This window comes from Alishewanella aestuarii B11, from assembly GCF_000280055.1.
Lineage (GTDB): Bacteria > Pseudomonadota > Gammaproteobacteria > Enterobacterales > Alteromonadaceae > Alishewanella > Alishewanella aestuarii.
In genome coordinates, this window is record NZ_ALAB01000010.1 from 173015 (window position 1) to 216465 (window position 43451).

General features: G+C 52.2%; 39 protein-coding genes (1 of these 39 cut by a window edge). 20 read left to right on the forward strand and 19 right to left on the reverse strand.

The genetic code is table 11. The features are described 5' to 3' along the window. On the reverse strand, positions 1 to 464 hold the start of the coding sequence (locus AEST_RS05795) for an anion permease (RefSeq protein WP_008607702.1). The gene continues 988 nt to the left of window position 1, outside the view; the window shows 464 of its 1452 coding nt (coding positions 1–464); its start codon is at positions 462 to 464; its stop codon lies beyond the left edge, outside the window. Positions 465 to 1300: 836 nt separating this feature from the next. Between AEST_RS05795 and AEST_RS05800 the strand changes: the two genes are divergently transcribed. From AEST_RS05800 to AEST_RS05840, 9 genes are all read left to right on the forward strand, one after another. Continuing rightward, positions 1301 to 1615, forward strand: a complete 315-nt coding sequence (locus AEST_RS05800) for a hypothetical protein (RefSeq protein ID WP_008607703.1) — start codon at positions 1301 to 1303, stop codon at positions 1613 to 1615. Positions 1616 to 1659: 44 nt separating this feature from the next. After that, positions 1660 to 2991: a TolC family protein gene (locus tag AEST_RS05805; protein WP_008607705.1), complete on the forward strand. Its 1332-nt coding sequence runs from the start codon at positions 1660 to 1662 to the stop codon at positions 2989 to 2991. After that, positions 2988 to 3968: an efflux RND transporter periplasmic adaptor subunit gene (locus AEST_RS05810; protein ID WP_008607706.1), complete on the forward strand. Its 981-nt coding sequence runs from the start codon at positions 2988 to 2990 to the stop codon at positions 3966 to 3968. The genes AEST_RS05805 and AEST_RS05810 overlap by 4 nt, the downstream gene beginning before the upstream one ends. A 140-nt stretch (positions 3969 to 4108) precedes the next feature. Continuing rightward, positions 4109 to 7228 (forward strand): efflux RND transporter permease subunit, encoded by a 3120-nt coding sequence (locus AEST_RS05815; RefSeq protein WP_008607707.1) that lies wholly within the window; start codon positions 4109 to 4111, stop codon positions 7226 to 7228. 319 nt (positions 7229 to 7547) lie between these two features. Then, complete coding sequence (locus AEST_RS05820; protein WP_008607708.1) at positions 7548 to 7850, forward strand: DUF6172 family protein; 303 nt, start codon at positions 7548 to 7550, stop codon at positions 7848 to 7850. 41 nt (positions 7851 to 7891) lie between these two features. Then, on the forward strand, positions 7892 to 9184 hold the full coding sequence (locus AEST_RS05825; RefSeq protein ID WP_008607709.1) for a DEAD/DEAH box helicase: 1293 nt from the start codon (positions 7892 to 7894) through the stop codon (positions 9182 to 9184). A 285-nt stretch (positions 9185 to 9469) separates the two neighbouring features. After that, complete coding sequence (locus AEST_RS05830) at positions 9470 to 9868, forward strand: hypothetical protein (protein ID WP_039925162.1); 399 nt, start codon at positions 9470 to 9472, stop codon at positions 9866 to 9868. A gap of 82 nt (positions 9869 to 9950) precedes the next feature. Beyond that, entirely contained in the window at positions 9951 to 12053 is a 2103-nt protein-coding gene (locus tag AEST_RS05835) for a cation:proton antiporter (RefSeq protein WP_008607711.1), read from the forward strand. 136 nt (positions 12054 to 12189) lie between these two features. After that, positions 12190 to 13428, forward strand: a complete 1239-nt coding sequence (locus AEST_RS05840; RefSeq protein ID WP_039925185.1) for an MFS transporter — start codon at positions 12190 to 12192, stop codon at positions 13426 to 13428. 9 nt (positions 13429 to 13437) lie between these two features. Here the strand turns inward: AEST_RS05840 and AEST_RS05845 are convergent, their stop codons facing one another. The 4 genes from AEST_RS05845 to AEST_RS05860 all read right to left on the reverse strand — a co-directional run bounded on the left by AEST_RS05845 (position 13438) and on the right by AEST_RS05860 (position 16479). Then, positions 13438 to 14130 carry a LiaF domain-containing protein gene (locus AEST_RS05845; RefSeq protein WP_008607713.1) on the reverse strand — a complete coding sequence of 231 codons (693 nt, stop codon included), beginning with the start codon at positions 14128 to 14130 and terminating at the stop codon, positions 13438 to 13440. A 170-nt stretch (positions 14131 to 14300) separates the two neighbouring features. Continuing rightward, positions 14301 to 14897 (reverse strand): NAD(P)H:quinone oxidoreductase, encoded by a 597-nt coding sequence (gene wrbA / locus AEST_RS05850; protein ID WP_008607715.1) that lies wholly within the window; start codon positions 14895 to 14897, stop codon positions 14301 to 14303. A gap of 151 nt (positions 14898 to 15048) precedes the next feature. Next, complete coding sequence (locus tag AEST_RS05855) at positions 15049 to 15468, reverse strand: AtaL-like protein (protein WP_039925165.1); 420 nt, start codon at positions 15466 to 15468, stop codon at positions 15049 to 15051. 150 nt (positions 15469 to 15618) lie between these two features. Beyond that, positions 15619 to 16479, reverse strand: a complete 861-nt coding sequence (locus tag AEST_RS05860) for an EamA family transporter (RefSeq protein WP_008607717.1) — start codon at positions 16477 to 16479, stop codon at positions 15619 to 15621. A 258-nt stretch (positions 16480 to 16737) separates the two neighbouring features. Between AEST_RS05860 and AEST_RS05865 the strand changes: the two genes are divergently transcribed. Then, positions 16738 to 17601, forward strand: a complete 864-nt coding sequence (locus AEST_RS05865) for a LysR family transcriptional regulator (protein ID WP_008607718.1) — start codon at positions 16738 to 16740, stop codon at positions 17599 to 17601. Positions 17602 to 17621: 20 nt separating this feature from the next. On the opposite strand, the gene AEST_RS05870 is transcribed toward AEST_RS05865, so the two are convergent. Then, entirely contained in the window at positions 17622 to 18842 is a 1221-nt protein-coding gene (locus AEST_RS05870; protein WP_008607719.1) for a GGDEF domain-containing protein, read from the reverse strand. 120 nt (positions 18843 to 18962) lie between these two features. Next, positions 18963 to 19229, reverse strand: coding sequence for a hypothetical protein (locus AEST_RS05875; protein ID WP_008607720.1), 267 nt, complete (start codon positions 19227 to 19229; stop codon positions 18963 to 18965). Positions 19230 to 19341: 112 nt separating this feature from the next. Here AEST_RS05875 and AEST_RS05880 point away from each other — a divergent pair, with 112 nt between their 5' ends. The 5 genes from AEST_RS05880 (at position 19342) to AEST_RS05900 (ending at position 23349) form a co-directional block, all read left to right on the forward strand. Further along, a complete protein-coding gene (locus AEST_RS05880) occupies positions 19342 to 20352 on the forward strand; it encodes a GlxA family transcriptional regulator (RefSeq protein ID WP_008607721.1) in 1011 nt (336 codons plus the stop codon). Positions 20353 to 20405: 53 nt separating this feature from the next. Further along, a complete protein-coding gene (locus AEST_RS05885; protein ID WP_008607723.1) occupies positions 20406 to 20837 on the forward strand; it encodes a GNAT family N-acetyltransferase in 432 nt (143 codons plus the stop codon). A gap of 175 nt (positions 20838 to 21012) precedes the next feature. Beyond that, positions 21013 to 21453, forward strand: coding sequence for a VOC family protein (locus AEST_RS05890; protein WP_008607725.1), 441 nt, complete (start codon positions 21013 to 21015; stop codon positions 21451 to 21453). 144 nt (positions 21454 to 21597) lie between these two features. After that, entirely contained in the window at positions 21598 to 22392 is a 795-nt protein-coding gene (locus tag AEST_RS05895; protein ID WP_039925168.1) for a hypothetical protein, read from the forward strand. 234 nt (positions 22393 to 22626) lie between these two features. Next, the gene (locus AEST_RS05900; RefSeq protein WP_008607727.1) at positions 22627 to 23349 is read left to right on the forward strand and encodes a PEP-CTERM sorting domain-containing protein; all 723 of its coding nucleotides are present in this window, start codon (positions 22627 to 22629) and stop codon (positions 23347 to 23349) included. A 53-nt stretch (positions 23350 to 23402) separates the two neighbouring features. Here AEST_RS05900 and AEST_RS05905 read toward each other — a convergent pair whose 3' ends face one another. Beyond that, complete coding sequence (locus AEST_RS05905; protein WP_008607729.1) at positions 23403 to 24287, reverse strand: LysR family transcriptional regulator; 885 nt, start codon at positions 24285 to 24287, stop codon at positions 23403 to 23405. An 88-nt stretch (positions 24288 to 24375) separates the two neighbouring features. On the opposite strand from AEST_RS05905, the gene AEST_RS05910 reads away from it, so the two are divergent. Further along, positions 24376 to 24696, forward strand: coding sequence for a DMT family transporter (locus AEST_RS05910; protein WP_008607730.1), 321 nt, complete (start codon positions 24376 to 24378; stop codon positions 24694 to 24696). A 57-nt stretch (positions 24697 to 24753) separates the two neighbouring features. On the opposite strand, the gene AEST_RS05915 is transcribed toward AEST_RS05910, so the two are convergent. The 6 genes from AEST_RS05915 to AEST_RS05940 all read right to left on the reverse strand — a co-directional run bounded on the left by AEST_RS05915 (position 24754) and on the right by AEST_RS05940 (position 32464). Beyond that, a complete protein-coding gene (locus AEST_RS05915) occupies positions 24754 to 26553 on the reverse strand; it encodes a sensor domain-containing diguanylate cyclase (RefSeq protein WP_008607731.1) in 1800 nt (599 codons plus the stop codon). Positions 26554 to 26806: 253 nt separating this feature from the next. Further along, positions 26807 to 27202: a hypothetical protein gene (locus AEST_RS05920; protein ID WP_039925169.1), complete on the reverse strand. Its 396-nt coding sequence runs from the start codon at positions 27200 to 27202 to the stop codon at positions 26807 to 26809. Between the two features lie 3 nt (positions 27203 to 27205). After that, positions 27206 to 30304 (reverse strand): efflux RND transporter permease subunit, encoded by a 3099-nt coding sequence (locus tag AEST_RS05925; RefSeq protein ID WP_008607733.1) that lies wholly within the window; start codon positions 30302 to 30304, stop codon positions 27206 to 27208. A gap of 12 nt (positions 30305 to 30316) precedes the next feature. Continuing rightward, a complete protein-coding gene (locus AEST_RS05930; RefSeq protein ID WP_008607734.1) occupies positions 30317 to 31429 on the reverse strand; it encodes an efflux RND transporter periplasmic adaptor subunit in 1113 nt (370 codons plus the stop codon). Beyond that, positions 31429 to 32031 carry a hypothetical protein gene (locus tag AEST_RS05935; protein ID WP_008607735.1) on the reverse strand — a complete coding sequence of 201 codons (603 nt, stop codon included), beginning with the start codon at positions 32029 to 32031 and terminating at the stop codon, positions 31429 to 31431. The genes AEST_RS05930 and AEST_RS05935 overlap by 1 nt, the downstream gene beginning before the upstream one ends. Positions 32032 to 32080: 49 nt before the next feature. Next, positions 32081 to 32464 (reverse strand): hypothetical protein, encoded by a 384-nt coding sequence (locus AEST_RS05940; protein WP_008607736.1) that lies wholly within the window; start codon positions 32462 to 32464, stop codon positions 32081 to 32083. Between the two features lie 169 nt (positions 32465 to 32633). Between AEST_RS05940 and AEST_RS05945 the strand changes: the two genes are divergently transcribed. From AEST_RS05945 to AEST_RS05955, 3 genes are all read left to right on the forward strand, one after another. Then, the gene (locus AEST_RS05945) at positions 32634 to 33731 is read left to right on the forward strand and encodes an efflux RND transporter periplasmic adaptor subunit (RefSeq protein ID WP_008607737.1); all 1098 of its coding nucleotides are present in this window, start codon (positions 32634 to 32636) and stop codon (positions 33729 to 33731) included. Further along, positions 33731 to 36883 (forward strand): efflux RND transporter permease subunit, encoded by a 3153-nt coding sequence (locus AEST_RS05950; protein WP_008607738.1) that lies wholly within the window; start codon positions 33731 to 33733, stop codon positions 36881 to 36883. The genes AEST_RS05945 and AEST_RS05950 overlap by 1 nt, the downstream gene beginning before the upstream one ends. A 106-nt stretch (positions 36884 to 36989) precedes the next feature. Further along, complete coding sequence (locus AEST_RS05955; protein WP_008607739.1) at positions 36990 to 38018, forward strand: CNNM domain-containing protein; 1029 nt, start codon at positions 36990 to 36992, stop codon at positions 38016 to 38018. A gap of 9 nt (positions 38019 to 38027) precedes the next feature. Here the strand turns inward: AEST_RS05955 and AEST_RS05960 are convergent, their stop codons facing one another. Both AEST_RS05960 and AEST_RS05965 read right to left on the reverse strand, forming a co-directional pair. Then, a complete protein-coding gene (locus AEST_RS05960) occupies positions 38028 to 39392 on the reverse strand; it encodes a glutathione synthase (RefSeq protein WP_008607740.1) in 1365 nt (454 codons plus the stop codon). Next, positions 39392 to 40306, reverse strand: coding sequence for a permease (locus AEST_RS05965; protein ID WP_008607742.1), 915 nt, complete (start codon positions 40304 to 40306; stop codon positions 39392 to 39394). The genes AEST_RS05960 and AEST_RS05965 overlap by 1 nt, the downstream gene beginning before the upstream one ends. Before the next feature lie 163 nt (positions 40307 to 40469). On the opposite strand from AEST_RS05965, the gene AEST_RS05970 reads away from it, so the two are divergent. After that, on the forward strand, positions 40470 to 40799 hold the full coding sequence (locus AEST_RS05970) for an ArsR/SmtB family transcription factor (RefSeq protein ID WP_008607744.1): 330 nt from the start codon (positions 40470 to 40472) through the stop codon (positions 40797 to 40799). Positions 40800 to 40805: 6 nt separating this feature from the next. Here AEST_RS05970 and AEST_RS05975 read toward each other — a convergent pair whose 3' ends face one another. The 3 genes from AEST_RS05975 to AEST_RS05985 form a co-directional block, all read right to left on the reverse strand. Next, positions 40806 to 41651: an alpha/beta fold hydrolase gene (locus AEST_RS05975; RefSeq protein WP_238534561.1), complete on the reverse strand. Its 846-nt coding sequence runs from the start codon at positions 41649 to 41651 to the stop codon at positions 40806 to 40808. A gap of 177 nt (positions 41652 to 41828) precedes the next feature. Next, complete coding sequence (locus AEST_RS05980; RefSeq protein WP_008607746.1) at positions 41829 to 42317, reverse strand: fasciclin domain-containing protein; 489 nt, start codon at positions 42315 to 42317, stop codon at positions 41829 to 41831. 254 nt (positions 42318 to 42571) lie between these two features. Continuing rightward, positions 42572 to 43393, reverse strand: coding sequence for a class I SAM-dependent DNA methyltransferase (locus tag AEST_RS05985; RefSeq protein WP_008607747.1), 822 nt, complete (start codon positions 43391 to 43393; stop codon positions 42572 to 42574). Positions 43394 to 43451: the final 58 nt, after the last annotated feature.

The window sequence follows — 43451 nt, forward strand, 5'->3', positions numbered from 1 at the left end:
TTAGACGGTGTAAAAGGAGCGAGCAATAAATCGGCAAAGCTGATCGCATAACCAAGGGTGAGGGTGTTTTTACCCATTTTCTTTACCAGCAATAAGGCTAACCTTTTACCAAGCTGGGTTTTTTCGTAGCCTGCGGCAAACATAAAGGCACTAAAAATAAGCCAAACGGTAGAGTTACCAAAACCGGCAACGGCCCAGCGAAACGCTGTGCCCGCACTATTAAAGTTAGTCGTGGCTAACTGCGTTGGGCTAAATAACACCCATGGCGCTGCAATAGCCACCAACACCACTGCCGATAAACCTACCACGGCGCCTGGCAGGGGCTCTAAGATTAACCCGGCGATTACTGCCACAAAAATAGCAAAAAAGCGCCAGGCATGTGGATCTAAGCCGTCAGGCACCGGTAATAACAAAATTAATATTGCTAATAACAGCGGCAGTAGTGCTTTCGACCAAGCTGGCATAAGGTTTCTCCAAAGTGTATATAAACTTAGCTTAGCAAGGAAAATGCAACTTTGAGCTGCTAAATCAACTTTGCCTGATCTATCGCAAACAATTGCGGCTGCTGAAGCGTCGCTGTCAGCGTTTTCGCAAGAGATCCTTCGACGTCAGATCCCAAACGGTCGGACGGAAATAGCCAAGGTCGAAGCCGGCGAGTGGACTATAGATAATAACCTAACATCGATTTGATGCTGATCGATATAGGCTTAGATGTGCTCAAAAGTTTTCAATGTATAGCAACGCAGCAGCTTTTTGAAATTGACAAATCCAGCCAGTGGTCGGTAATGCCAGGAATGTTGAAATTGTCGATTATCATTAGCAGGGGGAGCGCTGTTTAAAAATGGCATAGGTGCAGTACACCTCGCTGAGATATTGCACGAAGATTATCTGCAGCCACTTGAGATGAGTGCCAACGAGCAGGAGTAACGCCGTAATATCAGCACAAACAAGCTTATCGAAGAGCGCTCAACTCTTGCCCTATAAAGATTTCGTATTGGCATTACATAAGAATGTCGTGCAAAAGTGGTAAAGTCTTGATAAGGTTATAACTGATATCAGGGCATATGCATCGAAAATGCCACATCATCTAAGATGTGCAATTTACCTGAGTGATCGCTACTGAAGCATCAGCTCCGGAAACATTTGGCTGGCGACAAGCTGGAGCCTTTGCAGCGCGATGCCGATGTAGAGCCGGTGATTAACGTGCTGTGTTCGTACCTAAAAAATTAACTGATAAGTAAGATGACATACCGTGATAAGTAACGATGCACTAGCCAGAACACCGCTAAGCAAAATGCTGATGGCATTATTGCTGGTTGTGCAGTTGCTATGTGTCGTTTCCAGCGCTTTTGCGGCTCAACACGCTGCTGATGATATTCATCATCAAATATTATGGTCGGATACTGCAGAAGTTGGGGCAGCAGAGCAATCAGCATTTACCGATGCCTCAGTGCATACCGGTTGCGACTATTGTAGTCATTGCCATGCTGCGCATATTGGCTTGTTTAAGTCATTACCGGCTTTGCCGGTAATGGCTAATGAACTACTGGTATCTTACCTGAAGGATTTACCCTCTTCCTCTAAACTAAGCATTTACCGCCCACCCATCAGCTGATTCTGTTTTTCTGGTTTTTACATTACCAATAACAGGATTTTGCTATGTTTTTAAAATTAAACACTAAGCGCTTTGCTGCGTTTGGTTTGCTGGTTGCCAGTAGCATTCTGCTGCATCAGGCAGTGGCAGCTGAACCTGCAACAGCGGATTTAACGCTGCAACAAGCAGCGAAAAAGGTGTTGCAACAACACCCACAGCTCCAGGTATTTGATTGGCGCTTAAAAGCGGCTGCCGGGCAGCAACAACTGGCCGAACTGAACCCAGGCTATGAACTGGGCTTGCAGGCCGATAATGCCTTTGGCACGGGTGATATGTCGGGTGTTAAAAGCCTCGAAGTTACGGTGTCGTTGTCTTCCGTTATTGAGCTTGGCGATAAGCGCCAGGCCCGGATGGCGGTGTCCAGTGCAAGTCAGGGATTATTGCTGGCGCAGCGCCAGGCCGCGAGCCTGGATTTACTGGGCGAGCTGACCCAGCGTTTTGTAACTGTGCTGACATTGCAGCAAAAAACGGCGCTGGCGGCACAAACCGTCAGTATGACTGAGCAGGCTTTAACGCTGGTGACGCAGCGGGTGCAGCGTGGTGCAGCACCGGAGGCCGAGCAACTAAGGGCGAAAGTGGCTTTTAAGCAAGCACAGTTGCAGCATGGCTTACTGCAAACCGAGCTGGATAGCAGCAAGTTGGCGCTGGTCAGTTTATGGGGGGCGGAACAAGCCGATTTTAATCAGGTTAGTGGTGATTTATTTCAGCTGGCGCAAAGCCCCTCCTTTCAAACACTTTATCAACAAGTGCTGGCAACCCCCACCGTAGAGGTCTTTGCAGCCCGGCAACGCTTGCGTGATGCTGAGCTGACACTGGCGCAAAGTCAGTCGGCGGGTGATGTACGCTGGCAGATTGGAGCCATGCGTTCACAAGAAAGCCGGGATTTTGGTTTGGTTGCCGGCGTGTCAGTGCCTTTGTTTAGTAAACAGCGTAATCAGGGTGCGATAACTGCGGCGCAGGCAGAGTCTCAGGCGGAACAGTTTGAAAAAGAAACTGCCTTGCTGGATTTACGCGCCCGCTTGTATCAGGCCTGGCAAACTCACCGTTACAGCAGTATGGCAGTAAAGGATATGCAGCGCGATATTCTGCCGCTACTGGAGCAGGCACTACAACAAACTGAAGACGCATACCGCCGTGGCCGTTATGGCTATGCAGAGTGGATTTCTGCCCGTCAGGCACTACAAGACGCTCAGCTTGAGTTGGTTAATGCTGCCAGTACCGCACTGAGCAATCAGGTACTGATTGAACAGCTTGCCGGTGTTGCGCTTGCGGCATCACCTCTGGCGATAAAGACACCCACTCAGCTTATCACTACTGAATCAGGATCTTCCAAATGAAATATTCCGCGTTATTCCTTGCATTACTGATCGCTCAGGGTATGGCTGTTGCACCTGCTCAGGCCGGGCCGGGCCATAGCCATGATGAAAAACCGAAAACGGCACAAACAAACAGCGCTCATGCCCATGATGATAGCGGGCACGATCATGGCAGCGACCATGATGATGATCACGATGAAGCCGCAACGATTGATGCCGACATGGCAAAAAGGGTAGGGATTGAAGTGGCGACTGCCGGTGCTGGTACCATTGAACGCCATATTCCGTTATACGGTGAGCTTGTCATCCCACCTAACCGTCAGGCACAGGTGCGAGCCCGTTTTCCCGGCATGATTACCCAGATAAAGCCTGCAGTTGGCGACACAGTGAAAAAAGACGAGGTGCTGGCGCTGGTGGAATCCAATGACAGCCTGCGCACTTATCCGGTAACCGCGCCGATAGCGGGGGTGTTATTACAGCAATATGCCAGTCAGGGCGAATACACAGCCGGTGAAACGTTATTTTCACTGGCAGACAGCAGCATACTGTGGGCTGAGCTGAAAGTATTCCCGGCCGCAATGGATGAGATAAAAACGGGTTTGCCGGTGCATATCGAAGCTCGCGGTGGCAGGGTTGATAGTCAGATCACCCATATTTTGCCGGCCTCCGGCCAGCCTTATGTATTGGCGCGGGTTGAACTGGATAACAGCAACGGCCGTTTTTCTGCCGGAGAGCGGGTCAGTGCGCTGGTGGATGCTGAAATCATAGCTGTTTCTCTGGTGATAGATAACACGGCCTTACAGGATCTGGGAGGTAAGCAGGTGGTGTTTGTGCGCGAAGGCAACCGCTATGAACCGCGGCCACTGCAGCTAGGCCGCACCGATGGGCGCTTTACGGAAGTGCTGTCTGGTTTGCATGCGGCTGAAGAGTATGTGGTGGTAAATAGTTATCTGATTAAGGCCGAGATCGAAAAGGCCGGCGCAGCTCACGAACACTAAAATTTGCCTGGCTGCGCTTTGGTTCTGCGGCGTTAAAAACCGGCTCAGCATGCTCATTTACCGCATGTAAACTGCGCTGCTTCGCCCGTTCTTGCCTTGCGTAACCTTTGCTCGCTCAGGCAGATGAAAAGGAGATAAACATGATTGAAGCTATCGTTCGTTTCTCAATTGAGCGACGGTATCTGATGCTGGGCCTGATCTTGTTACTGATTGGCGCCGGGCTGTGGAGTTACCAGCGATTACCTATCGATGCAGTACCTGATATTACCAACGTACAGGTACAAATTAACACTGAAGCGCCTGGCTATTCACCTTTGGAAGCCGAGCAACGGATTACCTTTGTGGTGGAAACGGCGCTTTATGGCTTGCCAAAACTAAAATATACCCGTTCGTTGTCACGTTACGGGCTGTCACAGGTTACGGTGGTGTTTGAAGAAGGCACCGACATTTATTTTGCCCGTAACCTGCTTAATGAGCGGCTTGGCAGTATCAAGAATGCACTGCCTGCCGGACTGGAACCACAAATGGGACCCATTGCTACGGGTCTTGGTGAAATATTTGTTTATACCGTCGATGTTAAACCCGGCGCTACTGATGCAAATGGCAAACCGCTTGATGCCATGTATTTGCGTGAAGTACAGGACTGGATTATCAAACCGCAACTGGCGCAAGTGCCCGGTGTGGTTGAGGTTAATACCATCGGTGGTTATGACAAACAGTACCACGTGATGCCTGATCCGGCAAAAATGCTGGCCATGGGTGTGACATTGCCGCAACTGTCAGAGGCGCTGCTTAGCAATAATGCTAACCGTGGGGCAGGTTATATTGAGCGTAATGGCCAGCAATTACTGGTGCGTTCGCCCAGCCAGCTCAGTACTATCAGCAGTATTGAAAATGTGGTGGTAGCGCTAAATGGCTCAGTACCTATCCGGATAAAAGATGTGGCAGAAGTAGGGCTTGGTAAAGAGTTACGTACCGGTGCCGCCACCCGTGACGGCCACGAAACCGTAATGGGTACGGTGATGATGCTGCTGGGTGAAAACTCGCGGACCGTTGCCCGCGATGCTGCTCAAAAGCTGGAAGAGATAAAAGCTTCCCTGCCAGAAAATGTGATTGTTGAAGCGGTATATGACCGTACCACGCTGGTAGATAAAACCATTGCGACTGTGCAAAAAAATCTGCTGGAAGGGGCATTACTGGTCATTGTGGTGCTGTTTGTGCTGCTGGGGAATATCCGCGCGGCACTGATTACCGCCGCCGTAATCCCGCTGGCAATGTTGGCCACCATTACCGGTATGGTACAGCAAGGCGTATCAGCTAACTTGATGAGCCTGGGAGCGCTGGATTTTGGCCTGATTGTCGATGGTGCGGTGATTATTGTCGAAAACTGTATCCGGCGCTTAGGAATGGCACAACACCAAAATGGTGGCTTGCTGGCACTGCGCGAACGCTTAAACGTGGTGTTTGCTGCAACGACCGAAGTGATTAAACCCAGTTTGTTTGGGGTAGCGATTATCACGGTAGTGTATATCCCGATTTTTGCCCTGACCGGCGTTGAAGGCAAAATGTTTCACCCAATGGCCGCTACAGTAGTAATGGCATTACTGGCCGCTATGGTGCTGTCACTGACTGTGGTTCCTGCCGCCGTTGCCGTGTTTATGAGCGGTAAAATCAACGAACAGGAAAGCCGGGTTATTGTGGCTGCAAAATCACTGTATCGTCCGGTGTTGCATGCCGTAATCAAGCTGCGTTTGCTGGTTGCTGGTTTGGCAACGCTGCTGGTCGCGGTTTGTTTATGGCTTGCCACCACGCTGGGATCGGAATTTATCCCACAATTGGATGAAGGCGATATTGCCTTGCATGCGATGCGGGTAACCGGTACCGGGCTGGAGCAGTCAGTTGCAATGCAGGAAGTACTGGAGCAGCGGATTAAGCAATTTCCTGAAGTTGATAAGGTTTTTGCCAAAATTGGTACGCCGGAAGTAGCAACTGATCCGATGCCGCCGAACGTTGCAGACAACTTTGTTATTTTAAAACCGCGCAGCGAATGGCCGGATCCGCGTAAAACCAAAGCGGCGCTGGTAGCTGAAATGGAACAGGCACTGGAACAACTGCCTGGTAATAACTACGAGTTTACCCAGCCGATTCAGATGCGTTTTAACGAGCTGATTTCTGGTGTGCGTTCGGATGTGGGCATTAAAGTGTTTGGTGATGACCTGGATGTGCTGTTAAGCGTAGCAAACAGCATTGAGCAGGTTGCCAACAGTATTAGCGGCGCGGCAGATGTGAAAACAGAACAGGTATCCGGTTTACCGGTACTGTCGGTAATGCCAAAGCTAACGGCTTTATCCCGTTACGGACTAACAGTCAGCCAGTTTCAGGATATCATCGCCATGTCGATTGGTGGCGAAGAGGCGGGGCTAATCTATGAAGGTGATCGCCGGTTTCAGCTAATAGTTCGTTTACCGGAGCAAATCCGCAGTGATATTGATAGCCTGTCATGGCTGCCTATTCCAACGCCGGATGGAGGCTATGTACCGCTAAATGAAATTGCTACGCTGGATATTCAACCGGCACCGGCACAAATCAGCCGCGAAAATGGTAAGCGCCGTATTGTGGTATCGGCTAATGTGCGCGAGCGCGATCTGGGTAGCTTTGTTGCCGAACTGAAACAGCGGATTAGTGCCGACGTCACTCTGCCAGCCGGTTACTGGCTGGATTATGGCGGTACTTTTGAGCAATTGGAGTCGGCCAGTAAACGGCTGGCAATCGTAGTGCCGGTGACCTTATTGCTGATTATCGCCTTGTTGGTGATGGCGTTTAATTCGCTCAAAGATGCACTGATTATCTTTACCGGTGTGCCACTGGCACTGACGGGGGGCGTACTGGCACTGTGGCTGCGCGATATGCCGCTGTCTATTTCAGCCGGTGTCGGCTTTATTGCCTTGTCTGGTGTCGCGGTGCTGAACGGTCTGGTAATGGTATCGTTTATGCGCCAGCTATGGCAGGAAAAAGGCGATTTACTGTATGCCGTGGTTGAAGGCGCGTTGATCCGGTTACGTCCGGTATTGATGACAGCGCTGGTGGCCAGCCTGGGGTTTGTGCCAATGGCGTTGAATACCGGCACCGGGGCAGAAGTACAGCGCCCGCTGGCAACAGTAGTGATTGGCGGTATTATCTCGGCTACTTTGCTGACATTAGTAGTACTGCCGGCGTTATACCACTGGCTGCATCAGAATGACCAAAGGTTAGCTGATTAGATCGTTGTCATCCTCAATTCAATAATGTGGCAAGCGTTACCGCGGGATGACCCTATCGGGTATCCCGCGCATGCTACAACCGTAAAAGGTAAAGTGTTCTGCCTCTGCCAGAGCGGGAGAGTTTTATCGCGTTTGTCTAGGGCGTGTTGGCGGCGCTACCGCAATAAAACCGGGTTAAAACAGTACTGATTTTGCACAGCAAACCTGAGATAAGTTATTTATCTCAGGTTTTGGCGGCTATCTTCTACACTTACAGGTAGAATACGCCTTTATTTGCGTGTCTGCCGTCTTTGTTCAGCGCCCACCTGTAGGATCTGTTATGAAAAAAACCTTTGCGTTAACTCACCCTAAGCTGCAACCGGCGCGTTTAGTTGACGCTATTAAACACGAAATTCGCAAATATCTGGCGCGCGAACGGCGTAAAGCGGTGCCAGCCGATAAAGACTATTGGACCTTTGATTGCCGCTTTGGCGCCTCAGAGGCGGAAGCGAAACCGATGTTCACCTCTGAAATCAATCAACATATCGACGCGGCGGCCGCGCAGCAGTGGCCGCAGTTTTATATCGAAATTCTGGCTCGTGCCTGTAATCACAAGCCGCGCCCGGATAGCGATCTTGAGTAAGCTTCACTTATAAGCTGCAGCCAGGCTGCAGAGGAATTCTTATGCAATTTTCAGCTTTAAATTTGGCACCAGACTTACTGCGTGGCTTAACAGCCTGTGGTTTTAGTGAGCTTACGCCAGTGCAGGCGCAGGCGATAGTGCCGGCGCGGCGCGGCAAAGATTTACAGGTTACTGCGCAAACCGGAACCGGTAAAACCGCGGCCTTTGCGATTCCATTATTACAACGCTTGGTGGATACGCCGCAAGCTGTGGTTGAGCGGCGGCCCCGGGCGTTAATTTTAACGCCAACCCGGGAGCTTGCCGAGCAGATTGCCAATGCGATTAGCACCTATGCCCAATTTTTGCCACTTAGCGTCACTGCGATTTATGGCGGCGTTAAAATGGGCGGGCAGGCCAGTAAATTACAGAACGGCGTTGATATCGTGGTCAGTACGCCGGGCCGCTTAATTGAGCATATGGCGCTGGGTAACGTGATCTTAAGTGACGTTGCTTTTGTGGTGCTGGATGAGGCTGATCGTATGCTTGATATGGGCTTTAGTACTGATGTGCTGAAGTTAGTGGAGATGACCGCAGCCAGCCGGCAAACACTGCTGTTTTCTGCGACCACGTCGCCAGCAGTGAATGAACTGTCTCACAAGATTTTGAAAAATCATCAGCAAATCCGGGTAGCGAAAACCAACAGCACTGCCGACACGGTGGAGCATGTGGTGTATCCGGTAGAAGAAAGTCGCAAAATCGAGTTATTTGAACAACTGTTAGCTGAGCACAACTGGTTTCAGGTGCTGGTTTTTACCAGTACCAAAGAGCAGGCCGATCGGTTACTCGCCGATCTGCAAAAAGCTAAAGTGAATGCTGCGGTTTGTCATGCCGATAAAAGCCAGGGCAGTCGTCGCCGCGCACTGGCCGATTTTAAATCAGCCAAACTGCAGGTACTGATTGCTACTGAAGTTGCCGCCCGGGGTCTGGATATTCAGGGGCTGGATTATGTGGTGAACTTTAACTTGCCGTATTTACCGGAAGACTATGTCCACCGCATAGGTCGCACCGGGCGCGCTGGCGCCAAGGGGCAGGCGATCTCCTTTGTCAGCCGTGAAGAAGAGCAAAATCTGGAGCGTATTCAAAAGCTGATTGGCAGTACTATTGCGCGGGTGGTGAAACCCGGCTTTGAAGTCAGCAACCGCGGCAGCTTGTTAAAAAGCATTTCGCGTAAAGTGCTTGGCACCCGCGCCAATAAAGCCAGCGCGACCCAGATTGATGTTGCCACCCCGAAAGCAAAAGCAAAAAAGCCAGCCGGCAGCGCAGCGGTAAAACCTGGTAAAGCCCGCCGCAGCTAAGCTCAATACATTCACAGCACGCAGCGCAAACCGTTATCGTGAATGGCGGTTCTGCGCTGGCGCACCGTGCTACTTTAGTCGATAGCTTAAAGCTGTCGCACTTACAGCAGAAAGCCGTTATTACAAGCAGTTACACTCAATAGTGCGGCCTGGTCAGTGTGCGGGGAATGGCATAAAAATCACGATGAATAACGCTTAGCGCTTTACTTCCTACCGCTAAGGGTTAGAATACGCGCGCTGTTCTGAGCAAAGACTACACCGCTCTGGTTATATAAGGTAATTGCAATGCATCCGATGTTAAACATCGCGGTCCGCGCTGCCCGTTTCACCGGTAACGTCATCATTTTCGTCGGTATTATGCTGGCCGGAATCCTTTGTCTGGTTTCGCAACGCCGTGTCTGTAAAACGCCTGTTCTTATGTTATCTGCCAAGCTCTTGCCTCAGTCTCAACCTCTTTATTTGCTGCGCTGTTTTATCACCCGCGTCCGCCATCTTACGGTGTATTGCCACCATGCCGGACACCCTGATAACAGCCGGCACGCCAGGGTCGGCCCAACGTATTCCTGCCTCCCTGCCAACCGCTTTTCGTTTACTACCGCTGTTTTGTCGCTGTTATCTGTCGCCCTGAGCAAGCAAGCCTGTGCTGCCACAGGGATGCAGGGCGCTTATGGTCACTCAGGCTAAAAGACAAAACACAGTTCAGTTAACGGCAAGGTTCACTCACTTTTAATTTAAACCGTGCAATATCTAGCGGAGAGCTTTGGCAATGGTACTGACTCTGACATCCACACTGGCACTATTTGTATTAATAGCGCTGTCGACCGTGGTTTTTTTCGCAGCTAAACGTTTTAAAATGCCTTATACCGTGTTGCTGGTGCTGGTTGGCCTGCTGCTGGTGCCGATTGTCAGCTTGCCCTATGTCAGTACGGTTTTCGGCTTTATCAGCGAGATGGCACTGACACCGGAGTTACTGTTCTTTATCTTCCTGCCGGTGCTGATTTTTGAATCCGGCTTTAATATGAACTTCCGCAAGATGGTCGATAACGCCTGGGCCATTTCGTTACTGGCGGTGGTGGGTCTCTGTATCTCGTCAGTGATGATCGGTACCTTGCTCTACTACCTGTTACCGCTGATTGGGATTGAAGTACCCTTTATTCTGACGCTGATGTTCGGTGCCATTATCTCTGCCACCGATCCGGTCGCGGTGCTGTCGATGTTTAAAGAATTTGGCGTGCCTCGCCGCTTAGGAATGATTTTTGAAGGTGAAAGTTTGTTTAACGATGGTACCGCCGTCGCCTTATTTTTCGTGTTCTTTGCCATAGCTACCGATGGTTTTAATGGCAGCGCTACGGTACTGCACGGTATCAGCGAGTTTGTCATTATGCTGACCTCGGGTGTGGTGATTGGCCTGGTGTTGGCAGGACTGTTTTCCAAAGCACTGCACTTTACAAAAAGCAATGAATTTGTAACTGTCACCTTGTTAGTGATCTCGGCCCACCTGGTGTTTATCCTGACCGAGTTGATTAACAGCCTGGGCTATTTCCATGTGTCGTCGATTATTGCGACGACTGTTGCCTCCTTATTCCTTGGTAATTACTCGCGTAATATCCTGGCGCCGAAGGTCGATGAGTACCTGAGTAAGCTGATTGAGAACATGGCTTTTATCGTTAACTCGCTGGTGTTCCTGATGGCGGGCTTATTGTTCGCCAGCCTGGGCGTTAATTTTGCTGAGCTGTGGTTACCAATCTTGCTGACAGTGGTTGTGGTGGCCGTAACCCGGATCGTCGCGGTTTATGCGGTGATGGTGCCACTTAACTGGAGTAAGGTAGAAGAAACTATTCCCGCATCGTGGAATAAGTTATTGGCCTGGGCCAGTTTGCGCGGTGCCTTGTCGATTATTATCGTGTTGATTATCCCGGAAGACTTTACGCTGGAAGGCTGGAGCCTGCCATATTCGCCACGCGATTTCCTGCTGGCACTGACCATCGGCTGTATTCTGGCGACCCTGTTTATTAAAGCGCCGATGATTGGCCCTATGATGCGCCGCTACAAAATCAATGCCGCCGAGCCACTGGGAACCGCACATCGTGCCGATCTGGGTATTTACTATCTGCTGACGGAGCGGTCGCGCTTACAGGAACACCGCGCGAAAGGCTTTTTCAGTGAAGAAAAATACCAGTTTTTATTGGCGCAGGTAGAGAAAAAGCTCGGCGAAGCCAAAGCAGAACGTGAGGCCCTGATGCAGCGTTATGGCCGGACCATCTTTGTGCAGTCGCTACATCTGGCGATGGTCAATATCGAATTTACCATCCTGAAACGCTTGTATATTAATGATGAAGTCAGTTTACGGCCTTATCGCAAAATCTATAGCAAGTTGTTCTTACAGAAAGAAAAAATTGAGTATGCCCAGCATAGCCATATCGATCCGGAAGCCTTTAAAGAGCGAAAGGATATCTTTGAATGGCTGGCCAATATGATGCACACCTTGTTCAGTCGCAAGGTCAGCGAGCAGAAGTTACTGGAAGAAAAATTGGAGTATTATCGCAGTCAGATGATTATTGCCCGTAAAGCACTGATTATTATTGGCCTGATGCAGGATAATTTTGACGAGCCGGTATTCCAGGCGGATATTTATGCCGAAGTCACCGAGTTGTACCGGCAATATCAGGAGCGCAATGCCGGCAAACAGGCTGCATTGACTGCACAGCACCCGCAGGTCTTATCAGCACATCTGGAGCAACTGGCGAACCGTTCGTTGGCGCAATCCGGTCAGCGGGCACTGAACTATTTACATGAGAATGGTCTGGTAACGGAAGCGGCCGAAGAAGATATCCGCCACCGGTTTGATACCAGTAATCATAGTGCCTAGCGCGGTGTTTTCGCAGCGCAGCGGCATTTAACGGGTCAGCCTGTTAAAAGCGGGTCAAACGGGTAGCAACAGGCGCGGGGTAATCAGCCGCGCCTTGTTTTTACATAGCGATCAGCAGACAGCAGAGGAGTCGTCTTTGTCTGAATTAACCAAGTCAATTGCTGCTGCCGGCACGCCAGCATCCGCCAGCTTTTCCCCCACAGTGTTAGTCTTGCCGGTGGTTGGCGCGGTCAGTTTTGTGCATCTGCTGAATGATATTATTCAGGCCATCTTGCCTGCGATCTATCCGATGTTAAAACTGGATTATGCGCTGAGCTTTACCCAGATTGGCTTAATTACGCTGATTTTTCAGCTTACCGCATCGTTATTGCAACCGGCGGTCGGCCTGTACACCGATAAGCATCCCAAACCCTTGTTACTGCCACTTGGTATGGTGTTTACGCTGCTTGGTCTGGTGTTACTCAGCCTGGGGCAAAGTTTTGCCATGTTGTTGCTGGCTTCAGCACTGATCGGGTTAGGCTCGTCAACTTTTCATCCGGAAGCGTCGCGGGTAGCCCGAATGGCGTCGGGTGGTCGTTATGGCTTTGCGCAGGGGTTATTTCAGGTCGGCGGTAATGCCGGCTCGGCCCTGGGGCCATTGTTAGCGGCTCTGATTATTATTCCGCGGGGCCAGGGGAGTATTGGCTGGTTTTGCCTGTTAGCAATAGTTGGCATTATGGTGCTGTTGCGCGTCAGTCGCTGGGTGGTTAGCAGTAACGCCCGTCTGCAATTGCGTAGCGCGGCAAAAAATGGCAATGGCTTAACAGTGCAGCAAACCCGGCAGGCGCTGCTGGTACTGGCGCTGCTGGTGTTTTCCAAATACGTCTATATGACCTGCCTCAGCAACTTTTACACCTTTTATCTGATTGAAAACTTTGCAGTATCCGTTGCAGATTCCCAGCTGTTTTTATTTTTATTTCTGGCTGCAGTGGCAGTGGGTACAGTGGCAGGTGGGCCTATCGGCGACAGGATAGGGCGTAAGCCGGTGATCTGGGTGTCTATTGTTGGTGCGGCGCCGTTGGCGTTGCTACTACCCTATGTCAATTTAGCCGGGGCTGCCGTGCTGACCGTGTTGATTGGGCTGATTATGTCCTCAGCCTTTTCGGCGATTATCGTCTTTGCCCAGGAGTTGATGCCAGCCAAAATCGGTATGATTTCCGGTGTATTCTACGGCATGATGTTTGGCATCAGTGGCATCAGTGGCATCGCCGCCGCCTTGCTCGGCATGCTGGCCGATGCCACCAGTATCAGCACCATCTTTAAGCTTTGTGCCTGGTTTCCGCTACTGGGGATGCTGGCGTTTTGGTTACCCAGGATCCCGCGACCACAAACCTAGCACGCATAATCAGCTTTTGGTTAATCCCAGTGCTGAGCGGATAGAGTTAGCAAACTCGGTAAAGCGTTCCTGTAAGGTGCGTTTTACACTGATACTGACCGAGCCCAGTACCGAGATACCCTCAACCCGGATAAAGTGCGTTTTGGCTTGCCCCGGGCCGCCGCTGCTGACGTTATTGCTGCTGGAAGAGGCGATATTGTTCACATCGCTAATTACTGCAACGTGTTCAGGTACCTTGATCGTGACGCTGCCCAGCCAGTTTTGCACTTTTATTGTTAGCTGCGTATGGTCAAACTGCGCTTCAGAAAAATCCAGCTCAACCGAGGAGAGCGCATTAATGATGGTCAGATGTTGTGGTACCCGCCATGGGCCACTGCGTTCATCACTGCTTAATACCGAAACCAGGCGATCACAGTCAGTCGGCGCGCTTTGCTGGTGCGCCTGATTATGGCGACCCGGCGAGTTAAAATTTTGCGCCCACATGGCGCGATATTTGGCATCGGGTAATAAAGTGAGGTCAGCAACCTGTTCGGCCAGCAGCAGGTGATCATCAGAATTGGTGGCAATATCCAGCCGCCGTTCAAAGGCTTGCTCGGAAATGACACCATGGCTGTAGTTCATAATCAGTTGGTCAATCACCTCTTCCCTGATTTGAGCAACAGGCCGGTCTTGCAGTTTTACGCCTGTGGTATCAATTGCCATCTCGCTATCCTTTTGCTGGTTGCTGCCGGAGCCGGCACACAGTACTGATCGAATAACTATCAGCATGGCCCAATTTTGTCAGTTAGCACAGCAGAAAATTGTAAGCGATTTTAACAGCCAGAAAACATCAGCCTTCTGGCTGTGGTCTACTGCCGGGTAGTTCGCGCCTGTCAGGTAAGCTTTAGCGCCAGCGTTGCAACATGCCGCCCCTGAAAGCGCGCCATATTCAGCTCTTTTGGCGAGGGCGCGCGTTTCCCATCTGCCCCGGCTATACAGGCAGCACCCAGTGGTGAGCCCCCTTTAAGCTCTGAAATATCGGCCAACTCCGGACAGCTGTAAGGCAAGCCAACGATAATCATGCCATGGTGCAATAGCGTGGTATGAAAGGACTGCACTGTGGTTTCGTTGCCACCACCGGTGCCGGTAGAGGTAAAAACGCTGCCAATTTTGCCAATCAGTTTGCCTTGTGCCCAAAGCCCACCGGTTTGATCAAGGAAATTGCGCATTTGCGAGGCCATATTGCCAAAGCGGGTTGGGGTGCCGAAGATGATCGCATCGTAATCGGCCAGCTCAGCAGGCTTAGCTATTGCGGCTGCCTGATCCAGCTTCACACCGGCTGATTTCGCCACTTCAGGGGGCATCAGTTCCGCCACCCGTTTAATATCCACCTGCACGCCACTAACTTGTCGGGCGCCTTCGGCAACCGCATTCGCCATGGTCTCGACATGGCCGTATGATGAGTAGTACAGCACCAGTAGTTTTTTCATAAGGTCCTCATAAGTATTAATGGCATCAAGCAGTTTAAGGTTCTGCCACAGGCCGCTGTTATCACGCCTTTGGCGACCGGAGCAGTGCCGGCGACAGTCTGGGCAGGTACGCTGACAGCAATAAGCTTAGCTGCAATAGCCGCCGCTTGTCTTATGACTCCGCCAGTTGTTTGGCATGCAACACGGCATTTTTAATGGTCTCTTGCCAAAAACTGTCGGGCTGCGCTGCTGACTTACCCGGTTTCAGCGTCCAATTCAGGGTGTAATCAAGATAAACGCCGTCGTCTTCTTCAAAGATGGTATTAGTGACAAAGCCGCTATACACCTCATCCTGATAAGATTTAAAAATCACCGTCAGGGTTAGCGGTTCGGCCACAACCAGCTCTCTGATCACTTTGCCCTGTGCCGTCTCCATTTCCCGTTCAATGCAATTGGCACTGTGTTCCCGTAGTATTGCGACCCGGACTATCCCGGGTACGTATTTGTCAGGACGACGCATTTTATCGAGCATCATGTCCCAGAGTTTATTCGCACTTGCATGCACCTTTACCCGATAGTTCACTAATGGCATAGCGGCCTCCACTGTTGGTTCTGCTACTAAGCTTAGAGGGTGTGACCGCCGTGCACTAGCGCGAGATCTGAAACAGCTGCGTTTCAAAATAGCTAGCTATAGGATAGGGCGTTTGCCCGGGCGTCCGGGGCAAACTCTGTTGCACCCAGTTTAGGAGCTGGTTTTGCGCTGTTGACTGAACCAGACACTGCCCAGTACCACCACAATACCAAGGATTTGCAGTACCGACAGGGCTTGCCCCAGGATCAGCCAACCCAGCATTACGGCACTTAGCGGGCTTAAAAAACCCAAAGGTGCCACCAGATTGGGGCTTAGCCGGGCAATGCCACGAAACCAGATAATGTAGGTAAAGGCGGCACCCAGCAGCCCCAGATATAAAAAACCGGCGATATTGACCAGTGTCAGGGACGGCAGAGCTGGCTCGAAAAACCATGCCGCAGGCACTAACAGAATGCCGCCAGCCGTGAGTTGCCAGCTGGTAAAGGTCAGGGTGCTGACCGCCGGTTGCCAGCGCCGGCTCAAGACAGTGCCCAATGCCATGGCAACGGCACTGCCGATCCCGGCTGCAATGCCCACAGGATCAAGTTTAGCCGCCGGTGTCAGAATCAGTAGCGCGACCCCGAGTATGCCGGCCACGGCAGCGATTAGTGCGCTGGTGTGAATCTTGGTGCCCAGTAATCCTCTGGATAAGACGATAACAAACAAAAACTGCATTGCCCCCAGGGTTGCAGCCACGCCTCCGGGCAAGCGGTACGCCGCGATAAATAATAACCACCAGAACACTGAGAAATTCAGGGCGCCGAGCAGAAAAATCCGGCCCAGCCAGTGTCTGTCGGGAAGTTGCCGCACCAACAGTAACAGCAGGATACCGGCAGGTAAGGCCCTTAGCATTGACGTGGTAAGCGGATAGCCCAGTGGCAACATCTCGGTGGTGATCAGATAAGTGCTGCCCCAGATCACTGGCGCCAGGCCAGTGATCAGCACGTCACGGGCGTTGCTTTCACGGTTCATTGGTGAGTCCTGTGCCTGCTGTTGTGATCAGATTATCCTGTTGTCTGCTGTGCCACTAGTACTAAAAATGGCCGGGCGCTGTTTCGTTTTTATACGCTATCCGTTTACGTCGTGCCTGTTCCGCCGCGGAAAGGCGAGTTAAACCGCGAGCCAGAATAGTTGGCACTAGAGCTGGGCTTAAGATCTAAGCTGAACTATGCTGTGTTACGCTAATGCCCGCTGCCGGGCACGTTTTGCCAGCCTGAAGATGAGCTTGTCATGGATTTAAATGCGACCCGCTATTTCGTAAAGATCGTGCAAATGGGCAGTATCTCTGCCGCAGCCAGGGTACTGAATTTGCCAAAGGCAACCCTAAGCCGGCAATTATCAGCTCTGGAGCAGCGACTTGGCAACCGACTACTAAACCGCTCCACCCGGGCGTTGTCGCTAACCGATTTGGGGCAGGAATACTATGCCAGCGTTGTTAGCCTGATTGACGAACTAGAGCTGGCAGAGCAGAGCTTGCTGCAGCAACATGCCGAGCCTGCTGGCTTGATCCGGATTGGTGCCACCACTGGCTACTGTCAGCATCGGATTACGCCTCTGTTACCGGGCTTTCTTACTGCGTATCCCAGGGTCCGGATTGAATTAAAGCTAAGTGAGCAACGCAGCCACGTTGTGCAGGATGGGCTCGATCTTACCATCAGAATGGGGGAGTTGGCTGACTCTGAATTGTTGTGCCGTAAAATTGGTACTGTCAGACGGATCCTCTGTGCTGCCCCCGCTTATCTTGCAAAATCGGAAACGCTGGTCACTCCGGACGATCTGAGACGGCAGCAATGTGTGGTATTGTCTGCCGCGCTGGATAAATGGCAGTTTGAGAATAATATTTCGGTCAGCGTAAATTGGCAGATCGCAGCCGGTAATATGTCTAACGCCTGTCAGTTAGTGCTGGCTGGGCAAGGGATAGGGTTGCTACCTGATTTTATGGTGGCGGAATATCTTGCCACAGGGCAACTGCTCAGCTTATTGCCGGATTATCCGGCCAGCCAGACGCCGGTGCATGTGCTGTATGCCAATAGTAAGGCTAAAACGACCGCCGCTATGGCTTTTGTTGATTATCTGGTATCAGCGCTGCGTTGAAACGCTGTGGCTGCGGGTTTCTATAACTCTGTTTTCATTGACACTGCGGCATCACCATTGGCAGCAGTAGCATTCTCCATTTGTTTGGTGACAGTGTATACGCTATAGCCACTCTTCCCATGCTGCTTCACCTGATACATCGCCTGATCGGCATGGGCTAGCAATTCGGCTAAACTGGTGCCTTGCGCCGGGCAGATACTGACACCAATACTGGCTCCAAGCTGATATACCTTGTTACCCAGCTCAACTGGTTGTTTTAAGATCGTCAGTAGTTTATCGGCTAGCTTGTGGAGTTGCTCTGACTGATCCAGCTGGGTAGCAATCACCACAAACTCATCGCCACCGATCCGGGCGCAGATATCGGTGCTGCGCACCGAGCGCCTTAACCGGTTAGCTACCTCCAGTAGTACCTTATCGCCGGTTTGATGGCCATACAGGTCATTGATCGGTTTAAAGTTATCCAGATCGATATAGTAAATCGCTACAAACTGGTGCGGCCGGGTGGCCAGCAGCAGAGCCTTATCAAACAGCATATCCATATAACGCTTATTATTGAGTCCGGTTAGCGGATCCTGATAGGCCAGCTCCAGCGCCTGGCTTTCGGCATCAGATAAACGCTGATAAAACAGTGCAAATACTGCCAGTAGCAAGCTCAGATATAACGCCATCGTCAGAATGGTGCCAAGCACAAAGCCTAATACCCGCCACCAGGACAGTGTTAACACAAAGGGAAAAGTCGCCCAATGCAGTGCCAGTACCAAGGCGATACCCGAGGTAAAAAGCAGGGCTTGTTTAGGGACTGCCTGGCGGTGTTGAAAGCAGCTGTAGGCAACGTAGCTTAAACAGCCCAGATTAAACAGCGCAAAGATGATCATCGGACCTAATTGCGGTCGTTGTAACAAGCTGAACAGGACTAACAGGCCAAATAGCAGGCTGGCGGGACCAACGAAAACAACGGTAGGTAGCGGTAATTGCAAAAAACGTTTCAGGCCATGAATTAGAAATATTTTTTCCAGAATAATAAAGCCGGCATACCAGACAAAGGTATCGATAAAAAGCAACGCCGGCAAGCTCAGCAGTAGTTGAAGTCGGGCCAGACACATCGCAGCCAGCGCCAGGGCCCAAAACCCGGCTCCCGGATTGGTGCGCGGTACCCGCGAGCAAATCAGAAATAACAACAGCAGCAGTAGATACAAGGCACTGCCAGCAATATGCACAACCTGATACCAAGCCATATCCATCTTTGCCTGTCACCCGCTGCTGTCAGCACCCGCGGTGCCGGCTAATACAGCATTGCCGGAGTTAGTATCTAAATACTATAGTGCAGCCCGTTGCAGTTTGCCACCCGGCATCCAGCGCCTTTAGTGCTGAGGGTGCGCGCGAGTATTTAACTGCACTCTGGCTGGGGTTGGCTGTGCCTGCGACTTCACACTGAACGTTCGACGGGGGCGTGCTTGGCGCTGCTCCAGCAACTTGCCGACGCCAAAGGCCGTGCTAAGTAATAAAACCGGTATTGCCACCAGATGCATCAGCAGAGACAGCTCAGCAGCAAAGTTGATCCACAAAATCAGCCACCAGTTACCAAGCCAGACCAGCACAGTGAAAGCCGTTGCAAATTTAGTTTTCATCTTGTTTCCGTCCGTTGTTATGTCTGTAGTTTGCAGTTTACGCCTTGCCAAAGGGGGACCACAGTGTCACTATTGATAAAAATAAGGTGAATAGTGCCAAAGCGGGGTCGGTATGAAACACATCGCCGTATTAGCAACCAATAACAGTATCAGCAGCGATCTCTTTGGTGTGCTGGACTTTTTTGAGTACTGTAATGTGCTGTGGCAATATCAACAGCAACACCAGGCAACGCCTTTGCTGCATTGCTACCTGGTGTCACCGGACGGCACGCCACTGCAACTGAAACAAGGGGTTAGCCTGCCGGTACAACCGCATCGCTGGCAAGAGGCTGATGCCATTATCCTGCCACCGGCTTATGCGTATAACCGTGCGCAACTGACAGCCATTGCCGCGCCATCACGCCCTTATTTAGCGGGCTTGCTTGCGGTGGCACAAAGCGGCAAGTTGATTGCGGCGAATTGCACTGGCACCTTTATTCTGGCCGCAAGCGGTTTGCTGGCGCATAAAAGGGCCACGACCAGTTGGTTTTTCAAAGACGCTTTTCAAAGCCTGTATCCGGATGTGCATTTGCAACTGAATAAATTGTTGGTGCAGGATGATAATCTGCTTACGGCCGGTGCCACCACGTCAAATATAAACCTGTGTCTGGCTATTACCGAGCGACTGGTGGGAGAACAATTTGCCCGGCAAATTGCCAAGGTCATGCTGACCGATCCTAATCGCAGCTCGCAAATTCCCTATATGGATCTCTCAATAGGCCAGCCACACAACGATCAGGTGGTTAAGCAAATACAGGCCCAGCTTAGCAAGCAACTTGCTGAACCCTTCTCACTGGATCTGCTGGCGCAGCAGTTTTATTTAACCAAACGTACTTTGCTGCGGCGGTTTAAACTGGCATTAAACGACACCCCGCTTAATTATTTGCAGCGGCTACGGGTCGAACATGCCAAGCGTTTGCTTGAAACGACCGATCAGGCTATCGAGCAAATTGTTGCCCAGGTGGGTTATGAGGATGTCAGCTCATTTCGGAAGCTCTTTGTCAGCTATACCGAGTTTACGCCGGGGCAGTATCGTCAGAAATTTAGCCAGGAAGGTCATTTCAATTGCTGTCCGGTTAGCTGAATACGCCGAGCGCAGTGCATCAAAAAACCGCTATTTTTTTTGGAGTAAGCACTATGTTGGTTGTACCTGACTCAGGCCGCCTGAGTTTTGCCTTAATAACCTTAGCTGATGCGGATCTGTTATATCAGGTCGATCAGGATGAGGAGGTCATGCGTTATATTAATGGCGGTAAGCGCAGCACTATGCAAACCATCGTTGCGGTGATGCTGCCGCGACTGGCGTTATATCACAGCCCGGCAGCAGGATTTGGGATCTGGCAAATCCGGCGTCTGGACGATCAGGCCTATCTTGGTTGGGTCTTGATCCGGCCCATGGGGTTTAACACCGAAACGCCCAGTTTAGATACCTTGGAGATCGGCTGGCGGTTACAACGGCCTTATTGGGGGCAAGGTTATGCCAGCGAGGCCGCGTTAGCCATTGCCCGGGCCGTGTTAGCGGATAAGCCGCAAATCCACTATCTTTCTGCTATTGCAATGCCGGGATAATGCCGGCTCTATCGGTGTGATGAAAAAGCTTGGCATGCAGTTTATCAAAACCTTTTTGTATCGCGATGCCCTTGGTGACGTGGACGCGGTGCTGTATCGTGTCCACCGTTCGGCGTTGCCGCAGCTAAGTTGCTAGCCCTCGGTTTCATCTTTAACGTATTTTCAGGAAGTGTTAATGACAGCGGAATTCCAGCAGCAGATCGCCAGTATCGCCTTATTGGTTGCCGACTATGATGAGGCTATCGCGTTCTATACGCAAAAGCTCGGCTTTAGCTTGCTCGAGGACACCCCTCTTGGCGGCGGTAAACGGTGGGTACGGGTTGCACCAGGCACTGCCGGTACGGCCTTGCTGCTCGCCAGGGCCAGTACGCCGGCACAATTGCAGCAGGTGGGTGATCAAGCCGCGGGCCGGGTATTTTTGTTTTTACAAACCAAGGATTTTTGGCGCGATTATCGGGAAATGCAGGCAAAGGGGGTACATTTTCACGAAGCCCCACGCGAAGAGGCCTATGGCACTGTGGTTGTGTTCTCTGATCTCTATGGCAATAAATGGGATCTGCTGCAACTGAACGCGGTTTCGGCACCCGACGTTGCCGATACAGGCCCGGCCGATTAGATAAACAGCTAAAGAATTAAGCCACCGCGCCGATATGCTGATACGCCAGGTTAAAAGCAGGGGCGCTCAGTGCAAGTACCGGCCGCTCTATCGTCACGACTAAGTTTTTCTCCGATTGTCAGCACAACCGCTGCCGGGCGAGCTTTGCCTGCTGCTGCAGTACTGCCTGACAGCAATGTTGAGCAGAGCGCCGTGGTGCCGCAACTGAGTTTGGCCAGCCGGCTTAACCAGGCTAAAGATAACGCCGCAGCGCCGGCTCAGCAGTTGTCGGACGAGCGTAAAACTCAGGCGCGCGAGCGCATCGCTGACATCAAAAAAAGACTGCATGAATTAAAGCGTTTGTTGGCATTGTTTGGCGAGCGGGCGGCAAAACCGTTATTGCAGCAGGTGCAACAGTTAAGCCGGGAGCTGGCCAGTGCAGCCAAAGATCTCAGAGCAGACAGTAACGACCCGCTTTCGGCTTTACCCAAAATGTCACTCAATAGTGCTGAGCAGCCGACACTAAGCTCAGGCACAGTAGCGATAAGCCAGCCAAGCGCCGCATCGTCAGTTGCAGTCATGGCGCAAGAGCCCACTATTAACACTGTCTCAGCTGACTCAGACAGCGAAGAAACACAGCCTATCAACTCAGGATCCCACGAGCCGCAATCGTTGGGGGTAGCCGGGCCTGCGGAACTTGCTGCCTGGCTGCAACGTGAAGCTCAGGACCCGGTGAAGCAACAAAGGCAAGCCGACAAGCAGCAACTGGACGAGGTGGTTATTGAACTTGGCAGCTTTTTCCGGCTGCTAAGCTTAATACTTGAGCGGCAGCGGCAGGAGCCGCAGGTGCAAAAACAGCAACAGCAGATAGCCGACGATTTGGAACTTACTGCCAGTATTGCTCGCGAATTGGGTTGTGCTGGCAATACCGTTCAGCTTCGGCTCCACATAACGGTATGACCTAATATTTGATACAGCCGAGATTTATCCTGCCGATTGTCAGTTTTTCTTACATAAAAATCTTAATGCAAGCACTTTAAACGCCTGGTTTTTCATTAATCAATTGTTTTTAAATGGCATTTTGCCAATGGCTTAATTCGTGCATGCGATGTGGTTCTACGTACTATGCTGAAAGCCTTTGCGGTCAATTTTTAGTACTCGAATAGTAATACTTAATCGGAATAGGTGTTCGTTATGAAAAAGTTCTACTCTGTTATTTTGTCAGCCGCAATGTGTTTTAGCATGTCAGCGAATGCAGCGATTATCGCGGTTTTCGGTAATAACTCAAATTTAAGCGTTACCAGCTTTTTGACCGCTAATGGTCACACCGTAACCAATTTTGGTAGTGCAGCCCCCACAGCAGCACAACTTGCTGGTGTTAATGCAGTAATAGCATTACGTGCAGATGGTAATGATGCAGTAAGAGATTTTGTATTGGCAGGAGGCCTGCTAATTACTGAGTGGTCTGCTGCAGAATGGACATTGGATATCGCAAATTTACTGAATGCTGATGGTGGCACTAATAGCTTTATTGGAAGTAATACGCCTGTCACTCTGACAGCTGCAGGACTCGCATTAAACCTTGGTATGGGCTTACCTAACCCATACAGCGACGGGCCAAGAACGGAATTTCAATGGACACTGAGCAACATTGGTGCCGGAGTGGATATTCTTGCAACTATTCCCGGCAACACACCGGCAATTATTGGTGGACAGTCTGGTTCTGGTTATACCCTAATTAACTCCTTGGATTGGGCTGATTCTTTTCCGGAATCTGCAAGCGCAAGTGGGACTTGGTTACTTAATGCTTTGAACTTAGTTCGGAGTGAACCTAACCCAGTACCTGCACCTGCGACACTGGTTTTATTGCTGATCGGCTTGGTAGGTATTACTGCGGCCCGTAGCAACAAGAAATAACGTAAATCGCGCCCTGCTTCATCAGGGCGCTGTTGTAGCTGACGGCTGTATCCCTAAATTGTGGAATACAGCCGTTTTAACTGCTCGATCAAAAAGCTGACTACAGGGCCATGCTGGGCACCGCGACGGAAGACCAGATCAACCGGGACTGACCAGCTAACATGGTCAAAACTCACCGGCAGGGCGTGCAGCTGGCCGTTAGTCAGTTGTGCCGCCACCATAAAGCGTGGCAGATAAGCCCAACCAACATTACGGTTAACCAGCGCCAACACCTTGCTATAGCTGGAGCACCACCAGGTTTTACTGGCAATACTCAGTAACAGCTGCGACTCGCGCTGCGCTCTGCCACGCACAGCAATCTGCCGGTGTGGTAGCAGATCTGTCAGGGAAACGCGGTTTAGCGCCGCCAGGGCATGTTCCGGATGACAGACCGCAATATAGTCGATGTGTCCGACATAGCAGAAGTCGATAGGCTTAATAGCCTCAATCTCGGAAAACATCATGCCCAAATCAAGGTTGCCCGCGGCAACCTCCAGCGCAATATCGGTCGAAGGCAACGACAGCAGCTCCAGCTCGACACTGGGAAACTGCAACTCTACCTGCTTGAGCACATCAAATACCTGAGGTAGCAACAAGCCATCATCCGCTGCGACGGTCAGTCGGGTTTCCTGCTGCTGATATATCGACTTGGCAGTATTTTCCAACTCGTTCGCCTGCACCAGTAAACCGCGGGCTAAGCGCAATAAATGCTCACCGGCGGGCGTGAGTCTGGGGTGGCGGCTGGAGCGGTCAAACAGTTCAACATTTAAATCCAGCTCCAGCGTGCTGATACTGTGACTTATTGCGGATTGCACCTTGCCCAGTTTTCTGGCGCAGGCAGAAAAGGAACCCTCATCGGCCGCACAAACAAAGATCCGTAATTGTTCCAAACTAAACATATGAAAATAATCGATGGTATCTAACTTTGTCCTTGCAGATTAACTGATAGTATTGCCGGCCTCAACTAAAACAAACGGAGGCGAGGGCATGTTAAGTTGGCTTTATCTACTGCTGGCCGGGGTTACTGAAATTGGCTGGCCAGTTGGGCTAAAACTGGCACAACAAGGGCAATATAAATTTACCGGCATTGCGATTGCGGTCGCCTTTATGGCGCTAAGTGGTACCTTGTTATTCCTGGCGCAGCGCACTATTCCGCTTGGCACTGCCTATGCGGTATGGACCGGTATCGGCGCGGCTGGCACCTTTTTGATTGGTGTCTGGTTTTTTGGGGATGCCAGCTCGCTGCTACGCTATATTGGGGTGATGCTGATTATCAGTGGGGTAGTGGTATTAAAGTTAGCCAGTTAAGATCAGAGCCGGCGTTTGATATGGTACCGGGCGGAGATGATGCCGCCCGGTACGGGGCTAAGGTGAACGTTCCTCAGGTGTAAAGTAGACGACCTGATTTCGCCCCTGAGCTTTAGCCTGATATAAAGCTTGATCGGCTTGCTGCAGTAACTCTTCGGCAGTCTGGACGTTAACGGCACAGCCGGCGATACCAAAGCTGGCACTGATGTTAAACTCAGGCTGCGTCAGCACATTAAAACTGAGTGTGCTAACAGCCTGCCGTAGTTGCTCAGCCAGTGCCAGAATGTCGGCCTCGCTTTCCGCCCTGGCCAGGATCACAAACTCTTCACCGCCCAATCTGGCGAAATAATCGGTTTGCCGCAGCCGGCCGCTAATCAACTGACTAAAGCCTTGCAGTACCTTATCGCCAGCATCGTGACCATATTGGTCGTTAATTTTTTTAAAATAATCAAGATCAATCAGGATCAGATAGAAGGCAAGCCGGTGGTCGCGTTGATACTGACGCCAACATAGCGTGAGGTGCTGCATAAAGGCCCGGCGGTTAGCGATAGTGGTTAACTCATCGGTCATTGCCTGGCTGTTTAGCTTGGCTTGTAATTGCTGCTGCTCTGTGACATCGACTACTGTACCACTTAAGCGCTTTGGCTCACCGTTCAGATCGCGTTCGGTAATAGCCCCCTCTAATTGCTGGTCTCGCCAGCTCCCATCCTGATGTTGTAAGCGCACGATCAGTTTCAACTGCGGTTTTTCGCCGAGCAGATAAGCCTGTACTTCCTGTTGTAGCCTGACTCGATCATCAGCATGGATCAGCGGGTTGAACTCAGGCAGCGGCTGTTTGCGCGGATAAGCGCCATGACCAAGATTTTGCAGCAAATGGGCATTTAGAAATAACATCTTATCGTCCAGCCGCAGATCCCAGATACCGGTTTTGGTCGCGGCGATGGCACGACGCATCAGCTCGGCATTTAAACGTGCTTCGGCAGCACTGACGGATAGGATCAAAGATACTAAGCCCAGGCTGGCCATATAAAGCCAGGTACCCATAGTCGGGTTGGCTAAAGTAGCAAAAATGCCGGCATTCAGATAGACACTATAAATAGCCAGCGATGAAAAGCACAGTACAACCCAGGATGTGACGACCAGATTGGTGCGCATGGCAATCCAGAGCAGGCAAATCATCGGTAGTAAGGTTAAGGCTACGCCAAGGCCGGTTTGGTTAAAGATAAAGACCTCTGCGCTTAGCACCAGCATCAGGCCAAGGGCCAGCAAGTTTTTAAGCTGGAACAGCACGGCGAGCTTTTGACGCTCAAAGATGAGCAAGGCCAGGCCGAAGATTAGCACGCCGGTCAGATCGCCCAAAAACCAGCTACTCCAGGCGGTAACTAAGTCGGCGGCCGGGACCCGGCCAATCCAAATCAGCAGGCTAATGCCAAATAACGCCAAAATAGCAGAGCAAGAGATAATGGCAATGGCGACAAAACGCAGCATATCGGCAACCTGCTCAAGGCGGCGGTCAAAGCCGGTTTTTTCTAGCCAGGCGCAGTGCAGAGCAATAATCAGTGCACTGCCAAGGGCTAAAATAAAAGCCTGTAGTAGAGAGAAATCGGACGCCAGCAATTGCAGACCAAGCCCGCCAATAACAATAGCTGGCCATAAATTAAGCCCCCAACGCAGCAATAGGGCAATGGCTACGCCAATCGGCGGCCAGATCAGGCTAATGCCATAGGAGAGATTCGCCAGTTGAATGCCGACATAGCCCAGCATGGCATAACTTAGTGCAAGAACAACAAAGTGATAGAGTTGGATAACTGATGATGGAGCTTGCAGAAACCGACGAACAGCCAGTTGAAACGACATCTAACCTTTCCTGAAAAGCGACTCCTGATATGCGACATCAACTTAGAGTCCGCGACTATTTTGGTCAAGTGAAATCTGCAGTTTATGTACTGGCGGCTGTAGCGGATGTGAGTACGCAGTGTTAAAAGCCCCGGACAGGCGTGAGAAAGCTGACCAAAGCGATGCTGGCTTAGGTCAGTTTCTTTTAATAAAGTTAATAGCCAATTGTCGCTAAGATCCTTTCTTGTCTGTTGCGACAACTGACGCCGGGGTATTAAAAACTATAGCGAAACGAAAAGCGCTGCTGCTGCGGGTTAGTCAGGCTTACCACGACCTTGGCGCCATCGGGCAGGCTCAGCCCGGCACTGAGTGTCGGCCCCGTTACAACCAGCGGTATGTCCTGTTTTTGACCGGCGGCAAGTACTGTAATTTTTCCCTGCCAGCCTGTTGGGTCAATCGCATCACCGTGATCTGTCAGATGCAACTCGATACTCTCGCTGTGCCGGACCAGCTCCACTGCTAAATCGTGCCGGCTTTGGATCTGACCACCGTGTTGTGCTTTGGCTTCGCCGTGGCTAAGAGCAGGCGTTGCCGGTAACAGGGTGACCATAGCCAAGACCATAGTCACGATCAGAATGCAGCTCAGTTTTTTCACAAACGTTAATCTCATCAGTTATACCTCTGTTTGCTGTTGTAACAGTTGTTCGGTTGCTGACCGGCCATACAGCCAGTAAAGCAGGGGGGTCAGTAAAATATCCAGCAGCGTAGAGCTGAGTAAGCCGCTGAAAATTACCACGGCCACCGGATACAGAATTTCCTTGCCGGGAGCTCCGGCCGATAACAGCAGTGGCAATAACGCAAAAGCCGTTACCAGCGACGTCATTATGACGGGCGCTAAACGCTCGGCGGAACCCCGGATAATCATTTCCTGACTAAAATGCTGCTGTTCATGCCGACACAGGTAAATATAGTGACTGATCTTCAGAATAGCGTTGCGTGCCGCGATGCCGGTAAGCGTAATAAAGCCAACAACCGAGGCCACGGACAGCGATAAGCCGCTTAGCCAAATCCCCAGTACACTACCCAGCAGTGCCATTGGCATGGTGCAAAACACGATGGCAGCCAAGATCCAGGACTGATAGCGCAGATACAAAACGAGTGCAATCAGCAGGAAGGAGACTAAGGCTAAAACCGCCACCAGCTGCATGGATTGCTCCTGCGCTAAAAACTGACCTTCGAGGCTGATAAAGCTGCCTGTGGGCAGGCTGAGGCTAGCCACTTGTTGCCGGATCTCGGCCAGTAAGGTTTTAACATCAGTGCTGTCGGCGTTGGCGTACACCACAATCCGACGGCGGCCATTTTCCCGCAGGATCTGATTCGGGCCGTCACTGGCACTGACTTCTGCCACTGCTGCCAGCGGCACCGGGCCAGCAGGGGTATCCAGCAACGCCCGGCGCAGCGCTTCCGGGCTACGTTCAGTGTCTGCCAGGCGTAGTACTACATCAAAACGTCTTACCCCGTCGATAATTTCCGCGACGACCTCGCCGTCAGTCAGTAGTTGTAGCTGCTCGATCGCCGCCCCGGGCGTTAAGCCGTGTTGGGCGGCGCTGCGCTGGTTAAGTTGTACCGACAGTTGCGGGATCAGCACTTGCTGTTCCACGTTAATATCAACCAGCCCAGGGATCTCAGCCAGACGTTGTCGCAGTTGCTCAGCCGTCAGGCGCAGCTCGGCTAAATCATCACCAAAGATTTTTACCGCCAGCTGCGCCCGGACACCGGATAATAAGTGATCCAGGCGGTGGGATATCGGTTGGCCGATCGCAACCTGGGCCGGCAGCACAGCGAGCTTATCCCGGATCTCTGCGAGTACGGCGTCGCGACTGCGGGCGGAAGGTGTTAAGTCGATATCGATTTCACTGGAATGCACGCCTTCGGCATGTTCATCCAGCTCTGCGCGACCGGTTCGACGGCCAACCTGGCTGACCTCCGGGATTTCTAATAGCAAGCGCTCGGCCAGTAAGCCCAGCCGGTTAGCTTCCGACAAGGCAGTGCCGGGCTGATATATTACCCCCAGCACCAGGGAGCCTTCGTTAAAGGCGGGTAAAAATGCTCTTGGCATCTGTGTCAGAGACGCCAGTGCAATCAGCACCGCGCCAGCGGTCACGGCGAGCAGGCTTTTCGCGCGCGCAAAGGCCCAACGCAGCCAACGCTGCTGCCACTGTTTCAGTTGCTGGATCAGCCAGCTATCCTGGCGCTGCAGCTCTGGCCGGCCCGGTAGCAGGTAATAGCAAAGGACAGGCGTAACGGTGATGGAGACCAGCATCGAAGCCAGGATGGCGACAATATAGGCCACACCCAGCGGGCTAAATAACCGGCCTTCAATACCCGGCAGCGCAAACAGCGGCAGGAACACCAGCACCACGATCAGCGTGGCGTACAGAATACCGGAGCGTACCTCCATGCTGGCGCGCCAAATCACGTCTAATACCGCTTCTTTACTGTCTGCGGCTCGCTGTTTCAGCCGGCGCAGCGTATTCTCAACCCCGACCACCGCATCATCGACCAGCTCACCGACAGCGATGGCCAAACCGCCAAGCGTCATCACGTTGATGGTCATGCCGAACCAACGGAACACCAGGATGGTAACGGCAAAAGACAGCGGGATCGCCAGCAGTGAAATAAAGGTGGTGCGGCTGGACAGTAAAAACACAAACAACACGATCAGCACCATAATGGCGGCATCACGCAGCGCTTCGGTGACATTACGCACTGCGGCACTGATAAAGTCTGCCTGGCGGAACAGCACTTGTGGCGCTGCCAGTCCGGCAGGTAAACCACTTTGTAGCCCCGCCAGTGCCTGCTCGATGGCGGCGGTTACCGCAACGGTATCGGCATCAGGTTGTTTTTGGATGCTGAGGATCACGGCGCTTTGGCCATTAAAGCCGGCATCACCACGTTTTACCGCGGCGGCATAGCTGACCTCTGCCAGTTGCTGTAACAAGATGGGCTGCCCGGCATGCCAGCCGACAGCCAGTAATTGCAGATCTGAGAGCTCAGTGGTCAGCGCCTGATGGCGTAACAGATATTCGCGTTGATTTAACTCCAGAAAACCGCCGCCGGCATTACGGGCAAAGCCCTGCAGCGCCGCTCTGAGATCTGCTAAGCTGACGCCGGCAGCAGCCATTTTCGGCAAATCCGGCATCACCCGGTACTGACGCACTTCGCCACCAATCGGGATCACCTGAGATACACCCGGAATAGCCTGCAGGCGCGGGCGCAGCACAAAGTCGGCATACTCGCGGGCCTGCATCGGGCCTTCTGCTACGCTGGCTTTAAGCGGCAATGCCAGCAACATAATCTCGCCCATAATAGAGGATACCGGCCCCATGACCGGCGTGAGCTGTCGCGGCAGTTGTTGCTGTGCCAGGGTCAGGCGCTCCGCCACCAGTTGCCGGTTACGGTAGATATCGGTATCCCAGTCAAATTCGACATATAACAGCGAAAGTCCGATACCGGAGGTGGAACGGATCCGGCTGACGCCGGTGACACCGCTCAGCAGGTTTTCCAGTGGAAAACTGACCAGCTGTTCCACTTCTTCCGGTGCCATACCACCGGCTTCCGTCAGGATAGTGATAACCGGCTTATTCAGATCCGGAAAGACATCGACCGGCAGCGATTTGGCGCTGAACAGGCCGTAAATTAATAGCAGCAGGGCAGCCAGCAGCACCAACAGCCGCTGCTCCAGGCTGCGGCGTACAATAATGTCAAACATGGTTCCTCCCGCTTAGCGGATCTGATTCAGCAGGTTGGCACCTTGTACCACCACGCGATTGTCCGCTCCCAAACCGGCGGTAATCAGCACCTCTGTGTCATTCAGCGGCATATAACGCACAATTTGCGGTAAAAAGCGCTCGGCACTCAGTTTGATCCAAACCTGCGGCAGATTCTGACTGCTGCTGACCACAGCGCTGGCGGGCAGGCGAATACCACTGAGCTGCCCGGCTTGCGCTACGACCAGCGTCACGGGTTGGCCGACAGCCAGTGGCGCCCGGGTTAGCTTAAACTGCAAACTGAGGCTACCCTGCTGGTACTGCCCGGTGCTGCCGATATATTCTAGCGTCGCTTGCGGCCAGCCCTGCAGATAGGCGTGCCCGATTTGATTGAGCAATGCGGGCTCAGTAGTGCGGGCATCCAGCAGTAACAGAGCCGGATCAAGGATTTCAAACAGCGGTTGCCCGGCAGCCAGCCATTGGCCGCTACTCAGTTGATGCGGCTGAATAATGCCACTTAGCGGGGCGCTAAGCACTTCTGGTTGCTCCAGGCCACCTTCTAACTGCCGGATTTGTTGTCGCAGGCTGTTCAGCTGCAACTGCAGCTGTTCCAGCTGTTGTTGCGCCACTAAATCGGACAACTGCTGCAGACGTTTCACGTCACGCTCGGTCTGGCTGGCACTGAGGCGCAGCGCAGTTAGCTCTGCCAACTGGCTGGCCTGCTCGTAAGCCGTATCCTGGTAATATAAGTAGCCAAGAATTTGCCCGGCCTGAACGCGCTGGCCGGCAACGGGCAGGCCATTTGCCGGCGGCGCTAAACGGCCGGCACTATTGGCTTGCACCAGGCCCCGGCCAGCCGGATGGCTTTGCACTACGGCATGCAGTTGCCGGGTTGGCGAGGCGGTGCTGCTAACCCCCAACTGAGTGCGGATCTCGAACAAGCGTTGCTGTGCCATCGGTAACACTACACTGCCATCCGCCTGACGGCCCAGTGGCGAATGGGGTTCGGGCGAAGTGGTTAAATGCTCGCCATCAGGGCCATGCGCCCCCGGGGCGGCACAGGCAGCGGCGGCCTGCAGCCCTGCTGCGAACAGCATGCTGAGATAAAATCGATTACGCCTCTGCATTATAACCTCCGCGCCGCACGGGTTAGACCAAACCAGTAACCGCTGCCAGCTGCCAGCGCCAGCAGAACCAGGGCGGCTAACCAGCTAGCATAGTGGCTATGTTTATGATGGTCATGCTCATGTTGATGATCATGCTCAGAGGCATGCGGGGTGGCTGTTTGGGATAGCTGAAAACTGGCCAGCAGCAGATCAGCGTGTTCCGCGGTCAAAACGGTCACTACCAGCTCATGCTGCTGCGGTTGCTGTAGCAGCTGTAACAGTGCCGGTTCGGTTATTTCATAGTAAGCGGCAGTGCTGTTGTAGCGGGCCTGAGCGGTTAGCCCGGCGCTTTCCAGCTCCAGGCTGGCATCAGCGACGGGCTGATTGCTGGCATAGTGGTGCAAATGTAGCACCAGGCGATCGTCGTAGAGTTCGGCCAGCAGTTCAAACTGCTCACTGAAAGTTTCAAAACGCGGCGCCAGCTGAGTGTTAGCGACGACGGGCCCGGTAAGGTGTTCTCCATTGGGGCCATGTGCCCCGGGTGCGGCTAACGCTGGCAAAACAGCGAGCAGCACGCTTAACAGCAAGCCGACAGTCAGCTGCTGTAGTTTAAAGCTAAACATAACAAATCCTCTGCTAAATACAGTGAAGAAAAAAATTTAATCAGCAGAGTCAGGGGCGGGGAGGCCGCCATAGCAGGTTTTGCGGTGAACGCGGCCACCAGCCGGAGAAGGTGATCAGTACCAGATCCGGACGCAAATCAAGCGCTACCTCGGGCACTGTTTGCCACAGTAATTGCGCGCTGTGACAGAGATCGGCAAACACATGCCAGCGGGCTTCGGCAGAGTTTTCCAGGCTAATTTGCTGGGCATCAGCGTGGTGCAGGTGCGCCTTACCAAGAAAATGCAGCAGGTCATGCCAGGATAAAGCCGCGCTGGTCTGATGTTGATGCTCAACGGCGATATCGGCGTTATCGTTATGCAATAGCCAGTGTCGTCCAGACAGCTGAACAAATAAGCTTAGCAATAACAGACAAACCAACGCCTGGCGAAGCATTAACTAACCCGGTGATAAGCGATAAGACGATTACTTTAGCATGGCCATTTTACTGACACAATCTATCGCTGGCTGACGACGCCCTGTCGTTTACCGTGATCTGATGGCTAACTTGGTTCATACTGCAAATAACACGCTTATAATCAAAAAATTAAAAGGAAATGGCAGCATGATTAGCCGTGGCATCTATCTGTATTGGCTGGCGCTAACGATAACCGGCTTAGTGGTACCGGCTGTTGCCGATGAAGCGGTGCCGGTGCAGGTTGCACAACCGCAACAACAAGGGCTCGCCGAGCAGCTGCAGTTAAGCGGCAGCCTGACAGCGCAGCAAAATGCCCAGTTGTCGAGCCGCACCGCCGGCCTGGTGGCTGAATTGCTGGTGGACGCCGGCACCGAGGTCAAAGCCGGGCAGCCGCTGTTAAAGTTAGATCCGGCGCTGGCTGAGCATGAATTGGCACAACAGCTTGCCGCGGTTAATGCGGCCCGGGTTATGCTAGCCGAGCGGCAACGGCTGGTGGCTGAAGCGGAACAACTAACCACGCAACAACTGTTTCCGCAAACCGAGCTGGCAATTCGGCGCGCCCAATTAGCCGAGGCCGAAGCCTTGCTGCAACAAGCCAATGCCCGGTTAGCGCAGCAACGGGAAATTATCAACCGGCATACGTTAACCGCACCTTTTGCCGGTGTGATCGCACGGCGCGATACTGATCTGGGCGAGTGGTTAGCATTAGGCGCACCGGTGTTTCAGCTGGTCAGTTTATCGCCGTTGTTACTGGATATTCAGGTGCCGCAAGAATATTTTGCCAATCTTGCTAATTTGCGCCGCATCGAGGTGCGCTCGGATCTGGCGCCGCAGCAGGTGCTGAGCGGCCGGTTACTGGCCACAGTGCCGGTGGGCGACAGCAATGCCCGTAGTTTTCTGGCCCGCCTTGAGGTCACCACTGCCGATACTCCGTTACTACCCGGCACCTCAGCCCGGGCGACCTTATATTTTGAACGTGAAGACAGCCAGGTGCTGGTGGTGCCACCCGATGCACTGTTACGTCATCCGGATGGTAACTTCAGCGTTTTTGCGATCCGCAACAATCAGGCTGAACGCTTTAATGTGCAGCTTGGCCGCAGCAGTGAGCGCGGTGTGGAAATCTTATCAGGCTTACCTGCCGGTTTACCGGTGGTGGTGCGGGGTAATGAGACCTTGCGCGCTGGCCAGCAGGTACGGATCCTGAATCCTACGCCAGCTGGCGCCAATCGTCAGGGAGCAAACTGATGCTGGATGCAGGTATTCGTCGCGGTACCATCCTGACGGTAGCCGTATTAATGGTTTGTGTACTGGGGATAGTGGCAGCGCTGCGTATACCGGTGCAAATGATCCCTGATCTGGAAGTACGCACTATCAGTGTGGTAACCGGTTGGCCCGGGGCGACGCCGCAGGATGTCGAAAAAGAGATCCTGATTGAGCAGGAGCGGTATTTACGCACCCTGCCAAATCTGAAACGCATGGTGTCACGCGCCAGTACCGGCTCGGCGCAAATTGAGCTGGAATTCCCCTTTGGCGTCGATGTGAATGAAGCGCTGATCCGGGTCAGCAATGCGTTAAGTCAGGTTTCCTCCTATCCGGAAAATGTCGATCAGCCGCGGCTGTTCAGCAGTTCTTTTTCCAATAACGCCTTTATGTACTTCCGACTGATGCCACTGGCCGGTAATCCACTGAACCTTGATATGGATATGCTGCGCGACTATGCGGAGGATTTTGTCCGACCGCAGATGGAGCGGGTACCCGGGGTATCGGAAGTCGGGGTAAGTGGTGGTGCCGAGCGGCAAATCCAGATCTTGGTCGATCCGGCGCGCCTGGCGCAGCGTGGCATTAGTTTAACCCAGGTGCGCGATATGATCCGTGCCCGCAACCGTGACAGCTCAGCGGGGGATATTGATAGCGGTAAAAGGCGCTATTTGTTGCGGGTGGTCGGGCGTTTTGAACAACTGTCTGAGCTGGAAAATCTGATCCTGACACAGCAGGGCAATAATCAGGTGCGTCTGAAAGATGTAGCAACTTTGGTGCTGGATCACTTTGAAGTGCGGGAGTTGTCGTTTGCTGATGGTGAGCAAACACTCGGCCTGTCGGTGCGGCGCGAACCGGGCTCAAATGTCATTGCTATTAAAGAGGCGATGTTACAGGTTGTGGCACAGATTAACCGCGATATGCTGGCCAGCAATGGTTTGCAACTGATGTTAATCAGCGATGATGTGCGCTATGTCGAAGACTCTATTAGCAATGTTTGGGTTAACCTGGCGCTGGGGGCCGCGCTGGCTACCGGGGTGATGTATCTGTTTTTACGCTCGGGCAGCGCAACCCTGGTTGGCGTGATTGGCGTGCCAATCTGTACTATTGCTGCCTTTATTGGTTTGCTCGCCTTTGGCCGTACCATTAATGTGATTTCACTGGCCGGTATTGCCTTCGCGATAGGTATGACGCTGGATAACACCATCGTGGTGCTGGAGAGTATCGAGCAGGCGAAGCAGCGTGGTTTAGACCGGATCGAGGCCGCGATCCGCGGCGTGCGTGATGTCTGGCCGGCGGTGCTGGCCTCCACTTTGACTACCGTGCTGGTTTTTATGCCCATTTTGTTTATTGAGCAGGAAGCCGGTCAACTGTATTCCGATATCGCCATTGCCATTGCGGCGGCGATTATTGCTTCTATGCTGGTAGCGGTCTTTGTGGTACCGCCAGCGATTGCCCGCTTAGGGTTTCGCAGTAACGGCAGCAGCACGACCCTGCAGGGTGCTGCTGCCCCACCAAGCGCTAACGGCCTGATCCTGCCGTTGCTGGCAAAGCTGTTGCACTCGACACTGGCACGACGGTTAGTTTTAAGCCTGACGGTCATTCTGACACTGGGTGCGGCCTGGTTATTTATGCCACCCGCTGAATATTTACCTGAAGGTGAGGAACCGAAAGCCTTTTCATCAATGATTGCACCGCCCGGTTATAACTTATCGGAAATGGCACAGATCGCGGAGGAGCTAAAAGCCATCTTAACCGCTCAGGTTAATGCCGATCCGGCTGCCTTTGACCGGGGTGACACGGCGATGCCGCCGCTAAAGTACTATTCATTAAGTGTCTCTGTTGGTCGGATCCGGGTGTTAAGTGAGCCGGTACGACCACAGGATATTACACCGATGATGGATGCGATGACGGCATTATTCCGCCAGTATCCGGGAATGCGGGCGTTTTCATCACGTGGGTCGATTATCAGTAGCAATGACGGTGGTACCCGGGCGGTTGCGCTGGATATTTCCGGGCCGGATTTAGCGAGTTTATATGCCACTGCCGATGCGGCCTATGTTGCAGCCGGCGACTTGTTTGACCGGCCACAACTTAACTCGGAGCCGGCTTCGTTGTCACTGGATCAGCCGCTGATAGAAATCCGGCCGAATTGGCAGCGCCTGGCTGAGCTGAATTTTAGTGCCGCCGACTTTGGCTACGCGGTGTCGGCATTGAGTGATGGCGCCTTTGTCGATGAGTTCTTTTTAGCCGATGATAAGGTGGATATCTTTTTATTCAGTCAGGCCGGTGCCGGGCAGAGCCTGGCGCAACTGGAGCAAACGCCGGTGTTAACCCCCTCGGGGGCGGTGTTACCGCTAAGTAGCCTGGCGGAACTGGTTGAAGTGGCGGATAGCGATACGTTGCGGCGGGTAGATGGCCGTCGTACGGTGACGTTGTATATTATCCCGCCGCGCTCGGTGGCGTTAGAAACCGCAGTGGACAGGGTGCGACAACAGTTAGTACCGGCATTACAGCAGCAGGGGGCTATCGCGCCCGGCGTAATGCTGGATATTTCCGGTGCGTCGGATCAACTGGATGAAACCAAAGCCGCATTAAGCAGTCATTTCCTGATTGCCGTGGTGCTGATTTATTTACTGCTGGTGGCAATTTTCAGCCACTGGGGTTATCCGCTGTTCATCCTGGCGACAGTGCCACTCGGGTTAGCGGGGGCTTTGGTCGGGCTGGTTGGGATTAATGGCATCAGCGGTCTGCTCTCAACTATCGGCCTGGGCGGTTTTTATCAGCCTTTTGATATGATTACCATGCTGGGCTTCCTGATCCTGCTGGGTACAGTGGTGAATAACCCGATCCTGATTGTCGATCAAAGCCGGCATAATTTACAGCTCCCCGGCGTGTCTGTTACTGAGGCGGTGCTGCAAGCGGTAGCGACCCGCTTAAAGCCGATTTTAATGTCAACCACAACCACGGTGTTTGGTCTGGCGCCTCTGGTATTGCTGCCAGGCGAGGGCACCGAACTGTATCGTGGAGTTGGGATTATCGTATTATGCGGTTTAATCTTTTCAACGCTGATTAGCTTAACTTTCTTGCCGGCATTGTTAGTATCGGTGTTACAGCTGCGTCAGCGGTTCGCCCGTTAACTTGCAACTATTTTTGTCGGGCTGGGGCTGTAGCGCCCTCGCTTTTAGCCTTGGCCTTGATATACTGCGCGGGTCGAGGCAAAACGGAGTGTTGTAACCAACCTGTATGACTTTATTAATCGCTTTTGTGGTGTTATCCATTGCGGTATCTTTTATCTGCTCCATTTTGGAAGCAGCCCTGTTATCCATCACCCCCAGCTATATCGCCCAGCAAAAGCTGGTGCAGCCCAAGCGCTACGAAAAATTAAAACAGCTGAAAGAGCAAATTGACCAGCCGCTGGCGGCGATTTTGACGCTGAATACCGTGGCGCATACTGTGGGTGCAACCGGTGTCGGCGCTCAGGTCACGATTGTCTTTGGCGACGGCTACCTGGGCATCGCGTCAGCGGTGATGACCTTATTGATTCTGGTATTGTCAGAAATTCTGCCTAAAACCATTGGTGCCCGCTACTGGCCAAGTTTGGTGCCGGTATTGCCTGCCATGTTGAACACCATGATATTGCTGCTAAAGCCCTTTATCTGGATGTCAGACCAAATAATGAAATTATTCGGTGGCGGCCAGCATGAGCATGATTTACGGCAAGAGATTAAAGCTCTGACCATTTTAGGCCGTGAGCTGAATAAACTCGACGAAGACGAACAGCGGGTAATTGGCAATATTCTGGATCTGCACGATATTAAAGTGCGGGACATTATGACGCCGCGCACCGTCTGTGAGTATGCTAAACCGGATGAGCCGCTGGCCGAGCTGGTGGAACGGGTTAAGAAAGATCAGTATTCCCGCTACCCGGTACTGGATCAGGAAGAAGCACCACTGGGTATCGTATTTCGTTACGATATGCTGGAGTTTGAGGAAGGCCAAACTGCGGCTGATATTATGAAGCCGGTAAAAATTATTCCGGATAAACTCAGTGTGGAACAGCTGATGTCGCAGTTAATCCGCGAGCGGCAGCATTTGGCGCTGGTTTACGATGAATATGGTAGCTGGATGGGTTTGGTAACTATGGAGGATGTGATTGAAGCCATTATCGGCCAGCCGATTATGGATGAAACCGATGATATCCCTAATATGCGCCGTTTTGCCAAGCGCCGCTGGGAGCATAAGCAGAAACAACTGGAAGATATAAAATCCTGATGTTGCTGCTCAGGCAGAGCCTGAGCAGCATTGAGGTTTCAGGCTAATCAAATCCAAAGTCGCAGCCCCATAACTGATCCCACCCTCCAGGCTGCTACTGGCTTTACTGCGGCACAGATATCCACCATAGCTGGCTGCCGAGCCCAGAGTAAAAATACCCAACTCGCTGATTTGACCAGCGCTGTTATTCTGCAGCAGTTCGCCATGTTTTAGGCTAAAGACATTTTCACGGCGAATGTTAGCATTAATCGGCGCCATCAGCAGATCGGCGCTGTCATAGTGCTGATAGCGTTGCCAGCCTTGCGCGTAGCGCGCCACATTGCCACCGCCTTCTTGTTGAGTCTTGTACCAGTAGCCGGCGGCTAGTTTGGCGCGGACTGCCTCCGCTGTTAAGTCGGCAACGGCAAAGCTGGGCACGATGAGTTGTTGCAGCAGCTGCAATTGTGCCGGGCTAAGTCCAAAGCGCTGAGCGAGCTGTTGCCGCCCGCTAGGCTGCTGCAGCAAGAGTCCCAGTTGATGCTGTAACCATTTGCTGCCGCTTAACTGTCCTGCCAGATTAGGGCATTGCAGCAGATTCGTGTGCTCAAGACTCGTCCGAAATGCCCAGTAATCAGCTGCCTGTGGCAGTGGGTTATAGCCGGTGCGCCAGTACAATAAGCTTACCCGCCGTCCATCTGTCAGATAGAAACCTTTGTCTCCCCGCATCTGGCCTTGTTGTAACTGGTTTAGGGTCAGCCGTTCGGTCGCCACGCCGTGCTGGCGGACGGCTTCAGTGAGCAATTGCTGATCAAAGATATTTTGCTCCTGTTCCGCGATGACCATAACCAATAACGCGGGCTGTCCGGCAGCATTGGCAATAGCGGCTTCTGCTAACAGCTTTGCCTGAGCGGCCAATGCCGGATTATCGACATAAGGCAGTGGCAATAAGGGCGCCAATAGTTGTTGATAGCGTGCACTAAGGGGGCCCATGCCGGCGGCAATCGGATTAGATTCGACCCAACGCCATCCGCCTGCAGTTAACAGCAAATCATGCCGGCTTAAGTTGAGATTCCGGCTGGTTAAGCGAGCTGGCTCTATCGCAGACAAGGTTCGCCAGATCTCGCCTGGCACTGATGCCGAGTCTTGAAGTGCCCGGGTTTGTTGCAGTAACCAACAGGGATCACCAGCGATCCTTTCCAGCAAACGTCCAAGTAGCGTAGCCGCTGTCCTTGCCTGTTGCCACTGCGAGCTACAGAGTTGCCAAGGCGTCAGTGAAACCGGCGCCGGTACAAAACCCTTGGCCTGTTGCAAACCCAGGCGGGCGTTAATCAGCAAAGGTTGCAGTGTAGTAGCCAGTTGCTGAGGTGTGGCGATTGTTCGCAGCGACTGTGCCATCACAGACTCCTTACCGGTAACAGCAGATCAATAGCAATACCGGTGCTGCAGGCAGTAACAAGTACCACGCCAATAAACGCCAGGAGCAAGGGCCATTGAAAGATCTTTTTCAGGATAATCAGCTCCGGCAGGCTGGCTCCGGCACCACCAATAGTCAGCGCCATGACGCTGCCGTAGCTCATCCCTTTACCCACTAAACTGAGGGCCAGCGGGATCATTGAACTGGCGCGAACGTACAAGGGTATGCCAATCAGAGCAGCCAGCGGGATCAGATACAGGCTATTGGTGCCACTTAAGCCGGCAAAAAAATCAGCCGGAACGTAGCCGTGGATCACCGCACCCGCCAGTACACCAAGTATTAAATGTGGCAGAAAGCTGCGGGTATCTTTAATTGCCCGCAGCCATAAGTGGCTCCAGTACTGCCATGACCAATACTTTATCGCTACTGTGGTCTGGGAGCTATTACAGCAAGACTGCTCTGCTGCAGGTAGCCTAACGTAACGGGAAAAGCCCAGTTGTGATAACAGCAGGCCAGACAAGACCGCAATACTAAGCACGCCCGTTGCGTATAGCAGAGTGAGTTTGGCGCCAAACACGGAAAACAGCAGGGCAACCAGGATTGGATTAAGCAAGGGGGAGGTGAGTAAGAAAGTCATCACCGGGCCAAAGGCTGCATTGGCACGCAGCATACCGACTAACATCGGCAGAGTGGAGCAGCTGCAAAAGGGTGTAATAGCGCCCAGGGCAGCGGCGGTAAAGTAACCTTTGCCACCGGCTAATAAGGCCTGGATCCGCTGTGCCGGAAAGCGATCCTGCAGCTGGTACACCAGCATACTAATCAAGACAAAGAGTATCAGCAGCTCGCTAAGGGTACCGATAAAAAATTGCACACTGGCATAAAACGCATCTGACATAAAACCTCCACAGGTTAGTTAGCACACACAGATATTTCCGTGATTATGGAAATATAATATTTCGACAAAAATGGAAGTGTCAAATGATATTTCTAAGTTTGTGGAAATTATTTCGGGAGGGCGTTACACTAGCGCTGTTAGCAACTCAGGACCTGGAGTAAAGATGAGTCTGGAATTGGAGCAGGCTGCAGCGCAGTTGGCAGAATTGGGGCATCCAACCCGATTAGGCATTTTTCGGATTTTGGTGCGTGCTGGTCATCAGGGCGTTGCGGTTGGCGAGATCCAGCAGGCTTTAGATATTCCAAATTCAACGCTGTCACATCATTTAAGCCGGATGACCAAAGTCGGTTTAATGGCACAACGCCGGGATGGCCGCACCTTATATTGCAGTTTGCTCTTTAACAACGTCGAGACCTTGTTAGCATTTTTATATGATGAGTGTTGCCTCGGTTTGCCCTCGGCTTCAGCTTCACAAAGCAGTTGTTGTGACTAATACTGGCTAGCACCGCTGTAAAAAGTGGCGATAGACGGTAGCACTTTGCTTTGGGATCTCCAGCATCGGTAAATGACCAATACCGGCAAAAACCTGCAGTTGGAGTTGCGGTAGCTGTTGCTGCCAAAGTGCTGCAGCACTGATATCGATCAGTTGGTCTTCTTCGCCCCAACATAATAAAACCGGTACTTTAATCTGCGCCAGCTCTGCCGCTGTTAAGCGGGCATCGAAAAAATCAGCAAAGATAGCAGCAAGTAATGCCCGTTGTCTTTGGTAGCGGCAGGCAATGCCTTTTAGCATCAGCTGTGGAATATAGGGTGGCCTGGCCATCGACAGGGCGTAGAATCGCGTAAAGTCGGCAAAATCTAACTGTAAAAACGGGTTTAAGCCCTGGCGTACCTGCTGCTCCAACTGACTTGGCGTAGCAGAGCTAAGCCCGGCTGGGTCCTGAAGCGCCAGGGAGAGCACCTGCTCCGGATAGCGGCTGGCAAAGACGGTGGCTAAAAAACCGCCCATCGAATTCCCAATCAGATGCACCTGCGACAGGTGCAGCGTCGCCAACAATAATGCCAGTCGCTCTGCTTGCCTTGGCATACTATGATCGGCATCAGCGGCAAAGGGTGTTTCACCATGACCAGGTAAGTCTGGGATCAGTAACTGATAGTGACGCCGCAGCTGACGGGCAAAACGCAGCCAGATACTTTTATCGGCGCTAAAACCGTGCAGCAATACCAGCGTTGGTTTACCGGGGTTGGCATACCAGTAATAGTCGATGGTTAGCTCGCCAATATCAGCTTGCCTGCGGCGCAGGCCATAGCAGTATGCTTCGGCAGCCATGTTTTGTTGATACAACCATAATCCGAATTGTGCCTGACGGCTGCAGCAAGGGCTGGCTGATGATGTCGTGCTGTGACTAAAGTCCATTTTTCTGCCAGGTGTCTAACGGATGAAAACCCACTGTAGCCGGTCAGTCGCCAGAGGTAAAGCGTTGAAGTACCGCCGGTTAAACCGGCGGTAGAGGTTGCAGAATTAGTTAGATGGTAACACCACAGTATCTAGCACATGGATCACACCATTACTGGTCTCTATGTCGGTGGCGATAACTTTGGCGCCGTTAACAAAGACATTGCCGTCTTTCACTTCAATGTTAAGATCCTGCCCCTGTACGGTCTTGGCTGATGTCAGATTAACCACGTCAGCGGCCATCACTTTACCGGCTACCACATGGTAAGTCAGAACATTGGTCAGTGCAGCTTTGTCCGCAACCAGCGCGTTCAAATCAGCCGCCGGGATCTTGGCGAAGGCGTCATCATTTGGGGCGAACACAGTGAACGGGCCTTTGCCTTTTAAAGTATCAACCAGCTCAGCCGCTTGCACTGCAGTGACCAGTGTAGTGAAGCTACCTGCAGCTACAGCGGTATCAACGATGTCGGCTTTTGCTTTGTGGTTGTGTGCCTGAACAGTAAACAGTAATGAGCCGGCAAAGAGTGAGCAAACAAACAGGTGTGACAGTTTCATAACGTTTCCTTTTTCAACTTAGGTTGGGTTTGGGCGCGGCAACGCTGATGCTCGCGCCTGGTTCCAGTGATAAAACGCCTGTTGTTGAAAAAAGGATCAGATTTATAATTTTTCGGAACATGTAAACTGGATGAAAAGCATGTGCGTAAGCAGGCATCGCTTGAATACAATCACTTCACTCAAAGCAAAATGATGTAGGTTCAACGCCTATTTTTTTACAGCGCTCCAGTACCAGTCTGACCAGTATGCAGTGCTTAATCCCGCTTAATACAGACAAAAAGCGCATTACCAGCGTGCTGATCCCAGACTTGGATCCGCTGATAGTCGTGTGCAAGGATCTGAATATCGAAGTAGGGGCTGAGAAGTTCAGCGAGCTCGGTAAAGCTTACTGCAACCATCGGATGTTCGTCCTGCCAGTATTCTTGCTCCAGCTTTGTGGTCTTGCTGATCTTAAGTTTCAGCGCTTGTTGCTCACCCGAACCACTGTAGTACCAGGCAGAGGCAAAATCAAAACGGGCGTTTTGATAATAAGTGCTATGACTTACCGCACTGAGATTACAGATCTTAGTTTTGTCTACGGCGTTAAAGCAGAAGATGCCGCCCGGTGTTAACGCGTGATAAACCCGGGCAATACAGTCAGCCAGCAGTTCCAGAGTACCGGTATAGTGAATGGAATATAAAAAGCAGGTTATTAAATCAACAGGTTGCACAAGTTCAAACCGGCACATATCACCTAACAGGAACTTCGCCTCGGGGCAGCGCGCTCTGGCCAGTGTTAGCATCGGTTGATTTAAGTCTAATCCTTGACACTGAAAACCCGCATCAATGAAATGCCGGATATGCGGCCCGGTACCACAGGCCAGATCCAGATGCTGCAAGCCGGCATTGCCAAACAGTTGTTGTAGGCGGATGATGCCCTGGCTTTGCTGCAAATAGTTAATATCGCAGCACATTAGGTCATAATAGCCCGACAGATCGGTGTAAAGTGCGTTAGTAGCCTGCATATTGAGCATCGGGCAGCAAAAGGTGGCGCATTTTATAGCAGTTTTACGCAACTGCGAAATAAAACTCTGCATGGTTCGACCAAACAGGTAGTACCGGTACCGGAGTGCTGTGGAAAAAGTGGTCAGACCC

Excerpts from the sequence above, each read along its gene's own strand:
- AEST_RS05835 (WP_008607711.1), top strand. The coding sequence starts at position 9,951 with ATGGTACTGACTCTGACATCCACACTGGCACTATTTGTATTAATAGCG.
- AEST_RS05955 (WP_008607739.1), top strand. The coding sequence starts at position 36,990 with ATGACTTTATTAATCGCTTTTGTGGTGTTATCCATTGCGGTATCTTTT.
- AEST_RS05965 (WP_008607742.1), bottom strand. The coding sequence starts at position 40,306 with ATGTCAGATGCGTTTTATGCCAGTGTGCAATTTTTTATCGGTACCCTT.
- AEST_RS05980 (WP_008607746.1), bottom strand. The coding sequence starts at position 42,317 with ATGAAACTGTCACACCTGTTTGTTTGCTCACTCTTTGCCGGCTCATTA.
- AEST_RS05950 (WP_008607738.1), top strand. The coding sequence starts at position 33,731 with ATGCTGGATGCAGGTATTCGTCGCGGTACCATCCTGACGGTAGCCGTA.
- AEST_RS05825 (WP_008607709.1), top strand. The coding sequence starts at position 7,892 with ATGCAATTTTCAGCTTTAAATTTGGCACCAGACTTACTGCGTGGCTTA.
- AEST_RS05925 (WP_008607733.1), bottom strand. The coding sequence starts at position 30,304 with ATGTTTGACATTATTGTACGCCGCAGCCTGGAGCAGCGGCTGTTGGTG.
- AEST_RS05945 (WP_008607737.1), top strand. The coding sequence starts at position 32,634 with ATGATTAGCCGTGGCATCTATCTGTATTGGCTGGCGCTAACGATAACC.
- AEST_RS05805 (WP_008607705.1), top strand. The coding sequence starts at position 1,660 with ATGTTTTTAAAATTAAACACTAAGCGCTTTGCTGCGTTTGGTTTGCTG.
- AEST_RS05940 (WP_008607736.1), bottom strand. The coding sequence starts at position 32,464 with ATGCTTCGCCAGGCGTTGGTTTGTCTGTTATTGCTAAGCTTATTTGTT.
- AEST_RS05900 (WP_008607727.1), top strand. The coding sequence starts at position 22,627 with ATGAAAAAGTTCTACTCTGTTATTTTGTCAGCCGCAATGTGTTTTAGC.
- AEST_RS05860 (WP_008607717.1), bottom strand. The coding sequence starts at position 16,479 with ATGAACCGTGAAAGCAACGCCCGTGACGTGCTGATCACTGGCCTGGCG.
- AEST_RS05870 (WP_008607719.1), bottom strand. The coding sequence starts at position 18,842 with ATGGATATGGCTTGGTATCAGGTTGTGCATATTGCTGGCAGTGCCTTG.
- AEST_RS05855 (WP_039925165.1), bottom strand. The coding sequence starts at position 15,468 with ATGCCATTAGTGAACTATCGGGTAAAGGTGCATGCAAGTGCGAATAAA.
- AEST_RS05820 (WP_008607708.1), top strand. The coding sequence starts at position 7,548 with ATGAAAAAAACCTTTGCGTTAACTCACCCTAAGCTGCAACCGGCGCGT.
- AEST_RS05845 (WP_008607713.1), bottom strand. The coding sequence starts at position 14,130 with ATGGCAATTGATACCACAGGCGTAAAACTGCAAGACCGGCCTGTTGCT.
- AEST_RS05935 (WP_008607735.1), bottom strand. The coding sequence starts at position 32,031 with ATGTTTAGCTTTAAACTACAGCAGCTGACTGTCGGCTTGCTGTTAAGC.
- AEST_RS05890 (WP_008607725.1), top strand. The coding sequence starts at position 21,013 with ATGACAGCGGAATTCCAGCAGCAGATCGCCAGTATCGCCTTATTGGTT.
- AEST_RS05910 (WP_008607730.1), top strand. The coding sequence starts at position 24,376 with ATGTTAAGTTGGCTTTATCTACTGCTGGCCGGGGTTACTGAAATTGGC.
- AEST_RS05875 (WP_008607720.1), bottom strand. The coding sequence starts at position 19,229 with ATGAAAACTAAATTTGCAACGGCTTTCACTGTGCTGGTCTGGCTTGGT.
- AEST_RS05930 (WP_008607734.1), bottom strand. The coding sequence starts at position 31,429 with ATGCAGAGGCGTAATCGATTTTATCTCAGCATGCTGTTCGCAGCAGGG.
- AEST_RS05815 (WP_008607707.1), top strand. The coding sequence starts at position 4,109 with ATGATTGAAGCTATCGTTCGTTTCTCAATTGAGCGACGGTATCTGATG.
- AEST_RS05970 (WP_008607744.1), top strand. The coding sequence starts at position 40,470 with ATGAGTCTGGAATTGGAGCAGGCTGCAGCGCAGTTGGCAGAATTGGGG.
- AEST_RS05960 (WP_008607740.1), bottom strand. The coding sequence starts at position 39,392 with ATGGCACAGTCGCTGCGAACAATCGCCACACCTCAGCAACTGGCTACT.
- AEST_RS05920 (WP_039925169.1), bottom strand. The coding sequence starts at position 27,202 with ATGAGATTAACGTTTGTGAAAAAACTGAGCTGCATTCTGATCGTGACT.
- AEST_RS05880 (WP_008607721.1), top strand. The coding sequence starts at position 19,342 with ATGAAACACATCGCCGTATTAGCAACCAATAACAGTATCAGCAGCGAT.
- AEST_RS05905 (WP_008607729.1), bottom strand. The coding sequence starts at position 24,287 with ATGTTTAGTTTGGAACAATTACGGATCTTTGTTTGTGCGGCCGATGAG.
- AEST_RS05800 (WP_008607703.1), top strand. The coding sequence starts at position 1,301 with ATGGCATTATTGCTGGTTGTGCAGTTGCTATGTGTCGTTTCCAGCGCT.
- AEST_RS05810 (WP_008607706.1), top strand. The coding sequence starts at position 2,988 with ATGAAATATTCCGCGTTATTCCTTGCATTACTGATCGCTCAGGGTATG.
- AEST_RS05985 (WP_008607747.1), bottom strand. The coding sequence starts at position 43,393 with ATGCAGAGTTTTATTTCGCAGTTGCGTAAAACTGCTATAAAATGCGCC.
- AEST_RS05885 (WP_008607723.1), top strand. The coding sequence starts at position 20,406 with ATGTTGGTTGTACCTGACTCAGGCCGCCTGAGTTTTGCCTTAATAACC.
- wrbA (WP_008607715.1), bottom strand. The coding sequence starts at position 14,897 with ATGAAAAAACTACTGGTGCTGTACTACTCATCATACGGCCATGTCGAG.
- AEST_RS05830 (WP_039925162.1), top strand. The coding sequence starts at position 9,470 with ATGCATCCGATGTTAAACATCGCGGTCCGCGCTGCCCGTTTCACCGGT.
- AEST_RS05915 (WP_008607731.1), bottom strand. The coding sequence starts at position 26,553 with ATGTCGTTTCAACTGGCTGTTCGTCGGTTTCTGCAAGCTCCATCATCA.
- AEST_RS05865 (WP_008607718.1), top strand. The coding sequence starts at position 16,738 with ATGGATTTAAATGCGACCCGCTATTTCGTAAAGATCGTGCAAATGGGC.